The 55,840-nt window shown below is 65.7% G+C and carries 56 protein-coding genes and 1 other RNA gene (1 of these 57 cut by a window edge); 31 read left to right on the top strand and 26 right to left on the bottom strand.

Features of this window, described 5'->3' with window-relative positions:
* Window positions 1-640 carry the 5' portion of an ABC transporter permease gene (locus tag KBI52_RS24165; RefSeq protein WP_371823208.1) on the bottom strand. 419 nt of this gene lie to the left of the window's left edge, so 640 of the gene's 1,059 nt are visible here — the first part of the coding sequence; it begins with the start codon at window positions 638-640; its stop codon lies beyond the left edge, outside the window.
* A 7-nt stretch (window positions 641-647) separates the two neighbouring features.
* Window positions 648-2,249 carry an ABC transporter substrate-binding protein gene (locus KBI52_RS24160; protein WP_210272201.1) on the bottom strand — a complete coding sequence of 534 codons (1,602 nt, stop codon included), beginning with the start codon at window positions 2,247-2,249 and terminating at the stop codon, window positions 648-650.
* A 198-nt stretch (window positions 2,250-2,447) separates the two neighbouring features.
* On the opposite strand from KBI52_RS24160, the gene argH reads away from it, so the two are divergent.
* From argH to KBI52_RS24145, 3 genes are all read left to right on the top strand, one after another.
* Window positions 2,448-3,848: an argininosuccinate lyase gene (gene argH / locus KBI52_RS24155; RefSeq protein WP_371823207.1), complete on the top strand. Its 1,401-nt coding sequence runs from the start codon at window positions 2,448-2,450 to the stop codon at window positions 3,846-3,848.
* Between the two features lie 173 nt (window positions 3,849-4,021).
* Complete coding sequence (locus KBI52_RS24150; protein ID WP_009763496.1) at window positions 4,022-4,456, top strand: Hsp20 family protein; 435 nt, start codon at window positions 4,022-4,024, stop codon at window positions 4,454-4,456.
* Between the two features lie 25 nt (window positions 4,457-4,481).
* The gene (locus KBI52_RS24145) at window positions 4,482-4,748 is read left to right on the top strand and encodes a DUF1150 domain-containing protein (RefSeq protein WP_173948462.1); all 267 of its coding nucleotides are present in this window, start codon (window positions 4,482-4,484) and stop codon (window positions 4,746-4,748) included.
* 21 nt (window positions 4,749-4,769) lie between these two features.
* On the opposite strand, the gene KBI52_RS24140 is transcribed toward KBI52_RS24145, so the two are convergent.
* Complete coding sequence (locus tag KBI52_RS24140; RefSeq protein ID WP_173948461.1) at window positions 4,770-5,525, bottom strand: carboxylesterase; 756 nt, start codon at window positions 5,523-5,525, stop codon at window positions 4,770-4,772.
* Window positions 5,526-5,625: 100 nt separating this feature from the next.
* Here KBI52_RS24140 and KBI52_RS24135 point away from each other — a divergent pair, with 100 nt between their 5' ends.
* The 6 genes from KBI52_RS24135 to pheT all read left to right on the top strand — a co-directional run bounded on the left by KBI52_RS24135 (window position 5,626) and on the right by pheT (window position 12,112).
* Window positions 5,626-6,840, top strand: a complete 1,215-nt coding sequence (locus KBI52_RS24135; RefSeq protein WP_173948460.1) for a glycosyltransferase family 4 protein — start codon at window positions 5,626-5,628, stop codon at window positions 6,838-6,840.
* Window positions 6,841-6,976: 136 nt separating this feature from the next.
* Entirely contained in the window at window positions 6,977-7,498 is a 522-nt protein-coding gene (gene infC / locus KBI52_RS24130) for a translation initiation factor IF-3 (RefSeq protein WP_009494552.1), read from the top strand.
* 200 nt (window positions 7,499-7,698) lie between these two features.
* Entirely contained in the window at window positions 7,699-7,899 is a 201-nt protein-coding gene (rpmI, locus tag KBI52_RS24125; protein ID WP_109598789.1) for a 50S ribosomal protein L35, read from the top strand.
* A gap of 43 nt (window positions 7,900-7,942) precedes the next feature.
* Window positions 7,943-8,311, top strand: a complete 369-nt coding sequence (gene rplT, locus KBI52_RS24120; protein WP_009494554.1) for a 50S ribosomal protein L20 — start codon at window positions 7,943-7,945, stop codon at window positions 8,309-8,311.
* A gap of 293 nt (window positions 8,312-8,604) precedes the next feature.
* Entirely contained in the window at window positions 8,605-9,687 is a 1,083-nt protein-coding gene (gene pheS / locus KBI52_RS24115; protein ID WP_173948459.1) for a phenylalanine--tRNA ligase subunit alpha, read from the top strand.
* A 13-nt stretch (window positions 9,688-9,700) separates the two neighbouring features.
* Entirely contained in the window at window positions 9,701-12,112 is a 2,412-nt protein-coding gene (pheT, locus tag KBI52_RS24110) for a phenylalanine--tRNA ligase subunit beta (protein WP_173948458.1), read from the top strand.
* 22 nt (window positions 12,113-12,134) lie between these two features.
* On the opposite strand, the gene KBI52_RS24105 is transcribed toward pheT, so the two are convergent.
* The gene (locus tag KBI52_RS24105) at window positions 12,135-12,923 is read right to left on the bottom strand and encodes a molybdopterin-synthase adenylyltransferase MoeB (RefSeq protein ID WP_210811999.1); all 789 of its coding nucleotides are present in this window, start codon (window positions 12,921-12,923) and stop codon (window positions 12,135-12,137) included.
* Window positions 12,924-13,075: 152 nt separating this feature from the next.
* On the opposite strand from KBI52_RS24105, the gene KBI52_RS24100 reads away from it, so the two are divergent.
* The 10 genes from KBI52_RS24100 to KBI52_RS24055 all read left to right on the top strand — a co-directional run bounded on the left by KBI52_RS24100 (window position 13,076) and on the right by KBI52_RS24055 (window position 22,475).
* Window positions 13,076-14,080, top strand: a complete 1,005-nt coding sequence (locus KBI52_RS24100) for a BMP family protein (RefSeq protein ID WP_210811998.1) — start codon at window positions 13,076-13,078, stop codon at window positions 14,078-14,080.
* A gap of 124 nt (window positions 14,081-14,204) precedes the next feature.
* Window positions 14,205-15,728 (top strand): ABC transporter ATP-binding protein, encoded by a 1,524-nt coding sequence (locus tag KBI52_RS24095; protein ID WP_210811997.1) that lies wholly within the window; start codon window positions 14,205-14,207, stop codon window positions 15,726-15,728.
* On the top strand, window positions 15,728-16,162 hold the full coding sequence (locus tag KBI52_RS24090; RefSeq protein WP_173948454.1) for a VOC family protein: 435 nt from the start codon (window positions 15,728-15,730) through the stop codon (window positions 16,160-16,162). The genes KBI52_RS24095 and KBI52_RS24090 overlap by 1 nt, the downstream gene beginning before the upstream one ends.
* The gene (locus KBI52_RS24085; RefSeq protein WP_173948453.1) at window positions 16,159-17,262 is read left to right on the top strand and encodes an ABC transporter permease; all 1,104 of its coding nucleotides are present in this window, start codon (window positions 16,159-16,161) and stop codon (window positions 17,260-17,262) included. Before KBI52_RS24090 ends, KBI52_RS24085 begins: the two co-directional genes overlap by 4 nt.
* A 3-nt stretch (window positions 17,263-17,265) precedes the next feature.
* Complete coding sequence (locus tag KBI52_RS24080; RefSeq protein ID WP_173948452.1) at window positions 17,266-18,171, top strand: ABC transporter permease; 906 nt, start codon at window positions 17,266-17,268, stop codon at window positions 18,169-18,171.
* A gap of 2 nt (window positions 18,172-18,173) precedes the next feature.
* On the top strand, window positions 18,174-18,578 hold the full coding sequence (gene cdd / locus KBI52_RS24075) for a cytidine deaminase (RefSeq protein WP_173948451.1): 405 nt from the start codon (window positions 18,174-18,176) through the stop codon (window positions 18,576-18,578).
* Between the two features lie 59 nt (window positions 18,579-18,637).
* Window positions 18,638-19,459 carry a purine-nucleoside phosphorylase gene (locus tag KBI52_RS24070; protein ID WP_173948450.1) on the top strand — a complete coding sequence of 274 codons (822 nt, stop codon included), beginning with the start codon at window positions 18,638-18,640 and terminating at the stop codon, window positions 19,457-19,459.
* Complete coding sequence (deoC, locus tag KBI52_RS24065; RefSeq protein ID WP_210811996.1) at window positions 19,452-20,213, top strand: deoxyribose-phosphate aldolase; 762 nt, start codon at window positions 19,452-19,454, stop codon at window positions 20,211-20,213. The genes KBI52_RS24070 and deoC overlap by 8 nt, the downstream gene beginning before the upstream one ends.
* 1 nt (window position 20,214) lies before the next feature.
* Window positions 20,215-21,537 carry a thymidine phosphorylase gene (gene deoA / locus KBI52_RS24060; protein WP_173948448.1) on the top strand — a complete coding sequence of 441 codons (1,323 nt, stop codon included), beginning with the start codon at window positions 20,215-20,217 and terminating at the stop codon, window positions 21,535-21,537.
* Window positions 21,534-22,475, top strand: coding sequence for a glyoxylate/hydroxypyruvate reductase A (locus KBI52_RS24055; protein WP_210811995.1), 942 nt, complete (start codon window positions 21,534-21,536; stop codon window positions 22,473-22,475). Before deoA ends, KBI52_RS24055 begins: the two co-directional genes overlap by 4 nt.
* 127 nt (window positions 22,476-22,602) lie before the next feature.
* Here the strand turns inward: KBI52_RS24055 and KBI52_RS24050 are convergent, their stop codons facing one another.
* The 16 genes from KBI52_RS24050 to KBI52_RS23980 form a co-directional block, all read right to left on the bottom strand.
* Window positions 22,603-23,454 carry a C40 family peptidase gene (locus KBI52_RS24050; RefSeq protein WP_173948446.1) on the bottom strand — a complete coding sequence of 284 codons (852 nt, stop codon included), beginning with the start codon at window positions 23,452-23,454 and terminating at the stop codon, window positions 22,603-22,605.
* 62 nt (window positions 23,455-23,516) lie between these two features.
* Window positions 23,517-24,899: a M17 family metallopeptidase gene (locus KBI52_RS24045; protein WP_210811994.1), complete on the bottom strand. Its 1,383-nt coding sequence runs from the start codon at window positions 24,897-24,899 to the stop codon at window positions 23,517-23,519.
* A gap of 238 nt (window positions 24,900-25,137) precedes the next feature.
* On the bottom strand, window positions 25,138-26,040 hold the full coding sequence (locus KBI52_RS24040) for a 2-dehydro-3-deoxygalactonokinase (RefSeq protein ID WP_210811993.1): 903 nt from the start codon (window positions 26,038-26,040) through the stop codon (window positions 25,138-25,140).
* Window positions 26,041-26,056: 16 nt separating this feature from the next.
* Complete coding sequence (gene upp / locus KBI52_RS24035) at window positions 26,057-26,686, bottom strand: uracil phosphoribosyltransferase (RefSeq protein ID WP_173948443.1); 630 nt, start codon at window positions 26,684-26,686, stop codon at window positions 26,057-26,059.
* A 36-nt stretch (window positions 26,687-26,722) separates the two neighbouring features.
* A complete protein-coding gene (locus KBI52_RS24030) occupies window positions 26,723-27,976 on the bottom strand; it encodes a URC4/urg3 family protein (protein WP_210811992.1) in 1,254 nt (417 codons plus the stop codon).
* Window positions 27,977-28,077: 101 nt separating this feature from the next.
* On the bottom strand, window positions 28,078-29,340 hold the full coding sequence (locus tag KBI52_RS24025; protein ID WP_210811991.1) for a GTP cyclohydrolase II: 1,263 nt from the start codon (window positions 29,338-29,340) through the stop codon (window positions 28,078-28,080).
* Between the two features lie 97 nt (window positions 29,341-29,437).
* The gene (locus KBI52_RS24020) at window positions 29,438-29,839 is read right to left on the bottom strand and encodes a hypothetical protein (protein WP_173948440.1); all 402 of its coding nucleotides are present in this window, start codon (window positions 29,837-29,839) and stop codon (window positions 29,438-29,440) included.
* Between the two features lie 7 nt (window positions 29,840-29,846).
* Window positions 29,847-31,085 carry a phosphopentomutase gene (locus KBI52_RS24015; protein WP_173948439.1) on the bottom strand — a complete coding sequence of 413 codons (1,239 nt, stop codon included), beginning with the start codon at window positions 31,083-31,085 and terminating at the stop codon, window positions 29,847-29,849.
* Between the two features lie 68 nt (window positions 31,086-31,153).
* Window positions 31,154-32,137 (bottom strand): cation diffusion facilitator family transporter, encoded by a 984-nt coding sequence (locus tag KBI52_RS24010; RefSeq protein WP_210811990.1) that lies wholly within the window; start codon window positions 32,135-32,137, stop codon window positions 31,154-31,156.
* A 19-nt stretch (window positions 32,138-32,156) separates the two neighbouring features.
* Window positions 32,157-33,785: an ABC transporter ATP-binding protein gene (locus KBI52_RS24005; protein ID WP_173948437.1), complete on the bottom strand. Its 1,629-nt coding sequence runs from the start codon at window positions 33,783-33,785 to the stop codon at window positions 32,157-32,159.
* Window positions 33,782-34,945, bottom strand: a complete 1,164-nt coding sequence (locus KBI52_RS24000; protein WP_210811989.1) for an ABC transporter permease — start codon at window positions 34,943-34,945, stop codon at window positions 33,782-33,784. The genes KBI52_RS24005 and KBI52_RS24000 overlap by 4 nt, the downstream gene beginning before the upstream one ends.
* 1 nt (window position 34,946) lies before the next feature.
* On the bottom strand, window positions 34,947-36,056 hold the full coding sequence (locus tag KBI52_RS23995; protein WP_210811988.1) for a microcin C ABC transporter permease YejB: 1,110 nt from the start codon (window positions 36,054-36,056) through the stop codon (window positions 34,947-34,949).
* Window positions 36,057-36,065: 9 nt separating this feature from the next.
* A complete protein-coding gene (locus tag KBI52_RS33510; RefSeq protein ID WP_256439513.1) occupies window positions 36,066-36,191 on the bottom strand; it encodes a hypothetical protein in 126 nt (41 codons plus the stop codon).
* Between the two features lie 3 nt (window positions 36,192-36,194).
* Window positions 36,195-38,057: an extracellular solute-binding protein gene (locus tag KBI52_RS23990; protein ID WP_210811987.1), complete on the bottom strand. Its 1,863-nt coding sequence runs from the start codon at window positions 38,055-38,057 to the stop codon at window positions 36,195-36,197.
* A complete protein-coding gene (locus KBI52_RS23985) occupies window positions 38,054-39,898 on the bottom strand; it encodes an extracellular solute-binding protein (RefSeq protein WP_210811986.1) in 1,845 nt (614 codons plus the stop codon). Before KBI52_RS23985 ends, KBI52_RS23990 begins: the two co-directional genes overlap by 4 nt.
* A gap of 165 nt (window positions 39,899-40,063) precedes the next feature.
* Window positions 40,064-40,606, bottom strand: a complete 543-nt coding sequence (locus KBI52_RS23980) for a cytochrome c family protein (RefSeq protein ID WP_173948432.1) — start codon at window positions 40,604-40,606, stop codon at window positions 40,064-40,066.
* Between the two features lie 274 nt (window positions 40,607-40,880).
* Between KBI52_RS23980 and KBI52_RS23975 the strand changes: the two genes are divergently transcribed.
* From KBI52_RS23975 to KBI52_RS23965, 3 genes are all read left to right on the top strand, one after another.
* Window positions 40,881-41,669, top strand: a complete 789-nt coding sequence (locus tag KBI52_RS23975) for a 3-deoxy-manno-octulosonate cytidylyltransferase (RefSeq protein ID WP_173948431.1) — start codon at window positions 40,881-40,883, stop codon at window positions 41,667-41,669.
* 66 nt (window positions 41,670-41,735) lie between these two features.
* Window positions 41,736-42,590 carry a prephenate dehydratase gene (locus tag KBI52_RS23970; protein WP_247654611.1) on the top strand — a complete coding sequence of 285 codons (855 nt, stop codon included), beginning with the start codon at window positions 41,736-41,738 and terminating at the stop codon, window positions 42,588-42,590.
* On the top strand, window positions 42,587-43,117 hold the full coding sequence (locus KBI52_RS23965; RefSeq protein WP_210811985.1) for a GNAT family N-acetyltransferase: 531 nt from the start codon (window positions 42,587-42,589) through the stop codon (window positions 43,115-43,117). Before KBI52_RS23970 ends, KBI52_RS23965 begins: the two co-directional genes overlap by 4 nt.
* 149 nt (window positions 43,118-43,266) lie before the next feature.
* On the opposite strand, the gene nudC is transcribed toward KBI52_RS23965, so the two are convergent.
* Together nudC and KBI52_RS23955 are read right to left on the bottom strand one after the other, a co-directional pair.
* Window positions 43,267-44,169, bottom strand: a complete 903-nt coding sequence (gene nudC / locus KBI52_RS23960; protein ID WP_173948429.1) for an NAD(+) diphosphatase — start codon at window positions 44,167-44,169, stop codon at window positions 43,267-43,269.
* Between the two features lie 4 nt (window positions 44,170-44,173).
* Window positions 44,174-44,584, bottom strand: coding sequence for an HIT domain-containing protein (locus KBI52_RS23955; protein WP_173948428.1), 411 nt, complete (start codon window positions 44,582-44,584; stop codon window positions 44,174-44,176).
* 144 nt (window positions 44,585-44,728) lie between these two features.
* Here KBI52_RS23955 and ffs point away from each other — a divergent pair.
* The 7 genes from ffs to KBI52_RS23920 all read left to right on the top strand — a co-directional run bounded on the left by ffs (window position 44,729) and on the right by KBI52_RS23920 (window position 50,623).
* Window positions 44,729-44,827: signal recognition particle sRNA small type (gene ffs / locus KBI52_RS23950), an RNA gene on the top strand.
* Between the two features lie 30 nt (window positions 44,828-44,857).
* The gene (locus tag KBI52_RS23945) at window positions 44,858-46,678 is read left to right on the top strand and encodes a DNA polymerase III subunit gamma/tau (RefSeq protein ID WP_210811984.1); all 1,821 of its coding nucleotides are present in this window, start codon (window positions 44,858-44,860) and stop codon (window positions 46,676-46,678) included.
* Between the two features lie 15 nt (window positions 46,679-46,693).
* Window positions 46,694-47,014, top strand: coding sequence for a YbaB/EbfC family nucleoid-associated protein (locus KBI52_RS23940; protein ID WP_210811983.1), 321 nt, complete (start codon window positions 46,694-46,696; stop codon window positions 47,012-47,014).
* A 67-nt stretch (window positions 47,015-47,081) separates the two neighbouring features.
* Window positions 47,082-47,687 carry a recombination mediator RecR gene (gene recR / locus KBI52_RS23935; protein WP_173948425.1) on the top strand — a complete coding sequence of 202 codons (606 nt, stop codon included), beginning with the start codon at window positions 47,082-47,084 and terminating at the stop codon, window positions 47,685-47,687.
* A gap of 232 nt (window positions 47,688-47,919) precedes the next feature.
* Window positions 47,920-48,762, top strand: a complete 843-nt coding sequence (gene dapD / locus KBI52_RS23930; protein ID WP_210811982.1) for a 2,3,4,5-tetrahydropyridine-2,6-dicarboxylate N-succinyltransferase — start codon at window positions 47,920-47,922, stop codon at window positions 48,760-48,762.
* Window positions 48,763-48,766: 4 nt separating this feature from the next.
* Window positions 48,767-49,924 (top strand): succinyl-diaminopimelate desuccinylase, encoded by a 1,158-nt coding sequence (dapE, locus tag KBI52_RS23925; protein WP_210811981.1) that lies wholly within the window; start codon window positions 48,767-48,769, stop codon window positions 49,922-49,924.
* A 108-nt stretch (window positions 49,925-50,032) separates the two neighbouring features.
* A complete protein-coding gene (locus KBI52_RS23920; RefSeq protein ID WP_173948422.1) occupies window positions 50,033-50,623 on the top strand; it encodes a hypothetical protein in 591 nt (196 codons plus the stop codon).
* On the opposite strand, the gene truA is transcribed toward KBI52_RS23920, so the two are convergent.
* From truA to def, 4 genes are read right to left on the bottom strand one after another with little or no spacing between them, the layout of a single operon-like run.
* Complete coding sequence (gene truA / locus KBI52_RS23915) at window positions 50,615-51,364, bottom strand: tRNA pseudouridine(38-40) synthase TruA (RefSeq protein WP_173948421.1); 750 nt, start codon at window positions 51,362-51,364, stop codon at window positions 50,615-50,617. The genes KBI52_RS23920 and truA overlap by 9 nt on opposite strands.
* 1 nt (window position 51,365) lies before the next feature.
* Window positions 51,366-51,860 carry a GNAT family N-acetyltransferase gene (locus tag KBI52_RS23910; RefSeq protein ID WP_210811980.1) on the bottom strand — a complete coding sequence of 165 codons (495 nt, stop codon included), beginning with the start codon at window positions 51,858-51,860 and terminating at the stop codon, window positions 51,366-51,368.
* A gap of 8 nt (window positions 51,861-51,868) precedes the next feature.
* Window positions 51,869-52,801: a methionyl-tRNA formyltransferase gene (gene fmt / locus KBI52_RS23905; RefSeq protein ID WP_173948419.1), complete on the bottom strand. Its 933-nt coding sequence runs from the start codon at window positions 52,799-52,801 to the stop codon at window positions 51,869-51,871.
* The gene (gene def, locus KBI52_RS23900) at window positions 52,798-53,316 is read right to left on the bottom strand and encodes a peptide deformylase (RefSeq protein WP_173948418.1); all 519 of its coding nucleotides are present in this window, start codon (window positions 53,314-53,316) and stop codon (window positions 52,798-52,800) included. The genes fmt and def overlap by 4 nt, the downstream gene beginning before the upstream one ends.
* 199 nt (window positions 53,317-53,515) lie before the next feature.
* Between def and KBI52_RS23895 the strand changes: the two genes are divergently transcribed.
* Both KBI52_RS23895 and KBI52_RS23890 read left to right on the top strand, forming a co-directional pair.
* The gene (locus tag KBI52_RS23895; protein ID WP_210811979.1) at window positions 53,516-54,703 is read left to right on the top strand and encodes a DNA recombination protein RmuC; all 1,188 of its coding nucleotides are present in this window, start codon (window positions 53,516-53,518) and stop codon (window positions 54,701-54,703) included.
* Window positions 54,704-54,812: 109 nt separating this feature from the next.
* Window positions 54,813-55,316, top strand: coding sequence for a ferritin-like domain-containing protein (locus KBI52_RS23890; RefSeq protein WP_173948416.1), 504 nt, complete (start codon window positions 54,813-54,815; stop codon window positions 55,314-55,316).
* The last annotated feature ends 524 nt before the right edge of the window (window positions 55,317-55,840 follow it).

The following is a 55,840-nucleotide window of genomic DNA, read 5'->3' as shown; positions in this document are numbered from 1 at the left end:
ACGCGTCCCACTGGCCCTGCATGGCGGTGTCGAGCAGCACGATGTTGGTGACCGGCGTGTAGAGATAGGAATAGGTCACGTCGATGCGGCCCGGACCCGCCACCCAGCCGAGCTTGGCGTAGAACAGCAGCAGACCCATGAGGCCGAGCCAGAAGATCGGGATCGAGTAGCCGGCGAGGCCGAGCACGCGCACGAACTGGTCGATGAAGCTGCCGCGCTTGACCGCCGCGAGGACGCCGAGCGGAATGCCCACGATCACGCCGATCAGCGTGCCGAGCGTGGCGAGCTCCAGGGTGGCCGGAAACGCGTTGGCGATGTCCGTCAGCACCGGATTGGTGGTGAGCACCGAATTGCCGAAATCGCCCGTGACGGCCTTCTTCAGATAGATCCAGAACTGCTGGATGAGCGGCAGGTCGAGGCCGAGTTCCTGGCGGACGCGCTCGTACACCTGAGGGGAGGCCCGATCGCCCACGATGGCAATGACCGGATCGATCGGCACGACGCGGCCGATGAAGAAGGTGACGGCCACGAGGCCGAGAAGGGTCGTCGCCAGGACGATGACGAACTGGACGACTTTCTTAAGGAAGGAGCGGAGGGCACCGACGTGCCCTCCGCCCCCGTTCATGACTGCTGAAACCATCGAAGCGTCAGTTCTTCTTCGCCTGGGACACGTCGTTGTCGCTGAAGGAGGGGCCGAGGACGAAGTTGTCCACGTTCTTGCGCACGGCCGCCACTTCGGTCTGCTGCAGGAAGATCACGAACGGACCGTCGTCGAGAACCGACTTCTGCAGCTCCTTGTACGTCTGCGCGCGCTTCTCCGCATCGCGCTCCATCACGGCCGCGCGGGTCTTGGCGGTCAGCGGCCCCGGATCCCAGGCGTTGCGCCAGGCGAGCGGCTTGGCCTTCGCATTGTCCGAGTTGTCGTCGTTGGCCGCAAAGGTGTCCGCGTTGGAGTTCGGGTCCTGATAGTCCGAGCCCCAGTTGCCGATATAGATGTCCTGCTGGCGAGCCCGGTACTTGGTCAGGGCCTGCTTGGAATCCATCGGCAGGATCTCGAGCTTGATGCCGGCCTGGGCGAAGGTCGCCTGCATGGCCTGGGCGATGCCCATGATCTCGGAGGTGGAGCGGGTGTCCATGGTGACCGAGAACCCGTCCTTCAGGCCGGCCTTGGCCAGCAGCTCCTTCGCCTTGGCGACGTCGAGCTTGTACGGATTGTTGGTCTCGGCGCCCAGGAAGCCCTTGGGCAGGAAGTTCTGGTGAACGTCACCCTTGTACTTCATGATGGTGTCGGCGATCGCCTGATAGTCGACCAGGTACTTCAGCGCCTGCCGGACCTCGGGCTTGGCGAGGTTCGGGTTCTTCTGGTTCAGGCCGAGATAGTAGACCGTGCCCTTGGGCGCGCTCGCGATCTTGATGTCCTGGTTCTTGGACACCGCGGTAATCTCTTCCGGATTCAGGTTGCGCGCCACGTCGATATCGCCCTTCTCGAGCAGGAGGCGCTGGCTCGCGGTCTCCTTGATGTGGCGGAAGATCACGCGGGCGAGGGGCGTCTTCTTCTCGTAGTTCGGGTTGCGCTCGAGGACCAGGACCTCGTTGGCCTTCCAGTCGCGCATGATGTACGGGCCGGAGCCGGCATATTTGGTCTTCAGCCAGTTATAGCCCCAGTCGCCGTCCTTCTCGTTCTGCACGAGAAGCTTCTTGTCGACGATCGACGCGACCGAGTTGCCCAGGCAGTAGAGGACGAGCGTCGGCGCGTAGGGCTTGTCGACCTCGACGGTGAGCTCGAGCGGGCCGGTCTGCTTGATCTTGTCCTTCACGTTGTCCTTCGTGAAGCCGAACTGGCCCAGGATGAAGGCCGGCGACTTGTCGAGCGACACGGCTCGGTGGAGCGAGTAGACCACGTCCTCGGCCGTGATCGGGTTGCCGGAGGCGAACTTCCGGTTGGGCTTCAGCTTGAACGTGTAGGTCTTTCCGTCCGGCGAGACGGTCCAGGATTCGGCCACCTGCCCGTAGATCTTCGACACGTCCTTCACGTCGTAGGCAACCAGACGCTCATAGGTGTTGCCCATGATCTCGGAGGCGCTGAACTCGAACACCTCGGCGGGATCCAGGGAGATGATGTCGTCGCTCTGCCAGGCCTGGACCAGGGTGTCCGGCGGGGTCGCCGCCATAACGGCGGAGAAGGAGGTCGCCATGGTGGCAACCAGAGCAGCGGATAGGAGAAATTTCGGAAGTCGCTTCATGGCCATTCCCTTCGGCGCTCTAAGCGCCTGTTGTTGCGCCAGTATGAATGCAAATCACACAAAAGATGTCGAGTCCAGCAACTGGTTTTAAACTGGCAAACATTGCGCAGGCTGCCCAACGGGAGGGCAGACGGCGATCCGGCTTGGCCTCGGGGGGCAAAGTGTGGCAAAGGCGAGCCCGACCCTCTTTCTGGATGAACACCCGTGTCTGAAGAAGCCAAGAAATCCGGTGCCAACACCATGTGGGGCGGGCGGTTCTCGTCCTCGCCCAGCGCCCTCATGGAGGCCATCAACGCGTCCATCGATTTCGACAAGCGCCTGGCTTCCCAGGACATCCAGGGCTCCATCGCCCACAGCGCCATGCTGGCAAAGCAGGGAATCATCGCCGAGAGCGACCGGGACGCCATTCATCAGGGGCTCCAGCGGGTCCTGGGCGAGATCGAGTCCGGCTCCTTCACCTTCTCGACAGCGCTCGAAGACATCCACATGAACGTGGAAAGCCGGCTGCGCGAGATCGTCGGCGATCCGGCCGCCCGCCTGCACACGGCCCGCAGCCGCAACGACCAGGTCGCCACCGACACCCGGCTCTGGGTGCGCGAGGCCCATGACCGGACCGACGAGCAGCTGACCATCCTGATCAGGGCGCTCCTCGACAAGGCCGAGGCCCATGCCGCCACGGTGATGCCGGGTTTCACCCACCTCCAGAGCGCCCAGCCGGTGACCTTCGGGCACCACCTGATGGCCTATGTGGAGATGTTCGGCCGGGACCGCGGCCGATTTCGGGATTCCCGCCGGCGCCTGAACGAGTGCCCCCTCGGGGCAGGTGCGCTCGCCGGCACGTCCTTCCCCATCGACCGGCACATGACCGCCAAGGCGCTCGGCTTCGACGGCCCGACCCGCAATTCGCTGGACACGGTCTCGGACCGGGACAGCCTCCTGGAGTTCATGGCGGCGGCTTCCATTTGCGCCGTCCATCTGTCACGTTTGGCGGAAGAAATCATCATTTGGATGTCAGCTCCCTTCGGCTTCGTCCGCCTGCCGGACCGCTGGACCACCGGGTCCAGCATGATGCCGCAGAAGCGCAATCCCGACGCCGCCGAGCTGGTGCGCGGCAAGAGCGGCCGCGTGGTCGGCTCCCTGGTGTCCCTCCTGACCGTCATGAAGGGCCTGCCGCTCGCCTATGCGAAGGACACCCAGGAGGACAAGGAACCGCTCTTCGATGCCGCTGACACCATCGAGATCGTGCTGGCCGCCATGACCGGCATGATCCAGGACCTGGAGCCGGTGCCCGAGCGCATGGCCGCGGTGGCCGGGGCGGGTTTCTCCACAGCGACCGATCTCGCCGACTGGCTGGTGCGCAGCCTCGACATCCCGTTCCGGGACGCCCATCACGTCACGGGCCGCATCGTCTCGGAGGCGGAGAAGCGCGGCTGCACCCTCGAGGAGCTGCCCCTGGACGCCATGCAGGCCGTTGAGCCGAAGATCCACCAGGGCATCTACGACGTGCTCGGGGTCGAGAACTCCGTCCGCTCCCGCACGAGCTTCGGCGGAACGTCTCCGGTCCGCGTCGCCGAGCAGGTCGCCTGGTGGCGTGAGCGGGTTTGACCGGCTCGCCCATTAACCCTTGTTTTCTAGGCCCAGGAGGAACGGTCCCCGAGGCCTTGATAGGGCGGGACACCATCGCCATATTGCCGACAGCGGCTCCTTCCGGAGCCACTTGAGTGCCGCATGAGCGGGCTCAAAACCAAACGAAGTGCCTCTAACCTTGGGCTTCGAACATGTCGCGTCAGTCGCCCTTTGGGCATCCGTTCCTGCTAGGCTTCGATGAGATCGAGCAGGCCCTCGACCGTGTCGCCAAGGCGGCGGGAGATGGCTATCCGCCCTACAACATCGAGCGCTTGGCGCGCACGGAACACGCTCCCGAGCGTCTCCGCATCACCCTGGCCGTCGCCGGTTTCACCCGGGACCAGCTGGAGGTGACCTTGGAAGAGAACCAGCTCGTGATCCGGGGCCGTCAGTCCGATGACAAGACAAGGCACTTCCTTCATCGCGGCATCGCCGCCCGTCAGTTCCAGCGCACCTTCCTCCTCGTCGACGGCATGGAGGTCATGGGAGCGGACCTGTCCAACGGATTGTTGTCGATCGATCTTGTCCGGCCTGAGCCGGAACGGATCATCCGAAAGATCGACATCATCGCGTCGGACAAGGTGTGACGGCATCCGCAACAAGGAGATGTCCATGAACTTCGATATCAAACACCATGTCGAGCCGGTCCTTGGAGTTGCCGAACTGGCCTCCCTGGGCGTCGGGCAGATGGCTTACGTGAAGCCGCTCGAGTCCGACGAAGTGGCGCGGCTGTTCCCGCAGGCTCCCAAGCTCGAGCCCGGCATGCGGCTGTTCGCCCTCCTGTCGGCCAGCGGCGAACCGATCCTGCTGACCGACAATCACGACGCCGCCGTGGCCAATGCCTGGGCGCATGACCTGACGACGGTGAGCCTGCATTAAGGCTCACCTCCTTCCCTGACATCAGGCAATCCCTTCCACCGCAGCGATCAGCCGCACGATGTCCTCCGGCCGGGAGAGCCGGTGGTCGCCGTCCTTGATCAGGGTCAGCGACACGCTGTCTCCCAGCAGGTGCTCGACGAGCTCGAGCGCGTGGCTCGACGGCACGTCGGGATCCTCCATGCCCTGCAGGATGTGAACAGGGCAGCCGGTCCGGATCGGCCCGCCGAGAAGCAGGTGCCGGCGTCCGTCCTCGATCAGCCTCCAGGTGATCGGGTAGGGATCGTCCGAATAGGCCGAGGGCCGGTGGTAGACACCGGTTTCCCGAACGCTCTTCCTGAGAGCCTCTGGAAATCGCTGCCACATCAGCCGCTCGGTCATGTCGACCGCCGGGGCGATGAGAACGATCCCCGCAGGAGCGATCTCCGGCCGCTTTTCCATAAGGTGACGGGTCATCAGAAGGCTGATCCAGCCGCCCATGGAGGAGCCGACCAGGACCGGGCGCTCCGTCACGAACCGCTCGATCACGGTCAAGGCGTCCTCGAGCCAGCGGGAGATGGTCCCGTCCTCGAACGCTCCCCCCGACTCGCCATGTCCGCTATAATCCAAGCGCAGGAACGCGCGGTGGTTCGCCTCCGCCCACGCGTCGAGGGCGGTCGCCTTGGTGGCGCGCATGTCGGACTTGAAGCCTCCGAGCCAGACGACGGGCGGACCCTTGCCCTCCCGGAACAGAACGGCGATGGGGCGGGCATCCTGGCCAGCCGTGACGCTTTGCGGCATGGTTAACTCATCCTCAACTGCTTTGAAGCAACCGTTTCTAGACGATTCTTTTGAGAAGGCTTCTACATCCGTGAGTTTTTCAACGCGACCTGGCGGAGGGATGGCTTTTCCATCGTCTCATGTGCATCCGCTGGAGGGCCGGACCATCCTGCAGATCGTGCCTGAATTGGAAGCCGGCGGAGCCGAGCGGACCACGGTCGATATTGCCGAGGGCCTGGTCCATGCCGGGGCCCGCGCCCTGGTGGCCACCGAGGGCGGGCGACTGGTCGGCGAGCTCCAGACCAAGGGCGGTGTCTGGATTCCGTTCCCGGCGGCGACGAAGAACCCGTTCTCCATGCTCCTCAACGTGCGCAAGCTCGCCCGGATCTGCCACAACGAGCGGGTTTCCCTCGTGCATGCCCGGTCCCGGGCGCCTGCCTGGGTGGGGCTGGGTGCTGCGCGCTCGCTCAACATCCCCTTCGTGACGACCTATCACGGCAGCTATTCGGGACGTTCGTCGGTCAAGGTCCTGTACAATTCCGTCATGGCCCGGGGCGATGCGGTCATCGCTAATTCCGAGTACACGGGCGAACTGATCCGGGCCGTCTACCCCCAGGCCGGAGACCGGATCCGCGTCATCCACCGGGGGACGGATTTCGCCGTGTTCTCCCCGCAGGCTGTGGCGCCGGAGCGGATCGAAGCCCTGCGAAAGGCTTGGGACGTCTCCCCCCACGAGCGCGTGGTGCTGCTCGCCGCCCGCCTGACCGGCTGGAAGGGCCAGAAAGTCCTGATCGAAGCGGCGGCTCGGCTCCGTGATGGGGGCCTCACAGACGTGGCCTATATTCTCGCGGGCGATCCGCAGGGGCGGGATTCGTACGTGAAGGACCTCGACGGCCTGATCGAGGCTCGCGGGCTGAAAGGCGTCGTGCGCCGGGTCGGGCATTGCACCGACATGCCAGCAGCCTTCCTGGCGGCTTCGGTCGTCACTGTACCCTCGACCGAGCCGGAGGCCTTCGGCCGCTCGGCCGTGGAGGCGCAGGCCATGGGAACGCCCGTCGTTGTGTCCGATCTGGGGGCCGTGCCCGAGACGGTCCTGTCCCCGCCGGCCGTGCCGCCGCACGAGCGGACGGGCTGGCGGATTCCGGCCGGCGATCCCGATGCGCTCGCGGAGTCCATCGGGGCGGCGCTGAGCCTGGGGGCCAGTGCTAGGATCGCCCTGGGCGCCAGGGCTCGGTCCCATGTGGAGCGTCATTTCTCGCTCGAACGCATGGTCTCGAGCACCCTTGATGTGTATTCGGCCCTTCTGACGGGCCGTTTTACCCATAGAACAAGTTGACTTCCCGCGCATTTGCGCGAAATGTCGATTCATTCGTGGCAAGGCTGAGCATTCCAGCAGGGATCCCTCAAGGGTCCCCGATCCTCGGCCTAGCCCTCAACAGGAGATACGAGCCATTCGCAGACCAATGAGAGCCATGCCGGTGCCGCAGAAGGACGGACCGCGCGCCAACCGAGACATTCGCGGTGTTCGCGAAGTGCAGCTGATCGACGATGCAGGGCAGAACCGGGGCGTCGTTCCCTTCTTTGATGCCCTCAAGGTGGCCGAAGAGGCCGGCCTCGATCTCGTGGAGATCTCGCCGAACGCCACACCTCCCGTCTGCAAGATCCTCGATTACGGCAAGTTCCGCTTTCTCGAGCAGAAGAAGGCCGCCGAGGCGCGCAAGAAGCAGAAGACGGTTGAGGTCAAGGAAATCAAGCTGCGTCCCGGCATCGATGACCACGATTACGAGGTCAAGATGAAGGCCATGAAAGGCTTCTTCGAGGAAGGCAACAAGGTGAAGATCACCCTGCGCTTCCGCGGCCGCGAGATGGCGCACCAGTCCCTCGGCCTGAAGGTGCTGGACCGGGTGAAGGCCGATGTGGGCGATCTCGCCAAGGTCGAGATGGAGCCGAACTTCGAAGGCCGCCAGGTCGTCATGGTCCTGGCCCCGCGCTAAGGGGCTCCCGATACAGTGAAATTCATGGCTGCCGGAGTGCCGGCGGCCATTGCTTTTTGGGTGGGCTTCTGCCATAAGCCGCCCTTCATCGAACCGCCCGGCTGTTAGGGCTGCCGTGGCGGTTCGTTTTGCTCAAGCAGCAAGACTGGGCCTGCAGGGCGGTTCAAGCCGCCCCTTCGGCCTGACCAAAGGAGAGCCAAATGCCCAAGCTGAAGACGAAGTCTGGCGCGAAAAAGCGCTTCAAGATCACTGGCACCGGCAAGGTCGTTTACGCCCAGGCCGGCAAGCGCCACGGGATGATCAAGCGGACCAAGAAGCAGATCCGCAACCTGCGCGGCACCACGACCATGTTCGAGGGCGACGCGTACAACGTGAAGAAGTACTTCCTGCCGAACGGCTAAGGCGGTTCTTCCCCCACATCCCGGATTTTGAAGGAGTTTTTAAATGGCCCGCGTCAAACGGGGCGTTACCGCCCACGCCAAGCACAAGAAGGTTTTCAAGGCAGCCAAGGGTTTCTACGGCCGCCGCAAGAACACCATCCGCATCGCCAAGCAGGCGGTCGAGAAGAGCATGCAATATGCCACTCGCGACCGTCGCAACAAGAAGCGCACCTTCCGTGCTCTCTGGATCCAGCGCCTCAACGCTGCCGTCCGCACGCATGGCTTGACCTATTCCCGATTTATCGACGGTCTCGGCAAGGCTGGGATCGAGGTCGATCGCAAGGTCCTGTCCGAAATGGCCATCCACGAGCCGGCGGCTTTCGCCGCTTACGTGGACGCTGCCAAGGCCGCCCTGCCGCAGCAGGCCGCCTAAGTCGGATAGACTCGCTTCGGTGCGGCTGGCTTGATCGGCCGCACCGCCTTACTCCCCCTTCTCCCGAGACCATCCGCGCTGACGGCCAGAGGGCTGTCGGTTACCCCTCGGCACATCGTGCGGAAAAGTGGACCCGGTTTTCCGCTTTCAACGATGTGCTCATCGAAAAGGGAGCATCGGATGGATCCCAGAAGTGCAGATCCACTTTTGGGTCCGATGCTCTAGCGGCTCGGAAGACTTGACCGTTCCCGCGCCGCGCTCCACTCAAAGCGCTTGCATCTGGCAAGGGACCGATGACCGATCTCAATCAACTCGAACGTGACCTGCTGACCCAGGTCGAAGCCGCCGGCGACGAAGCGGCCCTGGAAACCGTCCGCGTCTCCGCGCTCGGCAAGAAGGGCTCCGTCTCCGAACTCCTGAAGACCCTCGGCGCCATGACGGCCGAGGAGCGCAAGGAGCGCGGACCGCTCATCAACGGCCTGCGCGACAAGGTGCAGGGCGCGATCTCAGCCAAGAAAGAGACGCTGGCGGAGGCCGCACTCGAAGCCCGTCTGGCCGCCGAGCGCATCGACGTGACGCTTCCCGTCCCGGAAGCGCCCGAATCCCGCGGGCGCGTCCACCCGATCAGCCAGGTGATCGAGGAACTGACGGCGATCTTCGCCGATATGGGCTTCTCCGTGGCCGAGGGGCCGGATATCGAAACCGATTATCTCAACTTCACGGCGCTGAACTTCCCCGAGGGCCATCCGGCCCGCGAGATGCACGACACCTTCTTCCTCGCTCCCGACGAGAAGGGCGAGCGCAAGGTGCTGCGCACGCACACCTCGCCGGTCCAGATCCGCACCATGACCTCGCAGACGCCGCCGATCCGGGTGATCATCCCCGGTCGAACCTATCGGCACGATTCGGACCAGACCCACACGCCGATGTTCCACCAGGTGGAAGGCCTCGTCATCGACAAGCAGGCCAACATCGCGCACATGAAGTGGATCCTGGAGGAGTTCTGCAAGGCCTTCTTCGAGGTCGAGCAGGTAAAGATGCGCTTCCGTCCGTCCTTCTTCCCCTTCACGGAACCCTCCGCCGAGGTCGACATCCAGTGCTCGCGCAAAGGCGGCGAGATCCGCTTCGGTGAGGGCACGGACTGGCTCGAGATCCTCGGCTGCGGCATGGTCCACCCGAACGTGCTGAGGAATTGCGGGCTTGATCCGGACGAGTACCAGGGCTTCGCCTGGGGCATGGGCATCGACCGCATCGCCATGCTCAAATACGGCATGCCGGATCTGCGCCCCTTCTTCGAGGCCGATGTGCGCTGGCTGAACCATTACGGCTTCCGCCCGCTCGACATTCCGAGCCTTGTCAGCGGCCTGACTTCCTAAGCGGAGAGCACCCATGAAATTCACCCTCTCCTGGCTGAAGGATCATCTCGAGACGTCAGCCTCCCTCGACGAGATCGTCGAGACTCTCACCCGCATCGGCCTCGAGGTCGAAGGGGTCGAGGACAAGGCGAAGTCCCTGGCGCCCTACACGGTGGCGTACGTGATCTCCGCCGAGCAGCACCCGAATGCCGATCGCCTGCGGGTGTGCATGGTCGATACTGGCGCGGGCGCCCCGATCCAGGTGGTCTGCGGCGCGCCGAACGCCCGCACCGGCATGAAGAGCGTGTTCGCGCCGCCCGGCACCTACATTCCGGGCAAGAACATCACACTCGGCGTCGGTACCATCCGGGGCGTCGAGAGCGCCGGCATGCTGTGCTCGGGCTCGGAGCTCGAGATCTCGGACGACCACGACGGCATCATCGACCTGCCCGAGGATGCACCGGTCGGCCAGCCCTACGCGGCCTATGCGGGCCTCGACGATCCGGTGATCGAGATCAACCTCACGCCGAATCGCCCCGACTGCACGTCGATTCACGGCATCGCCCGTGACCTTGCGGCGGCCGGGCTCGGCACTCTCAAGGGGGACGCCGTTGCGCCTGTCCAGGGCAGGGGTACCTGCCCGGTTTCGGTGACGATCGAGGACGAAAGCCTCTGCCCCGCCTTCGCGCTTCGTCTCGTGCGCGGCGTGAAGAACGGTCCGTCTCCGGAGTGGATGCAGCGCCGCCTGCTCTCCATCGGCCTCCGCCCGATCAACGCGCTGGTGGACATCACCAACTACATGACCTTCGACCGGGGCCGTCCGCTCCATGTGTTCGACGCCAAAAAGGTGAAGGGGAACCTCACTGTCCGTCGCGCCAGGGACGGCGAGGAGGTGCTGGCGCTCGACACCCGCAGCTACAAGCTCGATCCGAGCATTGTGGTGATCGCTGACGAGAACGGCGTCGAATCCATCGGCGGCATCATGGGCGGCGAGCACTCGGGCTGCGACGAGAATACGACTGACGTGCTGATCGAATCCGCGCTCTGGAATCCGCTCAACATCGCGCAGACCGGTCGCAAGCTCGGCATCATCACGGATGCGCGCTACCGCTTCGAGCGCGGGGTCGACCCGGCCTTCACGGTGCCGGGCCTCGACCTTGCCACCAAGCTCGTCATCGACCTGTGCGGCGGCGAAGCGAGCGAGGCCGTGGTGGCCGGAAAGGTGCCTGAGGACAAGCGCGTCATCGACTTCCCGTGGAGCGAGGTTCCGCGCCTGTCGGGTCTCGACGTTCAGCCCGGCGAGTCCGAGCAGATCCTGAAAAAGCTCGGCTTCGCCGTTCAGGGCTCGGGCGAGCGGGTCAGCGTCCTGGCGCCGTCCTGGCGCCCGGACGTCGAGGGCAAGGCCGATCTCGTCGAGGAGGTCATCCGCATCGCCGGCCTCGACCGGATCGAGTCGAAGCCCCTCCCGCGCCTGGAGGATACGGTCGCGAAGCCGATCCTGACCCTTATCCAGAAGCGTACGCGGCTTGCCCGCCGTGCGTTGGCCGTGCGCGGGCTGGTGGAGGCCGTCACCTGGTCGTTCATCGCCAAGAGCGAGGCGGAGCTGTTCGGCGGTGGCAACAGCCGGCTGGCTCTCGCCAACCCGATCGCGGCCGAGCTCTCCGACATGCGTCCGAGCCTGCTCCCGGGCCTCCTGAAGGCGGCACAGCGCAATGCGGATCGCGGGCTCGGCGACGTGGCGCTCTTCGAGGTCGGCCAGACCTTCGCGTCCGACGAGCCCGACGGCCAGTCGATCAAGGCCGCAGCCGTCCGTCGCGGGACGGCACGGGCGGAGAGCGTGGGCCGTCACTGGAACGGCGGGGCGCAGAGCGTCGATGCCTTCGACGCCAAGGCCGACGTGCTGGCGCTGCTGGCCGCGTTGGGAATCCCGGCCGGCGGTCTCCAGATCGTGGCGGGCGGTCCGGCATGGTTCCATCCGGGGCGTTCCGCCACGCTGCAGTTCGGACCGAAGAACGTGGTCGGGGCCTTCGGCGAGGTGCACCCGAAGATCCTGAAGGCGCTGGACCTGAAAGGCCCGCTGGTCGGGTTCGAGCTCAATCTCAACGCGCTGCCGCCGCCCAAGGCCAAGCCGACCAAGATGAAGCCGAAGCTCAGCCTGCCCGACTTCCAGCCGCTCACCCGCGACTTCGCCTTCGTGGTCGGCCGCAACGTGGCCGCCGGCGACATCGTGAAGGCCGCCCAGGGAGCCGAGCGCCAGCTGATCGTGGGTGTCGACGTGTTCGACATCTACGAGGGCACCGGGATCGATCCGGACAAGAAGTCCGTCGCGATCGCCGTTACCCTGCAGCCGACGGAGAAGACGCTCACCGACGTGGAGATCGAGGCCGTGTCGGCCAAGATCGTCGGCGAGGTATCGAAAAAGACGGGCGCCGTGCTGCGCTCGTAAGGAGAGATTGCCCGGGCGCGGCTCAGGCCTTGTCCGGGCGTTCCGTTCCGCTCAGCGGGTTCGCCTCATCCCATCCGTAGTGGACCGTGTCGAACCGCATCGCGCGCGCATCGACCATCAGCAGGCGCCCGACGAGGCTGTCGCCGAAGCCGACGATCTCGCGGATCACCTCCATGGCCATCAGGCTGCCCATGACCCCTGCGAGGGCGCCGAGCACGCCGGCTTCCGCGCAGGTCGGGATCGTCCCGGCGGGTGGCGGGGAGGGGAAGACGCAGCGGTAGGTGGGGTTCGGTTTTCCACCCGGGCCGGTCTCATGGGCCCGGATCGTGGTGAGCGAGCCGTCGAACTGCCCGAGCGCTGCCGTCACCAGGGGCTTTCTCTCGAAATAGCAGGCATCCGACGCCGCGTAGCGGGTGTCGAAATTGTCCGACCCGTCGGCCACGATATCGTAGCGGCCGATCAAATTCCGCGCGTTCTCCGCCGTCAGCCGAACGGCGTGAGGCTCGACGGTCACATGCGGGTTGAGTCGTTCAATGGCCCCAGCCGCGCTTTCCACCTTGGAGCGCCCGAGATCCGGCGTGCCATGGATCACCTGCCGTTGCAGGTTGGACAGGCTCACCGTGTCGTCATCCACGATACCGATGGTGCCGATGCCGGCTGCGGCGAGGTACTGGATCAGGGGAGCGCCCAGACCGCCGGCGCCGATCACGAGCACGCGAGCGGCCTTGAGCCTGAGCTGGCCCGGCCCGCCCACATCGCGCAGAACGATGTGGCGGGCGTAGCGGTCGATTTCGTCCGATGAGAGAGCCATGTCATGACCTTACGGGAATCGGTTTAGCTATCAACTATTCCTTGAAGGAAATAACATGCCGCCTTGACAGAGGCCTTGGCGTTGTGACCCTTGCCGTGCCATCGTCAGGGGGCAACCGGCAACAAGCCGGCGTCTAACAGGGAACAAAGCCGATGACAGTTACCAAGTTCGGCCTCGCGCTCGCGGGGCTCGCCTTTTCCGCCTCGGCTGCCTTCGCGCAGCAGGCGGCCTTCAAGCCCGCCGTCGTCTACGATCTGGGCGGCAAGTTCGACAAATCCTTCAACGAAGGCGTTCACACGGGCGCCGAGAAGTTCAAGAAGGACACAGGCACCGATTACCGCGATTTCGAGCCGCAGAACGATGCCCAGCGCGAGCAGGCCCTGCGCCGCTTTGCCCGTGACGGCTTCTCGCCCATCGTGGCCGTCGGCTTTTCGCAGGAGACCGCTCTGAAGAAGGTCGCCGAGGAGTTCCCGAAGACCCAGTTCGCCATCATCGATGCCGTGGTCGAGAAGCCCAACGTGCAGTCCATCGTGTTCAAGGAGCATGAGGGCTCGTTCCTGGTTGGCCTCCTGGCCGCGCAGGCGTCCAAGTCGGGCAAAGTCGGCTTCGTGGGCGGCATGGACATCCCGCTCATCCGCAAGTTCGCCTGCGGCTACGTCCAGGGCGTGAAATACGCCAAGAAGGACGGCGAGGTGTTCCAGAACATGACCGGGACCACGGGTGCGGCCTGGAACGATCCCGTAAAAGGCGGCGAGCTTGCCAAGAGCCAGATCGATCGCGGCGCCGACGTGATCTACCATGCGGCCGGCGGCACCGGCGTGGGCGTGATGCGCGCCACCGCCGACGCGGGCAAGCTCGGCATCGGTGTCGACTCGAACCAGAACGGCCTGCATCCGGGCAAGATCCTGACCTCCATGGTCAAGCGCGTGGACGTGGCGACCTACAATGCCTTCGATCAGGCCAAGAAGGGCGCCTTCAAGGCTGGCGTGTCGGTTCTGGGCCTCGCCGAGGATGGCGTGGCGTGGGCGCTCGACGACAACAACAAGTCGCTGATTACCGCCGACATGAAGGCCGCCGCCGACAAGGCCGCGGCCGACATCAAGTCCGGCGCCATCAAGGTGCACGACTACATGTCGGACTCCAAGTGCCCGATGTAAGGTGAATCATGTTTCGGCCGCAGGCTCGCAAGAACCTGCGGCCGGATCTTTTTTCGACCCGGTTTTGTTTTTCCGATAAGATCCGGCACTTGTTTTCTTCTTGCCGGCAGACCCTTCGAGGCCGATGTCCCCAGCCATTGAACTCATTGCCATCAACAAGAGCTTCGGCGCCGTTCACGCCAACCGGGACGTGAACCTGCGCGTGGAGCGCGGCACGATCCACGGCATCGTTGGTGAGAACGGCGCGGGCAAGTCGACTCTGATGTCGATCCTGTACGGGTTCTACGAGGCGGATTCCGGCGCGATCCACGTCAACGGCAAGCCCATTTCCATCCGCTCCCCCATCGATGCCATCTGTGCCGGCATCGGCATGGTCCACCAGCATTTCATGCTGGTCGAGCCGCTGAGCGTCGTCGACAACGTGATGCTCGGCGCCGAGGGCGGTGCCATGCTGCGCGCGGGCGAGGCCAAGGCGCGTGCGGAACTCTCCAGGCTCGCCAAGGATTACGGCCTCGAGATCGATGTGGATGCCATTGTCGGCGACCTCTCGGTCGGCCTGCAGCAGCGCGTGGAGATTTTGAAGGCGCTCTATCGCGGTGCCGACATCCTCATTCTTGATGAGCCCACGGCCGTGCTCACGCCGGCCGAGGCCGACGCCCTGTTCGTTCTGCTCCGCTCCCTCAAGGAGCAGGGCAAGACCGTCATCCTCATCACGCACAAGCTGCGCGAGATCATGGCAATCACCGATCGGGTCTCGGTGATGCGGCGCGGCGAGATGGTGGCGAGCGTGGAGACGGCCGTCACCTCGCCCCCGGAGCTGGCGGAGTTGATGGTCGGTCGCCGCGTGCTCCTGCGTGTCGAGAAGGCCGACAAGACGCCCGGTGCGCCATTGCTCGACATCGACAACCTCACCGTGGTCGATTCCCGCGGCGTTGTGCGCGTCGCAAACGCGACCTTCACCGTTCGTGCGGGCGAGATCGTCGGCATCGCGGGTGTTGCAGGCAACGGACAAAGCGAGCTGATGGAGGCGATCGCCGGCATGCGCCATTCCGCGCTCGGCTCGATCCGGTTGGAGGGACGTGACATTCCGGCCTCGGAGCACAATCCGCACCGCATGCGTCAGCTCGGCCTCCTGCACGTGCCCGAGGATCGGCTGCGCATGGGGCTCGTCCCGGCCTTTCCGGCCTTCGAGAGCGCCATCCTGGGCTTCAGCGACGAGCCTCACCTTGGCCGCGGACCGATCCTCGACCATGACCGCTTGATCGCGGACCTGGCGAAGAAGATGGAGCAGTACGACGTGCGCCCTCCAGCGCCACGGCTGAAATCCTCGAAATTTTCCGGCGGCAACCAGCAGAAGATCGTGCTGGCGCGCGAGATCGAGCGCAGCCCCAAGGTGCTTCTCGTCGGTCAGCCGACCCGTGGCGTCGATATCGGAGCCATCGAGTTCATCCACCGCCGCCTCATCAGCCTGCGCGATGCGGGCGTCGCCATCCTCCTCGTCTCCGTGGAACTCGACGAGATCATGAACCTGTCCGACCGTATCCTAACCATGTGCGGCGGCAGGATCACCGGCGAGCGCAAGGCCTCCGAGACGAACGAGCAGGAACTCGGCCTGCTCATGGCCGGCGTGACGGACGAGGCGGCGTGATGCAACCGCGTCTAACCCTCGTCACTCTTGGCGTCTCCGATCTCGCGGCATCCCGCGCGTTCTACGAGGCCTGGGGCTGGACGGCCTCGTCCGCCAGCCAGCCCAGCGTCACCTTTTTCCAGGCGAACGGTTTGGCGCTCGCCCTGTTCGGCCGGGGGGACTTGGCCAAGGATGCGGGTCTCGAGGACACGCCCACGGGCTTTGCTGCCATTTCGCTCGCCTACAACGCTCGCTCCAGGCAGGAGGCCGACGAGGTCTATGCACGTGCCGTGAAGGCCGGCGCGCGTCCGCTCAAGCCGCTGCAGGATGTTTTCTGGGGCGGCTATTCGGGCTATGTCACGGACCCCGACGGACATCTCTGGGAGATTGCCTGGAACCCGTTCTTTCCCCTCGATGAGCAGGGACACATGTTCCTGCCGGATAGTCAGACGTGAGCGCTCCACTCGACCTGCCCAGATGGGCCGATACGGTTCTCGTACCCGCCATTTCCGTGGTGGCGGCTTTTCTCGTCGCCGGCCTTGTCGTGCTCGGCATCGGCGAGAACCCGCTTTCCGCCACCCGCTACCTGTTGCAAGGCAGCCTCGGGACCGGGGAGGGGCTCGGCTTCACCCTGTTCTACATGACCGACTTCATCTTCGTCGGACTGGCGGTTGCGGTGGCCTATCATGCCGGATTGTTCAACATCGGCGGCGAAGGGCAGGCGACCCTCGCGGGTCTCGGCATCGCGCTCGTCCTCAACAACCTGACCTTTCTGCCCGGCTTCCTGCTCATCCCGCTCGGCATTCTGGGCGCTGCAGCCTTCGGAGCAGCTTGGGCGGCCGTTCCCGGCTACCTCCAGGCAAAGCGCGGCAGCCACATCGTCATCACGACGATCATGTTCAACTGGCTGGCCAGCGTACTGATCGTCTATCTGCTCGTGAACGTGCTGCGCGAGCCGCAATCCATGAACCCGGAAACGCGCGCATTCCCCGACCAGTCCTATATTCCGTTCATGCACGAGGTCTTCGCCGCTTTCGGCATCGAGATCCCGGCCTCGCAGCTCAACCTCACGCTGGTTCTGGCGCTTGCGGCATCCTATTTCGTCTGGCTCCTCATCTACCGCTCGCGCCTGGGCTATGCGATCCGCGTCGTCGGATCGAACCCGACGGCGGCCGTGTATGCCGGCATCTCGCCCGCGCGCATCATCATCGTCGCGATGATCATCTCCGGTGCGTTGGCCGGCGGCCTCGCGGTCAACGAACTCATGGGCTATCAGCATCGCCTGCTCCTGGAATTCACATCGGGCTACGGCTTCGTCGGCATCGCGGTGGCGCTCATGGGACGCGCTCATCCCGTCGGCATCATCCTGGCCTCGCTCCTCTTCGGCATCCTCTACCAGGGCGGCGCGGAACTGGCCTTCGAGCAGCCGGCCATCACCCGCGACATGGTGGTGGTGATCGGCGGCATCATCATCCTGTTCGCCGGTGCCCTCGACGGACTGTTCCGACGCATCGTGGCGCATCTGTTCACGCGCCAGAAGCTGGCGAGGGCTTGAGCCATGGATCTCAGCTCCTTCGTGACGGTCTTCGACTCGGCCCTGCGGCTCTCGATCCCGCTTCTCGCCGCGTGCCTGGCCGGGCTCTGGTCCGAACGCTCCGGCGTGGTGGATATCGGTCTTGAGGGCAAGATGCTGGTGGCGGCTTTTGCCGCGGCGGCGGCCGCCTATGCGTTCGGATCGGCCTGGATCGGGCTTGTGGCCGGGATCGGCGCATCGGTGGTTTTCGGTCTCATCCACGGCTTCGCCTCCATCAGCCAGCGCGGCAACCAGATCGTTTCCGGCGTCGCCATCAACATGCTGGCCGCGGGACTGACGGCCATCGTGGGCAACGCCTGGTACGCCCAAGGCGGGCGCACCCCGCCCCTGGAGGGCGTGCAGCGGTTCGGCGATGCGATCTTCGGCCATTCGGCTCTCGTCTACATCGTGCTGCTGGCCGTGCCACTCACCTGGTTCGTGCTGGGGCGGACCCGCTTCGGTCTTCGCCTGCGTGCCGTGGGCGAGAACCCGGCCGCAGTCGACACGGCGGGCATCTCGGTGACGGGCCTGCGCTACACGGCTGTCATCATCGGCGGCGTTCTCTGCGGCATCGGCGGAACCTATCTCTCGGTCGGCCAATCGGCGGGCTTCCTGCCCAACATGACGGCTGGCAAGGGCTTCATTGCGCTCGCGGCCCTGATCTTCGCCAAATGGCGAGCTTGGCCGGCGCTCGGCGCCTGCTTCCTGTTCGGGCTGCTCGATGCCATCGCGATACGACTGCAGGGAATCTCGCTGCCCGGCATCGGCGAGGTTCCGGTCCAGGCGATCCAGGCGCTTCCCTACCTCATGACCGTCATCCTGCTCGCCGGCGTCATCGGCAAGGCGATTCCGCCCCGGGCTGCCGGCGTGCCCTATGTGAAGGAGCGCTGAGCATGGCATCGTTGGACACCCTGTTCGAGGCTGCAAGGGCGATTCAGGCCAAGGCCTATGCACCCTATTCGCGCTTCAAGGTCGGTGCTGCGATCGCCACGCCCAGTGGTCAGCTCTTCATCGGATGCAACGTGGAGAACGCGGCCTATCCGGTCGGCTCCTGCGCGGAAGCCGGGGCCATCTCGGCCATGATCGCGGCCGGCGAGAGCCGCATCGCCGAGATCGTCGTGATGGGCGAGGGCGAGCACCTCGTCACGCCGTGCGGCGGCTGCCGCCAGCGCATCCGCGAGTTCGCCACGCCCGATACGCCCATTCACATTGCCGGCCCCGAGGGTATCCGGAAGCGCTTCACGCTCGACGAGCTGTTGCCCTTCTCCTTCGGGCCGGACAACTTGACGGATCGTTAGATTGGATCCGAAGCCTTTTGCGATGATGAAAGGATGGCCTGCGGTTCAGGCCTGAAACGATGACGATGAACCAGATGATTCAGGAAGCGGCCGAATTCGTCCGCGCCCGCGGCTTCGACGGCCATTTCGATGCGGCTTTCGTGCTCGGCACGGGGCTCGGAACCCTCGTCGAAGAGCTGAGCGATGCGGTGAGCCTCCCATACGCGGAGATTCCGCATTTTCCTGGAAGCGGCGTTTCCGGTCATGCCGGCAAGCTCGTGACCGGCTCCCTCGAAGGCAAGCGGGTGCTCCTGTTCCAGGGCCGCGCTCACTATTACGAGACGGGCGATGCAGGGGCGATGCGCATTCCGGTTGCCTTCGTGAAGGAGCTCGGCATTCCGGTCTTGGTCGCCACCAATGCGGCGGGATCGGTGCGCGCCGATATTCGTCCGGGAAGCCTCGTGGCGATCAGCGATCACCTGAACCTCTCGGGCGGCAATCCGCTCCTGCGCGATCACTCCGAGGGCCGCTTCGTCTCGCTCACCAACGCCTACGACGCGGACCTGCGCCGGGTGCTGCAGCGCGCCGCAGGCAAGAGCGGCACCGACCTTCCCGAGGGCGTCTATGCATGGCTCTCCGGCCCGAGCTTCGAGACTCCGGCCGAAATCAGGATGGTGCAGATCCTGGGTGGCGATCTGGTCGGCATGTCGACAGTGCCGGAGGTGATCCTCGCGCGTTATTACGGCCTGAAGGTCGCGGCCATCTCGGTCGTCACGAACCTTGCCGCCGGTATCGAAGGTGCTTCGCCCTCGCATCAGGAAACCAAGGACACGGCGGCGGAAGCGTCAGAGAAGTTCAAGCGTCTCATCCGATCCTTCGTTGCGGAGCTCCCCCATGTCTGATGCGACCATCGCAACCCGCGCGCTGCGCAGTCTCGATCTCACCGACCTGACGGAGACCTGTACCGATCAGGCCATCGATACGCTCTGCAGGAAGGCGGTCGATCCGCACGGGCCGGTAGCGGCCGTCTGCGTGTGGCCGCAATTCGTGAAGCGCGCACAGGAGAACCTGCGGGGATCACCCGTGCGCATCGCCACGGTGGTGAATTTCCCCGCCGGCGGCGAGGATGTGAGCCGCGTCACCGACGACACGCAGGAGGCTCTCTCCGACGGCGCCAACGAGATCGATCTCGTGCTGCCTTACGAGGCCGTGCGGCGAGGCGATCTCGCCGTTGCGGCCGAGATGGTGGAGGCGGTGCGCGATCTCGTCGATCAGGGGCGCCTTTTGAAGGTCATCCTGGAGACGGGCGAGTTGACGGATCCGCACCTCATCGAGGCTGCAAGCCGCATCGCGATCGACGCGGGCGCTGATTTCATCAAGACGTCGACCGGCAAGACGCCGGTATCGGCGACCCCGGAGGCCGCCGAGATCATGCTCAACGTGATCAAAGCGTCGGGCAAGGCGGTCGGGCTCAAGCCCTCCGGCGGCATCCGCACGGTTGCTGACGCGAACATCTATCTCGATCTGGCCGATCGCATCATGGGCCCGGGCTGGGCGACGCCGCGGACATTCCGCATCGGCGCGAGCAGCGTCTATGACGCGCTCATCGCCGCCATCGAGGGACGGGCCGGCACGGCGGCCATCGGAACCTACTGACATGACGCTTCTTCCGCAGGAAATTATCCGCCACAAGCGCGACGGCGGCACGCTCGATCCTGAGCATATCGAGCACTTCATCGAAGGCCTTACGGCAGGCCGTGTCACCGAAGGACAGGCGGCATCCTTCGCGATGGCGATCTTCTTCCAGGGACTGTCCGTGCCCGAGCGCGTGGCCCTGACGCGCGCGATGATGAACTCGGGCACGGTGCTCACCTGGGATCTGCCGGGTCCGGTTCTCGACAAGCATTCGACGGGCGGCGTCGGCGACACGGTCAGCCTCGCGCTCGGGCCTGCGGTCGCGGCCTGCGGCGGCTATGTGCCGATGATCTCCGGACGCGGCCTCGGCCACACGGGCGGCACCCTCGACAAGTTCGATTCCATTCCGGGCTATGTCACGCAGCCCGATATCGACACGTTCCGGCGGGTCACGCGTGAGGTCGGCTGCGCCATCATCGGCCAGACGGCCGATCTTGCGCCGGCCGACAAGCGCCTCTACGCCATCCGCGATGTGACGGCGACGGTCGAGTCGATCGACCTCATCACGGCGTCGATCCTGTCCAAGAAGCTGGCCGCAGGCCTCCAGGGTCTGGTGATGGACGTGAAGTTCGGCACCGGCGCCTTCATGAACAATGCCGAGGATGCGCGAAAGCTCGCCGAAAGCCTCGTGCTCGTGGCCAACGGCGCGGGTCTTCCCACAAGCGCGCTTCTCACCGACATGAACGAGTCGCTGGCTTCCTCGGCCGGCAATGCGGTCGAGATGGCCTATGCGGTCGACTATCTGACCGGGCAGCGTCGCGAGAAACGCTTCCACGAAGTCACCGTGGAACTGTCCGCCGAGATGCTGCTGCTCGGCAAGCTTGCCGCCACCATCGAGGAGGCGCGCGACAGGATCGAACGCGCGATCTCGTCCGGGAAAGCGGCCGAAGTGTTCCAGCGCATGGTGGTCGCTCTCGGCGGTCCTGGCGACTTCCTGGAAAGGCACAAGGCCCATCTGCAGGCTGCGCCGGTCGTTCGCGACATCCACGCCGAGCATGCTGGCGTCGTGCAGAAAGTTGCCGCGCGTGGTATCGGCGTCGCCGTCGTGGCCCTCGGCGGAGGGCGTACACGGCCGCAGGATCCGATCGATCATGCCGTAGGACTCACCGAACTCGCGGCCATCGGCGAGACGGTCGACGCCCACCGTCCGCTCGCCATCGTGCATGCGCGCACCGAAGAGGCGGCGGAGGCGGCCGCGCGGGCGGTGCGCGCCGCCTATGTGATCGATGCCGGCAAGGCTGGCCCCGGCCCGACCATTCTCGACCGGATCGGAGCGACCGCATGAGCCTTCTCGTCGCCGTCACCTGGGAAACGCAGCCCTGGGTCGAACGCTTCAGGCGCCACCTGCCGGACAGGGCCATCGCCGTGCTGGGTGAGGATTTCGACAGAAGTGCCATCCGCTATGTGACGACCTGGGGTCCGAAGCCCGGGAGCCTGTCCCACCTGCCGAATCTCGAAGCGATCTTCTCACTCGGCGCCGGGGTCGATCACCTGATGAGCTATCCCGATCTGCCCGATGTGCCCATCGTGCGCGTGGCGCAGGACGATCTCACCCATCGCATGAGCGAGTACATGGTGCTGCACTGCCTCATGCATCTGCGTGAGCAGCGCCGCTTCGACGAGGACCAGAAGGCGAAGCGTTGGAATCCCGATCGTGCGCCGCCGATCGCCGGCGAGGTCCGAGTCGGCATCATGGGGTTCGGGGTGCTGGGGCAGGATTCCGCCCGCAAGCTGAAGATGATGGGCTTCGACGTGGCGGGCTGGAGCCGCACGTCGAAAGTCGTGGAGGGTTTCGATGTCTATGCGGGCGAGGGGGGACTGACCCCGTTCCTGAACCGCACCGACATTCTCATCGCGCTCATGCCGCTCACGCCGGACACGAAGGGCATCCTCAAACGCTCCCTGTTCGAGAAACTCCCACGGGACGGCAAGCTCGGCGGGCCAATCCTGATCAATGCGGGGCGCGGCAAGCTGCAGGTCGAGGCGGACATCCTCTCCTGCCTTGACGACGGCACGCTGATGGCGGCGACCCTCGACGTGTTCGAGACGGAGCCCCTGCCGGAGTCGTCGCCGCTCTGGACGCATTCTCGCGTGACGATCACGCCGCACAACTCCGCGACGAGCGAGCCGGAAGCGACGGCTCGCTACATCGCGCAGCAGATCCGCCGCCATGAGGCCGGGGAGGTGTTCGAGAACGTGGTCGATCGGGCGCGGGGATATTAGGAAGGGTCCCGGCTTCGATGTCATCACCGGCCTTGTGCCGGTGATCCCGATTGGTTGAAGCGCCGCGCCTTTTAATAGCGGGATGGCCGGGACAAGCCCGGCCATGACGAGAGAAATTGCGGAGAGTTCAGCCGAGCCGCTTGATCGAGCTGATCGGCCCGTAGCTCGTCTTACGGATGCGCTCCTCGGCGACGGCGAGCGGCTCGATCATGACGGTCATGCTGTGGCCAGTGGCGTGGATGAAGTTGCTGGCATCCATCATCAATCCCACATGGCCTTTCCAGAACACGAGATCGCCGCGCTGGAGGCCACTTAAGCTCGGCGTCACCTCGATAGGCGTGCCGAGCGCGCGCTCCTGCATGTCGCTGTCGCGCGGCGCCTTGATCCCGGCGGCGGTCAGCGCGGTCTGCGCCAGTCCCGAGCAGTCGATGCCGAGGCTGGTCTTGCCGCCCCAGAGATAGGGCGTGTGCAGGAAGCGTTCGGCGACGCTCACGTAATCGGCCTCGAACGCATCGAGCCCGCTCAGATGCGCGGCAAAGACCCAGCCGCCGGTGGCGAGGCGCGCGTAGTCGCCCTGCGTGTCCGTCACGATCACCTGGGAGTTCAGCGTTAGGTAGTCCTGAAAGGGCAGCTTCAGGTTGGGGCCCGGATAGATGAAGGTTCGGATCGCCCGGACCCTGTGGGTCGGCTCCGGTCCGGGTTCGCTCAGAGCCTCGCTCGACAGATAGCCCACATAGCCATCGTCCCGGAGCTGCACCCAGGCCCAGCCCTCGTGCTCGTCGTAGACCGTCGCGCTTTCCCCGAAGATCGCCTGCGTGTCGACGGGCGCCTCGCGGGAGGGATGGCGGTGCAGGGGCGAGAACGCGGAGGCGACACGCTTGACCGTGCCGGTGGTGAAGCGCTCGGCCTCGACCTGTCCGCGCAGGCGCTCATCGGCCAGATCCGCGCGGACGGGCGTGATGCGGCGGTCGAAACTCATCGGGGCGGCTCCTGAACGATCATCCCGTCTTCTACCCTGTTCGCGGCATTTCCGCCATCGGCTCAGGCGCCATAGCGCTCCTTCACGAGAGCATACATCGCGCGCGCCGCCTGCACCTCGCCGCCTTCGGGCCGGGCGGGCTTGGTGGAATTGTTCCAGGCGAAGATGTCGAAATGCACATGCGCCTTGGCCGACGACACGAAGCGCCGCAGGAACAGGGCCGCCGTGATCGAGCCCCCCATGGGCCCACCGGTGTTGTTCATATCGGCGAACTTGGAATCGAGCTGGCTCTGATAGGGCGTCCAGAGCGGCATGCGCCAGACGGGGTCGTTCACCGCCGTCCCGTGGCGGGCGATGTCGGCCGCCAGTGCATCGTCATCGGTGTAGAAGGGCGGCAGCTCGGGACCGAGCGCCACGCGGGCAGCGCCCGTGAGCGTGGCGAAATCGACCAGGAGATCGGGGCTCTCCTCGTCCGCCAGTGCCAGCGCATCGGCCAGGATGAGCCGACCTTCCGCATCGGTGTTGCCGATCTCGACCGTGATGCCCTTGCGGCTCGGCAGAATGTCGCCGGGGCGGAAGGCATTGCTGGAGATGGAGTTCTCGACCGCCGGGATGAGGACGCGCAGACGCACCGGCAGTCCGGCATCCATGATCATCGAGGCGAGCGCGAGGGTGGCGGCCGCGCCCCCCATGTCCTTGCGCATGAGCAGCATCGAGGAGGCGGGCTTGATGTCGAGACCGCCGGTATCAAACGCCACACCCTTGCCCACCAGTGTGACGCGCGGCGCGTCCGCCTTGCCCCAGGTGAAATCGATCAGGCGCGGCGGCGTGATGGAGGCGCGTCCGACCGCATGGATCATCGGAAAGTTCTGCGCCAGCAGATCGTCACCGACGATGCTGGTGAAGGAGGCTCCATGCCGCTCGGCCAGTTCACGTGCGGCGGCTTCGATGCCGTCGGGGCCGAGATCGCTGGTGGGCGTGTTGACGAGGTCGCGGCTCGTGACCACCGCATGGGCGATATGCGAAACCTCCTCGGCATCGACGCCGTCGGGCGTCACGAGGCGAACGGACTTCTCGCTGCGGCGGCGGTAGCGGTCGAAGCTGTAGCTGCCCAGAAGCCAGGCGAGGGTGGCGAGCGTCGGATCCGGCGCGCCGGTCTCGAAGCGGTAGATGCCGTCCGGCAGAAGGGTCGGAAGCTTGCCGACCAGAAACGGATCGCTGTGCCTGGAATCCGCGCCGTTGAGGCCGAAGACGACGCCCGCGAGGCCACCGTCCGTATCGGGGAGCAGGCAGTGGCTCCCGGCCTTGCCCTCGAAGCCCTGCGCCTTCGCGAAGGCTTGCGCGATCGGCGGCAGCTGCCCGACGATCTCCGGCCAGGTCTGCTCGTTGACGAGCCAGATGGGCTTCGACGTGTCGTTCGCGGAGGCGAGGAGGGGATGGGGCATCGGCTTGGACCTTGACGGTTATGAGCGAGTGTTGAGGCCGGTTCTAAGGGCGGAAGCGGCCCGTGTCACCCTGGATCGAATGCAACCCATCCTTCCGGCGGAGAGGAACGCCGGGTTAGGTGATGACGTGGTGTGGACGAACGCTGGTGTTCTTCAAGCACCGCGCCCTAGCCTCGCGCTCAACTCTTCATCCCGCCGCAAGGGGAGGGAGGATCCCTGTCTAGGACGATTGAAAACGTCAGCCCAGGGCGTGCTGCCGGACGACCCGGGCCAAGCCGGCGATGAGGGCCTGCTGCGTGTCCTTCGTCTCCGCCGCGATGTCGTGGCGCTTGAGGGCTTGGATGTAGAGCTCGGCGCGCTCCGGCGCGGCCAGGATGGTGACGGAGTCGGGGCGGCCGAACTGCGCCAGCGCCCCGTTGATCTCGTCGCCGGTCAGCAAACCGGAGAGATAAGGCGCCAGAAGATTGCTGTTCATCCGCCCCGACACCACGGAGGCGCGGGCGCTGAACAGGAGGTGGAGCAGGCCGACCCTGTTCGCGCCGCTATTGCGCTCCGCGGCGTCCATGCCGAGGTCGAAGCCCTTCGGGTCTTCCGGCTCGGTGGCCGGCCGGCCGATCATGGAGTGCTCGCGCAGGAGCGCGTACATCTCGCCGGTCATGTAGGTGGCGAAGCGCTCGATGCGCCCGTTCCTCATCTCGATCCATTTCGGATGGGTGCCCGCCGAGCAGATCAATCCGTTCTCGATGCCGGCGCCGAGAACCAGTGTCTCCTCGCCGCGCATTACGTCGGCCGCGCCGGGGGCGGGCTCGCAGAACAGGCCGGGAATGATGTAGCCCTGCCGGCCGTTCTCCAGATTCACCGGCACGAGCGCCCGGGCGATCTCGGCCGGGCCGGCCGGGCAGGTGGCGTAAGGCGCCTCGACCCAGCCCTCGCGGCTTCCCACCATGCCGACGAGCAGCACCGGCGCATCCGGCTCGGCCTTCAGCCAGTGCCCGCACTGACGCAGGAACACGTCGCGGTGCTGGCCCTTTTGCAGGGCCGAGACGCCCTCGTTCGACGAGACCTGATCGAGAATGGTTTCGTCCTCGATCAAGTAGCCACGAAAGCGGGTCGTTCCCCAATCGGCGACGATGAAGCGCAAGATGGATGATCCTTGATTAGCGCGTTCCGTACATCCGGTCGCCGGCATCGCCGAGGCCCGGCACGATATAGCCGTGGTCGTTGAGGCGCTCGTCGATGGACGCGGTCCAGATATCTACGTCCGGATGCGCGCCGCGCAGCTTCTCGATGCCCTCGGGCGCCGCGAGCAGGCAGACGAAGCGCAGGTCCTTGGCGCCGCGCTCCTTCAGCCGGTCGATGGCCGCCACCGCGGAGTTGGCCGTTGCCAGCATCGGGTCGAGTACCAGAACCATGCGGTCGGCAAGGTCCGAGGGAGCCTTGAAGTAGTATTCCACGGCCTGGAGGGATTCCGGATCCCGGTAGAGGCCGATATGGGCCACACGGGCGGCGGGCACCAGTGTGAGCATGCCGTCGAGGAAGCCGACGCCCGCGCGCAGGATGGGGGCGAAAACGAGCTTCTTGCCGGCGATCTGCGCGCCTTCCATGGTGGTGAGCGGCGTCTCGATCTGGATGCGCTCCATGGGCAGGTCGCGGGTGACCTCGTAGCAGAGCAGCATGCCGATTTCGTTGAGGAGCTGGCGGAAGCCTTTCGTCGAGCGCTCCCTGTCCCGCATCAGGGTCAGCTTGTGCTGAACCAGCGGATGATCGACCACCGTGACGCCCTGCATGCTTTTTCCCTCTTTGATCGTCGTCTGCTGATTCATCTAAAACACTGTCCCGTCACTGATCACGCTGAGAGGGGGCGAGCCGTCGCCGCACCTCTCCTTCGCCAGTCTTCGCCCCGTCGCCCAGGTGCCGCCTTCCAGCACCTTGGCCAGGGGAAAGTCGCCTGCCGCGAATCCTAGTTTCGCCCGGATTGGTTCGGCAATGCGGTCGAGAAGAGCCACGGTCAAGGCCCGCCATTCCACCACAAGCCGGGAATCCACCGCGTGAGCGCGGGCGGCGTCGGCCGGGTCTTTGAGGGCGATCACGCCCGTGTCGAGAAAAAGGCCACCGTTGCGGTATTCGGGCAGGCCTGTGAGGCCATCAACATCGATGACGGTGAACCCGGCCCATTCGAGCGGCTCGATCAGCGAATAGGACAGCCACTGGGACAATTTGTGGAAGGGGATCAATCCCTTCGTGACATCCGACGCTTCCACCAGGGGATGGCGCCAGGTATCGCCGAGGTCAACCCCGCCCAGGGTGATGCGGCCCGGCCATATGGCACCAAGGTGGGTGAGCAGCGCCTCGAGAATGGATGTCGCCTTGATCTCGTCGTCCTCGGAGGTTGCCGCGATGACATCGAACAGCCCGCCTGGCCTCGGATCGTCGACCTGGCCGAAGATGTCCGGGTTCGTCGCGACGACGCGGCCCAGGCGGTTGAGCAGAGCGGCGCGGCCCTCGAGACCCACGAGCGGATTGTCGTCTGAGACCTGGAAGCCGGATGCCAAGTCCTCGGGCGTGAGGGTCATCAGGACATCCGCGTCCACGCGGAACGGGTCTTCCGGCCTGCTGGAAAAGGCGCCGCTCACGAACATGTCGAAGCTCGCCACCGCCAGACCTTCGGACCGGATATACGTCTCGCCCGTGCGGCCCTCCTCGTAGCGCCATTGCGCGCCCGCGCCCGCATCGAGCAGGACGGACACGATGGCGAGATCGAAGGCCGAGCGGGCCATGTCGGCAGCGGTTTCCCAGGGGGCGCCGTGCATCACCGCATCCCACCGCTCATGGCCGCCGGCGGCGAAGTGGCGCCAACGGGCATGGAAGGGAATGTCGAGGGACGGATAGGCCTCGCGGATCGTCGTCACGACCTCCTCGGCGCAGGGCTCGAGCCGGCCGAGATCGACCGTGAAATGATCGAGACGGCCTTCAAGTCCCGCTTGCAGGAGCTGGTGCGAGCGTTCGCGCACCGCTGCCGCGGTCAAGAGGCTTCGGGCGGCTTTGGTCTCTGAAGACAGGTCAGTCTGGTCCGTCACGCGGGGCTCCGGTGCTCTCGGGTCGGGAGCGATAGCATAGTCTCGTGGCCGCGCAGCATCCCGGCGCGCGACCGTTTGACGAGAAGGTTAAGATGCGAGCGTCAGAACCGCTCCAGATCGCGGCCCTTCACGCGCTCGAGTTCCGACGCATCCGGCGCGCCATCGGGCGTGTAGTAGCCGGCAGCCTTCTTGGCCTCCAGTTCCACCTGTGCATCCGGGGGCACCAGCTCGGCCGGGATCGGCACGCGCTCGACCACCTCGATGCCCGATCCGGTGATGGCGTCGTACTTCATGTTCGACATGGACATGAGCCTGTCGATGCGCCGGATGCCGAGCCATTGCAGAACGTCAGGCATCAGCTGCTGGAAGCGCGCGTCCTGCACGCCTGCCACGCATTCGGTGCGTTCGAAATAGGTGGTGGCCTGGTCGCCGCCTTCCTGCCGCTTGCGGGCATTGTACACGAGGAACTTGGTGACTTCTCCGAGCGCCCGGCCTTCCTTGCGATTATAGGCGATCACGCCGACGCCACCCTCCTGGGCTTCCCGCACGCATTCCTCGATGCCGTGCACGAGGTAGGGGCGGCAGGTGCAGATGTCGGAGCCGAACACGTCCGAGCCGTTGCATTCGTCGTGGACCCGGCAGGCGATGCGGGTCTTCGGGTCGCTCAGGCGCGACACGTCGCCGACCACGTAGACCGTGGTGTTGCCGATCGGCGGCAGGAATACGCTCATGTCGGGCCGGGTGACGAGCTCCGGGAACATGCCGCCGGTCTGCTCGAACAGGGTACGGCGCAACTCGCCCTCGGAGCAGCCGAAGCGCTGGGCGATGCCGGGCAGGTACCAGACCGGATCGACCGCGATCTTCGTGACCGAGATGTCGCCGGATTCGTGCAGGAAGCCGCCGTCGGCCTTCAAGCGCTTCGCCCCCATGGCGCCGAGGATCTCGGGCATGTTGAGGCGCGCTTTGGTGACTGCGATGCTCGGGCGGATGTCGAGACCGCCGGCGATCTCGTCCTTGTAGACTTCGCCGACCAGATGGCCCCAGGGATCGAGGGACACGATCCTGCCCGGCTCGAACCACTGCGGATGCGGACCGATCTCGGCGGTCGGATGGGTGTTGTGAAGATCGGGCCGTGCCAAGGGGTTGAGCGCCCGTGCCGAGATGGCGAGCGCCCGGTAGAGGGAGTAGGAGCCGCCGTGGGCGCCGATCACGTTGCGGTCGGCCGGATTGGTCACGGTCCCGATGATCGGGCCGCGCTCCTGGGGATCCTTCGCTCCCCACTTGATCGGATGCTTGATGGTGCCGGCATTCGGCTCGGGATGGGAGGTGAGCCGGATATGGGTCGAGCGGTTAGGCGAGGTCATGAACGATCTTCCACGCAAAAACGGGAAGACTCCCTCGACCGATCGTCGGAGAGCCTCCATACGATCTATGGGAGACTGATCCAAAGTTGCGGGGCCGTCAATGCCCCAAAATCGGCTCGGGCGCAGCGTCGATCTGAAATAAAGATGAAGCTTCAGCAACTTGCTGGCCGCAGTATCTAAACCGCAGAGCTTTGGCCCGTTGGAGAAGATTCGCGTTCTTCTCGATGAGAGATGAGCGTTCAGAAGGGCGAAGATGGTCGCACAACCCGAGCATCCTACTTGCTTCGGTCAGGAACTTTATTTGGGAGTTTATGTATACGCACCTCCCTTTTCGATTTTTGATGTGCTTGTACTCATCCCGCACGGCTGCGGCTGCAATCATCTCAGCTTTGAGACCAGAGATAGCAGCCGCGCATTGATCTTCTGCTGCAGCTTGTCCTTGGCATGTCGCCAGAATTGCCGAGACAATCCAGCCCAGACGGATCGCTGAGGCTTTCATGCATGACTCACTGAGTTAGCCAGGATCTCCCACTATTGTTAACGCCAAGGCGGAGATGATGCAACACAGTTGCGCCAATATCGGCAAAGCTCTCGCGCCGGCCGATCGGTCCCTGCGTCACGCCCTGCCCGAAGCTCAGGATCGGCACGTGCTCGCGGGTATGGTCGGAGCCCGGCCAGGAGGGATCGTTGCCGTGATCGGCCGTGATGATGACGAGGTCGCCGTCCTTCAGAGCCGCCTCGATCTCCGGGATGCGCCGGTCGAAGGCCTCCAGGGCGGCAGCATAGCCGGGAATGTCGCGGCGATGGCCGAACTCGCTGTCGAAATCGACCAGGTTGGCGAAGACGAAGCCGCCGTCCGGCAGGTCCTTCATCGCCGCGATGGCGGCGGACAGGCAGGCGTCGTTGCCGTTGGGCTTCACCTCCCGGCCGGTGCCGCGATGGGCGAAGATGTCGCCGATCTTGCCGACCGTGACCACCGGGCGCCCGGCCTTCGTCAACGTGTCCAGGATGGTGTCGGCCGGCGGCGGCGTGGCGAAGTCCTTGCGGTTGCCGGTGCGCCTGAAACCACCCTCGGGCGAGCCGACGAAGGGGCGGGCGATCACGCGGCCGATCTTGTAGGCGTCGCAGAGCTCGCGCCCGATCCGGCAGAGCTCGTAGAGCCGCTCCAGCCCGAAGGTTTCCTCGTGGGCGGCGATCTGCAGTACGCTGTCGACGGACGTGTAGAAGATCGGCTTTCCGGTGCGCATGTGCTCCGCGCCGAACTCGTCGATGACGGCGGTGCCGGAGGCGTGCTTGTTGCCGAGAATGCCCGGAAGTGCGCCGCGCGCGACGAACGCCGCAGTCAGTTCCTCCGGGAAGGTCGGAACCGTGTTGGGGAAGTAGCCCCAGTCGAAGGTGACGGGGACGCCCGCGATCTCCCAATGGCCCGAGGGCGTGTCCTTGCCCCGGGAGGTCTCGACCCCGTAACCCCAGAAGCCTTTCGGAGAGCCCTTCAAGGCAATCTGCGGCGCCAGACCGGGCGGCACGCGTCCCGACGAGGCCTCGCAGGCCGCGCCGAGGCCGAGCGTCGTCAAGTGCGGGAGCCGAAGCGGGCCCTCACGGAGGCCCGCCTGGTCGCCCCGGCCGGCCGCGCAGGCCTCGGCGATATGCCCGACCGTGTCGGCGCCGGCATCGCCATAGACGTCCGCATCCTCGGCCCCGCCGATACCGACGGAATCGAGCACGATGAGAAGAGCGCGAGGCATGTCGTCCTGTCCTTCAAGCCGCGAGAATCACGACTGATACGGCATTGCGGGGAAAGATGCGATGCTCTCTAAGGGTGGGGGTGTCCCCCATGATCGTGCCCCTCATGGGCATGGACATGCTGATCGAGCGGGCATTCCTGGCCGTGATCGTCGGTCCCCGGCCGGTGGATCTCGATCTGAAGGGTCGCGTGCCCGATCCCGAAATGGGCTCTCAGCTCCCGCTGAGCCTCCGCCAGAAAGCGGTCGCCCGGATGCCCGCCGGGCATGACGAGATGAGCCGTCATCGCCGTCTCGGTGGTGCTCACCGCCCAGACATGGAGGTGGTGGACCCGGGCGACGCCCGGCATCGCTTCGAGCGATCGCCGCACCGCCGGCACGGCGATGCCGTGCGGCACGCCGTGGAGGGACAGCGCCAGAGACTGCTTCAGCAACCCCCAGGTTCCCCAGACGATGACGGCCGCGATGACGAGGCTCAGAACCGGATCGATCCAATCGGCTCCGGTCCAGAGGATGGCGAGGCCTCCGAGAACGACCCCAAGGGACACGGCCGCATCCGCCACCATGTGGAGGAACGCGCCGCGGATGTTGAGGTCGTGCTGGCCGCCCATGAACAGGAACGCCGTGAACCCGTTCACGAGAATGCCAATGGCGGCCACGACCATCATGGTGCCGGCCGCGACCGGCGTCGGCTCGATCAGCCGCTGGACGGATTCCCAGACGATGCCGCCCACCGCGACCAGCAGGAGGAGGGCGTTGAACAAAGCGGCCAGGATAGAGCTCGAGCGCAGCCCGTAGGTGAACCGCTCGGTGGGTCCGCGCCGCGCGAGCAGGGCCGCGCCCCACGCGATGGCGAGGCCGAGCACGTCGCTCAAGTTATGGCCGGCATCCGAGAGCAGGGCCATGGAATCGGCCCAGAAGCCGTATCCCGCCTCGATGGCCACGAAGGCGAGATTGAGCATGATGCCGATCGCGAAGGCACGTCCGTGGCCGGCCTGAGGGGCATGGGAATGCCCGTGATGCTGACGGCCGGCCGAATGGTGGTGCGCATCCATGATGGAAAACTTGTAAGCCCTAGTCTCGAACGGCGTTCGAGGCAGCCGTCTCGAGATTGAAGGCGGCGGCGAAGAGCGCCCGGGTATAATCGGTGCGGGGGGCGGCGAAGATGCTCTCGGCCGATCCTTCCTCGACGATTTTGCCGTTCTGCATCACCACCACGTGGTTCGCGAGCGCCCGCACCACCTTGAGATCGTGGCTGATGAACATGTAGGCAAGGTTGCGCCGCTTCTGAAGGTCGCGCAGCAATTCCACGATCTGCGCCTGCACGGACATGTCGAGGGCCGAGGTCGGCTCGTCGAGCATGATGAATTGCGGTTCGAGCGCCATGGCGCGGGCGATGGCGATGCGTTGGCGCTGGCCGCCGGAGAATTCGTGCGGATAGCGGTCCATGGTCGACGGGTCGAGGCCGACATCCTGCAGCGCCTTGGCGACGATCTCGCGGCGCTGCGCGTAAGAGAGCGCCTTGTTCTGGACCAACAGCCCTTCCTCGACGATCTCGGCCACGGACATGCGCGGCGAGAGGGAGCCGTAGGGATCCTGGAACACCACCTGCAGGTCCTTGCGCATCGGGCGGATCTCTTTTCCGCGCATGCCGTCGATGCGGTTGCCGAGGAAGACGATCGGGCCTTCTGACTGCACGAGGCGCAGGATGGCAAGACCGAGCGTCGTCTTGCCCGAACCGGATTCGCCCACCACCCCGACGGTCTCGCCCCGGCGCACCCTCACGGACACGCCGTCGACCGCCTTCACATGACCGACGGTCTTCTGGAAGAAGCCGCGCTTGATCGGAAACCAGACCTTGATCGGTCCGGCATCGACGATCACAGGCGCATCGTTCGGAACCGGATTGGCGCGGCCCTTCGGTTCCGCGGCCAAGAGCCTCTGCGTGTAGGGATGCTGAGGGTTGCCGAACACCTCGGCGACCGTTCCCTGCTCGACGATCTTGCCCTTGAGCATCACGCAGACGCGGTCGGCCACTTTTCGCACGATGCCAAGGTCATGGGTAATGAACAGCATCGACATGTTGAGCCTACTCTTCAGCTCGGCGAGGAGCTTCAGGATCTGCGCCTGCACGGTCACGTCGAGGGCGGTGGTCGGCTCGTCGGCGATGAACAGATCTGGCTCATTGGCGAGCGCCATGGCGATCATCACGCGCTGGCGCTGGCCGCCGGAGAGCTGGTGCGGGTATGCGCCCAGGCGGCTTTCCGCGTCCCGGATGCCGACGAGCTGCAGGAGTTCGAGCGTGCGGGCGCGGGCCTGGCGATCCGAGAGGCCCCGGTGAAGCGTGAGGATCTCGCCGATCTGCCGGTCGATGGTGTGGAGCGGGTTGAGCGATGTCATCGGCTCCTGGAACACCATGGTGATGTCGTCGCCCCGGACCTTGCGCATCTCGTCCTCGTCGGCGGCGATCAGGTCCTTGCCCTTGAACAGGATGCGCCCGGACGGGTGATGCGCGGACGGATAGGGCAGCAGCTTGAGGGCGGACAGGGCCGTGACGGACTTGCCCGAACCGGACTCGCCCACCAGCGCCACCGTCTCGCCCGGCATGACGTCGAAAGACACGCGGTCGACCGCCAGCATGTCGCCCGCGCCCTGCCGGAAGGCGACGGAGAGATCCTGGACGGAGAGGAGGGGCTCGGTCATCGAAACGTCTTCCGCGGATCGAAGGCGTCGCGCACCGCTTCGCCGATGAAGATGAGGAGGCTGAGCATGATGGCGATCACGAAGAAGCCCGCCAGGCCGAGCCACGGCGCCTGAAGGTTGGCCTTGCCCTGGGCGAGCAGTTCGCCGAGCGAGGGCGAGCCGGGCGGCAGGCCGAAGCCGAGGAAGTCCAGGGAGGTGAGCGTCGAGATCGAGCCGTTGATGATGAACGGCATGAAGGTCAGCGTCGCCACCATGGCGTTCGGCAGGAGGTGCTTGAACATGATGGTGCCGTTGGACAGTCCCAGAGCCCGGGCGGCACGGACGTATTCGAAATTCCTGGCGCGCAGGAACTCGGCGCGCACCACGCCCACCAGCGACACCCAGGAAAACAGCAGCAGGATGCCGAGCAGCACGAAGAAGCTCGGCGTGATGACGGCCGAGATGATGATGAGGAGGTAAAGCGACGGGATCGCCGTCCAGATCTCGATGAAGCGCTGGAACAGGAGGTCGGTCCAGCCGCCGTAATAGCCCTGCACGGCACCGGCGAGAATGCCCACGATGGATGAGATGCCGGCCAGGGTGAGGCCGAACAGAACCGAGATGCGGAACCCGTAGATCAGGCGCGCGACGACGTCGCGCCCCTGGTCGTCGGTCCCGAGCCAGTTCCACTCGATGTCCCGGCAGCCGGTGCCGCCGGTGCGCTCGGCGATGGGGCGGCATTGCTCGTCGGTGAGCATCCAGGTGGGCGGGGCCGGTGCGGGAACGGGAAGGTCGAGATTGTGCGTGTTGTAGGAGAAGCGGACCGGCGCCCAGAGCATCCAGCCGTTGTCCTGGATCTCCTTGGCGATGACCGGATCGCGGTAATCGGTCTGAGCCAGGAAGCCGCCGAACTTCTCCTCCGGGTAATCCACGAAGGCCGGATAGAGCAGCTCGCCCTTGTAGGAGGCGAGGATCGGCTTGTCGTTGGCGATCAGCTCCGCGAAGAGGCTGAGCACGAAGAGGATCATGAAGATCCAGAACGACCAGTAGCCGCGACGGTTGGCCTTGAAGTTCTGAAGCCGCCGCCGATTCAGCGGCGAGAGCCTGATGAAGCCCTCTTTCGGCAGGGGCGGGGCGACCGGCGAGGAGGCCGGCGAGACCAGGGGCACGTTCTCGTTCATCTCACGCCTCCCGGGTCTCGAAGTCGATCCGCGGATCGATCCAGGTATAGGTGAGGTCCGAGAGCAGGTTCACCGCCAAGCCCATCAGGGAGAAGATGTAGAGGTTGGCGAAGACCACCGGATAGTCGCGGTTCACGATGGACTCGAAGGAGAGGAGCCCAAGGCCATCGAGGGAGAAGATCGTCTCGATGAGCAGCGCGCCGGCGAAGAACGCCCCGATGAAGGCTCCCGGGAAGCCCGCGATCACGATGAGCATCGCATTTCGAAAGACGTGGCCATAGAGCACTTGGCGCTCGGACAGACCCTTCATGCGCGCGGTCAGCACGTATTGCTTGCGGATCTCGTCGAGGAACGAGTTCTTCGTCAGCAGGGTCGAGGTGGCGAAGGCGCCGAGCGCCATGGCGGTGATCGGCAGCACCAAGTGCCAGAAGTAATCGACGATCTGGCTGTACCAGGGCATGAAGGCCCAGTTTTCGGACGTGAGGCCCCGCAGGGGGAAGATCTGCCAGAACGAGCCGCCGGCGAACAGCACGATCAGCAGGATCGCGAAGAGGAAGCCCGGAATGGCGTAGCCGATGATGACGATGGCGGAGGTCCATATGTCGAAGGAGGAGCCGTCCTGCACGGCCTTCTTGATGCCCAGGGGAATGGAGATCGCATAGGAGAGGAGCGTCATCCACAGGCCCAGGCTGACCGAGACCGGAAGCTTCTCCTTGATGAGCTCCAGGACCGAGATGTCGCGGAAGTAGCTCTTGCCGAAATCGAAGCGGGCATAATCCCACAGCATCTTCAGGAAGCGCTCGTAGGCCGGCTTGTCGAAACCGAACTGGGCCTCGAGCTGCTTGATGAATTGCGGGTCGAGCCCCTGAGCGCCGCGGTAGCGCGAGGACGAGGCATCACCTGTACCGGCCCCGCCGGGGCTCTGCGCGCCGAAATCGCTTCCGCCGCCGGAGATGCGCGAGGACGCGCCGGAATCCTGGCCCTGAAGCTGCGCGATGATGCGCTCGACGGGACCGCCGGGCGCGAACTGCACCAGCACGAAGGAGATGAGCATGATCCCGAGGATGGTCGGGATCATGAGAAGTACGCGGCGTGCGATATAGGCGAGCATCAGGCGCCTTCAGGAGTTGCGGCCGATGCGGCCGAGGTCGAGGTCGTTCAAGCCGGATGTATCGTCCAGGCCGTCGTCCGGCATGCGACCGAAGCCGCGATGCGTCGCCCCGTGTGGCGTCAGAGTCCTGTCCAAGCCTTATCCTCTCCCGATCCGCTTCGCCTTCTCGGCGTCGTACCACCAGGTCCCCGGCGCGCCCGAGGCGAAGCGGGGCTTGGTCTGCGGGCGCGAGAACTGGTCCCAATAGGCCAGCCACTCGCTGGCCCGGTACCACATGGGCACCCAATAATGGCCCGAACGGAGGACCCGGTCCAGGGCACGGCAGGCGATGTTCAGATCCTGGCGCGACTGGGCGTTGCCGATCCGCTCAATCAGGGCGTCGACGGCGGGGTCGGCGATGCCGGCGAGGTTCTGCGCTCCCGGGGTCCTGGCCGATTGGGAGCCGTAGACGGTCCGCAGGCTGTCGCCCGGCGTCGTGGATCCGACGAGGGCGCGGCTCGTCATGTCGAAATCATACTCGTTCAGGCGCTGCTGATACTGGGCCGCATCCACGATACGCGAGCGCGCGTCGATGCCCAGGCGCTTCAGGTTGTTCTGGAACGGTTGGGTGTGCGGCTGGAGCGAGGGCTGGAAATCGAGGAACTCGATGGCGAAGGGCTGGCCGTTCGGCAGCTTCAGCACGCCGCCGTCACGCTTGCAGCCCGCCTGCCGCAGGAGCTCGTCGGCCCTGCGCAGCAGCTGCCGGTCCTGCCCGGAACCGTCGGAGACCGGCGGAACAACGGGATCCGCGAACACCGAGGCGGGCAGCTTGTCGCGGAACGGCTCGAGCAGGGCGAGCTCCTCCGGCGAGGGCTTGCCCACGGCCTTCATGTCGCTGTTCTCGAAGAACGACGTCGTGCGCCGGTAGAGGCCGAACATGATGTTGGTGTTCGTCCACTCGAAATCGAACGCGAGGCCGATGGCTTCGCGGATGCGCGGATCCTTGAAAGCCTCGCGCCGCGTGTTGAAGTACCAGCCCTGGATGGACGAGGGAGAATCGTTCGAGATTTCTTCCTTTTTCACCCGGCCTTCGCGCATGGCGGGAAAGTCGTATCCGGTCGTCCAGGTGCGGGAGGTGAATTCCTCGTGATAGTTGAGCGTGCCGTTCTTGAACGCCTCGAACGCGACCGTGCGATCGCGGAAATATTCGTATCGGATGCGATCGAAGTTGTTCTGCCCGACATTCACTGGCAGATCCTTGGCCCAGTAGTCCGGGACACGGTCGAACTCGATGAAGCGGCCCACCTCGAAGCGGCCGACCTTGTAGGGACCGGAGCCGAGCGGCGCCTCCAGGGTCGAGGCCTCGAAATCCTTGCCCTGCCAGGAGCGCTCGGAGAAGATCGGCATGCCGGCCACGATGAGATGGATGTCGCGGCTGCGCTGCGGCGTGAACTGGACGCGCAGGATCCCGTCCGATTCCGCTTCTGCCGAAGCCATCTGAGCCAGGAGCTGGCTGAAGACAGGGTGGCCTTTGGTCTTCAGGATGTTCAGGGAGAACGCCGCGTCCTTCGCGGTCAGCCTCGAGCCGTCGTGGAAGCGCGCCTCGGGCCGCAGGATGAAGCGGTAGGTGAGCTTGTCGTTGGAAACGCGGACGCTTTTCGCCACGAGGCCGTAGAGCGCATCCGGTTCATCGGCCGAGCCGGCCATCAGGGTGTCGAACGTGCCCGTCATGCCGGCTGCGCCGTCGCCCCGCAGCACGAAGACGTTGAGGGTGTTGAAGGTGTCGAAGTTCTGGTTGCCGGTGGTCTGCTTGATCTGGATCGCCAGCGTGCCGCCCTTCGGCGCGGCGGGATTCACGTAGTCGAAATGCTTGAAGTCCGGCGCCTGCTTCAGTTCGCCGAAACTGGACAGGCCGTGCGTCTCCGTCTCGCCCTCCTGCGTCATGCCGATGCGGGGCAGCAAGGAAAGAGCGGCGCCGGCTGCTCCCGTCTTGAGGATGAGGCGGCGGTTGAAGGTTCTCATCGCGGGGCTCCCGTCTTGGCCGCCTTGGCTTCGTCATACCACCAGATGGTCGGGAACGCGGCGCCGCCGTAGCGTGGCATGGTGTCGGGATGGCTGTAGCGGTTCCAGCGCGCCGTGCGCTGCTTCAGCGAGGTCCATTGCGGGACCACGTAATCATGGGCGAGAAGGACGCGGTCGAGCGCCTTGGTGGCGGCGACGAGCTCGTCGCGGTTCTTGGCGAAGATCACCCGGTCGATGAGCGCGTCGACGCCGGGATCGGCGATGCCCGCAAGGTTGCGCGAGCCGTCGCGCGCCGCCGCCTGCGAGCCCCAGAACTCGCGCTGCTCGTTGCCGGGCGAGAGCGATTGCGGCCACAGACCGGTGGCGATGTCGAAGTCGAAGGACCGGGTGCGATTCGTATACTGCACGTCGTCGATGGTGCGCACCGAAGCCACGATGCCGAGGCGGTCCAGGGACGCCTTGTAGGGCAGGAACACCCGCTCCTCGTTGGGGCTGCTGCTGAGCAGCTCCACGGTCAGGACGTCGCCTTTCGCGTTGACCCGGCGGCCGTTCCTGATCTCCCAGCCGGCCTCCTTGAGCAGCCGGTCGGCCTCGCGCAGGTTGTTGCGGATCGTCTCGGGCGAGTCGTTGACCGGGTTCGTGTACGGCGTCGTGAAGACGGAGGCCGGGACCTTGTCGCGGACGCTTTCGAGGATCGCCCGCTCCTCGCCTTCAGGCAGTCCGGACGATGCGAGATCGAGCCCGTAGAAGTAGCTCGAGGGCCGCTCGTAGAGGCCGTAGAAGATCGTCTTGTTCAGCTCCTCGAACGGGAAGGCGAGATTGAAGGCCCGGCGGACGCGCTGATCCTTGAACTTGTCGCGCCGCATGTTGAGCACGAAGGCCTGCATCACGCCGGTGGCGCGGAACGGAAACTCTTCCAGGATCACGCGGCCTTCCTGGCGCGCCGGGAAATCGTATCCGGTCGCCCAGTTGCGCGCGCTGTTCTCCGTGCGAAAGTCGAGGCGGTCGGCCTTGAAGGCTTCGAGCAGCACCGTCGCATCCCGGTAATACTCGTAGCGGATCTCGTCGAAGTTGTTCTGCCCGACGTTCACGTTGATCCTCTCGCCCCAATAGTCCTTCACGCGCTCGTAGGACGCGTTGCGGCCGGGCTCGAAGGTCTTGAGACGATAGGGGCCTGAGCCGAGCGGCGGCTCCAGCATGGTCTGCGTCACGTCGCGCTTGCGCCCATCGGGGGCGGTTCCCTCCCACCAGTGCTTCGGCAGGACCGTCAGCTGCCCCATGATCTGCGGCAATTCGCGGTTGCCCTTCTCGTCGAACGTGAACCTGACCTCGCGGTCGCTCACCTTCTCGGCCTTGGTGACGTTGGCATAGTAGAACGCATAAGTCGGGCTGTTGGCCTTCAGGGTCTCGAACGAGAAGATCACGTCGTCCGCCGTCACGGGCTTGCCGTCATGCCAGCGCGCCTCCGGCCGCAGCCGGAAGCTCACGGACGAATAATCCTCGGGATAGGAGAAGGATTCCGCGAGCAGCCCGTAGGCGGCGTTCGCCTCGTCGAGGGCCGAGGTGGTCAGGGTCTCGTAGACGAGGCCGAGCCCCTGCTCGGGCGATCCTTTCACGCCGGCCACGACGATATTGAAGCTGTCGAAGGTGCCGAGCGCTCCCAGGCGCACAAGGCCGCCCTTCGGGGCATTCGGGTTGACGTAGTCGAAATGCGCGAAGCCTTGCGGATATCTGGGCTCGTCGAGGAGAGCCGCGCCGTGCCGCCATGGGGCTTCCTGGGCTGCAAGGGGCGTGAAGGCGAGGCAGGCAGCCAGAAAGCTCGGCAGAAGGGTGCGGATCACACGGCGTCTCCTGAAGGGTGAGGCGTCTGTCGTCCCGTTAGATTTTGTGCGCAACGGGGCGAGCGCAAGGGATAACCCGCAAAACCACGGGGGCCAAAGAAAAAGCCGGGCCTTCGTGCCCGGCTTTCCGAAATGTGATGGGTGCAAGAATCTTGCGGAGCGATCTTACTGAGCGGCCGGCAGCGGAACCGGGCTGTCGGACAGGGTTCGCAGGTAGACCAGCAGATCCGCCCGGTCCTTGGCACCGGCGAGGCCCGCGAAGGCCATGATGGTGCCGGGCGTCGCCTGCTTCGGATTGTGGACGAAGGCGTCCAGGGCCTCGTAGGTCCAGTTGCCGCCGTGGGCCTTCATGGCGGCCGAGTAGTTGAAGCCTTCGTGCGAGGCGACCGGACGTCCGACGACGCCATAGAGATTCGGACCGACCTTGTTCGCGCCGCCCTTGTCGAGGGTGTGGCAGGCGGCGCACTTCTTGGACTGAGCCTGACCCTTGGCCGGATCGGCGCTGGCCAGGAGAACCGGAAGCGGCTGCGCCGGCTCGGCAGGAGCGGCGGCGCCACCGGCGGCCGCCTCTTCGGGTGCCGGGAGGTCGTAACCGGGGACTGCGGGCTTATGGGGGGCAAACAGGCCGCCGGCGATAACGTTGACGCCGACCACGAAGAGAAGCGAACCGAAAACGGCGCCCGCGATCTTATTGGTCTCGATATTCATCAGTTAGGCTCTCCTCGCCTTCGTACACCGGCGAAATCAGCGCAGCAGAACGGATCCGCGGGCGGGTGCCCGCGATAGGGCCGTTGCTTAGCCGTAGTAATGGGGTTTTGACAATGGGGTTTCCAGGAGTTTTCGCCGCTCTCGTGGTCGCAGCACGGGGCTCAAACGTCCGAGGCCAGCCGAAGATCCGGCTCCGGGCAGGGACAAACGGTCCCTGCTTCCCCTTTTAGAGCCGATGTTCTAAGGACGCGCAGTTCCCGTCGAAGACCGCACCATGTCCGATCCCCTCATCCTCATTCCCGCCCGCCTTGCCGCGACCCGACTGCCGAACAAGCCTCTGGCCGAGATCGCCGGCGAGCCCATGATCGTCCATGTGTGGCGCCGGGCCGTGGAGGCCGGGATCGGGCCGGTCGCCGTGGCGACGGATGCGCCCGACATTGCCGAGGCCATCGCCAGGGCCGGCGGGCAGGCGGTCATGACCCGGGCCGATCACGCGTCCGGATCCGACCGCATCTTCGAGGCTGTGGAAAAGCTCGACCCGGAGGGCCGGCACGACGTGATCGTGAACGTCCAGGGCGACCTGCCGACCATCGACCCGGCCGCCATCGCGGCCTCCATCGTGCCGCTCGCGGATCCGGCGGTCGACATCGCGACCCTCGTGGCCGTCATCGGGCGCGAGGAGGAGAGAACCAACCCCAACGTGGTCAAGATGGTGGGGAGCCCGCTCTCAGCCGGCCGCTTCCGCGCCCTCTATTTCACCCGGGCGACGGCGCCGTATGGCGACGGTCCGCTCTATCACCACATCGGCCTCTACGCCTATCGTCGCAGGGCACTGCAGCGCTTCGTCGGCCTCAAGCCGTCGCCGCTGGAGACCCGTGAGAAGCTGGAGCAGCTGCGGGCGCTCGAGGCCGGGATGCGCATCGACGCCGTGGTAGTCGACGACGTGCCGCTGGGCGTAGATACCCCTCACGATCTCGACAGGGCGCGCGAGATCCTCGCATCCAGGGCATCGGGCCCGAAAGTGGTCTCCACTTTTGGGAGCGATCCGATGCCTCGTCTTTGAAACAGCGCATGGTTCGGAGCGGAAAACCGAGCCCACTTTTTCCCCGCGATGCGCTAGGAGGCCATCATGAGCAAGCTGATTTCTTTCCAAGGCGAGCTGGGCGCCAATTCCCACACGGCCTGCTCGGAAGCGCGTCCCGACTGGGAGCCTCTCCCGTGCCCGACCTTCGAGGACGCCCTGGCGGCCGTCAACGAAGGCCCGGCGGGTCTTGCCATGATCCCGATCGAGAACTCGATCGCCGGGCGCGTGGCCGACATCCACCATATGCTGCCGACCTCCGGACTGCATATCGTCGGCGAGCACTTCCTGCCGATCCACTTTCACCTCATGGCGATCCCGGGTGCGGATCTCGGCACCGTCAAGGAGGTCTACAGCCACGTCCATGCGCTGGGCCAATGCCGCAAGATCATCCGCAAGCTCGGGCTGAAAGCCCACGTAGCCGGTGACACGGCGGGCTCGGCCCGGGAGGTCTCCGAGTGGAAGGATCCGACCCGGGCGTCGCTCTCGCCCCGCATGGCGGCCGACATCTATGGCCTGAAGATCCTGGCGGAGAACGTGGAGGACGAGGCCCACAACACCACCCGGTTCGTGGTCCTGTCGAAGACCCCGCAATGGGCGCCCGTCGGGCAGGGTCCGACCGTGACCTCGTTCGTCTTCCGGGTCCGCAACCTGCCGGCCGCGCTCTACAAGGCGCTCGGCGGCTTCGCCACCAACGGCATCAACATGACGAAGCTCGAGAGCTACATGCTCGAGGGCGAGTTCCTGGCGACCCAGTTCTATGCCGAGGTCGATGGCCATCCCGAGGAGACGAACCTCAAGCGCGCCCTGGAGGAACTGCAGTTCTTCTCCCGCGAGCTGCGCATCCTCGGGGTCTATCCGGCCGATCCGTTCCGGGAGAAGATCCGGGAAGCCGCCGAGTGAGCATCCTCATCCGCGATGCGGTCGAGGGAGACGTGGAAGGCATCGCCAGGGTCCATGTCCAGGGCTGGCGCGAATCCTACAGAGACTTCCTGAGCCCCGAGGCGCTAGCGGGCCTCTCCGTCGAGGAGCGGACGCGGATGTGGCAGAAGGCCTTCGCGCAGCCCGATCCGCGGGCCCGTCTTCTCGTTGCGGAAGCTGCGGGCGGCGAGATCGTCGGCTTCGCCGGCGACGGGCCGATCCGGCGCGAGAATGCCGACCGGCTCGGCGCCGAGTCCGAGATCTTCGCCATCTACCTGCTCGACAGGGTCAAGCGGCAAGGGCTCGGCCGCCGGCTGATGCGCGGCGTCCTCGATCATCTCGGCCGGCAGGGCTGTCGCTCTGCGGGCCTGTGGGTGTTGAAGGAGAACCACCCGGCCCGCCGCTTCTACGAGGCGCTCGGCGGGACGCCGGGAGCCGAGCAATCCTTCGACCTGCGCGGCCAGCCGGTGGTCGAGGTCGCCTACCGGTTCGAGCTGACCCAGCCTTAGGAATCGGGCCTCGGCTGGCCTCGTGATTCCCCTCCCGACAATCCGGTCTTCGTCTAACCCAGGCCGATCTCATCCGCCACGTCATGGCCGGCCTTGTGCCGGCCATCCCGATCGGGAAGGCGCCGCGCCTCAGAGCGGCGCGCGGCCCGTCAGTCCTTCACCCATTCCCGGACGAGGTGGTTCGCGATCGCGATGGGGGCGGGGGCGGCGAAGTGTTCGTGCCGGCCCTCCAGCATCAGCCTCACGTCGTCCTTGGAGAACCAGCGCGCATCCTCGAGCTCCTCGCCGTCGAAGGCGATATCCTCGGTGAGCGCCTCGCCGATGCATCCGATCATGACGTTGGACGGGAAGGGCCAGGGCTGGGACGTCATGTAGCGCACGGCGCCCACCCGGATGCCGGCCTCCTCGAACGTCTCCCGCCGGACCGCGTCCTCGATGGTCTCGCCCGGCTCCAGGAAGCCCGCGAGGCAGGAATACATCTTCTCGGCAAAGCGCGGCTGGCGGCCCATGAGGCACTTGTCGCCCCGGGTGATCAGCATGATCACCACGGGATCGGTGCGGGGGAAATGCTGGGCCCCGCAGGCCGCGCAATCCCGCCGGAACCCGGCCTGGGTGGGCTGCGTCGGCGCGCCGCAATTGGCGCAGAAGCGGTGGCGCCGGTGCCAGTCGAGCAGGGATTTCGCCATGGCGAGCATGCCGAGCTCCTCAGCCGGCACGAGTCCGCGCACCGCGATGGAGCGCAGATCCACGACCGCGAAGGCAGGGTCGTCCTGGAACAGCTCCGCCGCGTCCGGCGCGGCCAGGGTGGCGACCACCGGGCGCTCGTTCAAGGTTCCGAGGAAGACCTGTTCCTGATGAGCCGGGAGGCGGTTCATGACGGAGACCGGCAGAAGGCTCGTGCCGGGCTCTCCGGCCTGGAGAACCGGCAGGTCGCCGGCCAGGACGATCATGGCGGTGTCCGGATCGCTCGCCGCCTTGGCGAGGGCCTCCGGGTCCCGCTCGGCGCTGTGGCGGACGAGCGGGTTCGAAATGTACGCGATGGGTCCGGTCATGGGTTCAGGCTGCCGCGAAGAGGGTGGCGGCGCGCTCGATCAGGGCGCTCGCCGCGTGGTCGGGATAGGGTGTGCGGGCGCCGTGGCCCCAGACGGGGCCGGGCCAGGCCGGATCGGAGCGGAAACGCCCGACCACGTGCACATGAAGCTGCGTCACGATGTTGCCCAGCGCCCCCACGTTCACCTTGTCGGGTTTGGAAAGCTCGAGCATGACCCGGGTGGCGATACGGATCTCCTGCATCAACTGGGCGGACTGCTCCTCCGAGAGGTCGGTGAGTTCGCTCGCCCCCGCGATGCGCGGCACGAGCACGAACCAGGGGAAGCGTGCGTCGTTCAGAAGCAGGACCGACGAGAGCGTGAGATCGCCGACGGGAATCGTGTCGGCTTCGAGCCGGGAATCGAGCGTGAATGTCATGGCGCTATGTAACCGAGCCCGCGGCTTCGTGTCAGCCAGTGTTCTCCAGGTCCTTCGCGGAGCGCCCGGTGGAGAGCGGGGATGACCGGGCAGGGAGCCTCGTTTCCAACTTGCGTTTCGCCGCCGATACGCCCATATAGCCGGTGGGAGGTTGGCGAGGGACGTCTCACTCGCCAACCGGGTCAGGTCCGGAAGGAAGCAGCCCTAACGAGACCGAACGGGTCTTCGTCCAGCCTCCCACCTTCAAAGAGTTTCTCCGAAGCCTTGCAGTCGATGGACGATACCACAGCCGGCACGCCCCTGAATGACGAGCCGGCCCTGCCGGGCTTTCCCGCCGCGGCTGCTCCCTCAGCGCCGGCTTCGCCCTATCGCGTCCTTGCCCGCAAGTACCGCCCCAAGACCTTCGACGACCTGATCGGCCAGGAGGCGATGGTGCGCACCCTCTCGAACGCCTTCGAGACCGGGCGCATCCCGCAGGCTTGGATGCTGACCGGCGTCCGCGGCGTCGGCAAGACCACCACGGCCCGCATTCTGGCCCGCGGCCTCAACTACCAGAGGCAGGACGGCTCCGGCGCCCCCACCATCCACATGCCCGAACTCGGCGTCCACTGCCAGGCGATCATGGAATCGCGGCACGTGGACGTGCTGGAGATGGACGCGGCCTCGCATACGGGCATCGACGACGTCCGCCAGATCATCGACGGCATCCGCTATTCCCCGGTCTCGGCGCGCTACAAGGTCTACATCATCGACGAGGTCCACATGCTCTCGGAGAAGGCGTTCAACGCCTTCCTGAAGACCCTGGAGGAGCCGCCGCCGCACGCGAAGTTCATCTTCGCCACCACCGAGATCCGCAAGGTCCCGGTCACCATCCTGTCGCGCTGCCAGCGCTTCGACCTGCGCCGCATCGAGGCCGACAAGCTCGTGGCCCATCTGGGCCGCATCTGCGCCGCCGAGGGCGTGCAGGCGGACCAGGAGGCGCTCGCCGCCATCGCCCGGGCGGCGGAAGGCTCGGCGCGCGACTCGCTGTCGCTCATGGACCAGGCCATCGCCCACGGGGCCGGCGTGGTGACGCCCGACACCGTGCGCGACATGCTGGGTTTGGCCGACCGCACCCAGGTCATCGACCTGTTCGAGGCCGTGATGCGCGGCGACGTACCGGCGGCCTTCGCAGGCCTGCGCGCGCAATACGATGCCGGGGCGGATCCGGCGGTGATCCTGTCCGATCTCGCGGCCTTCTCGCACGTGGTCACCCGCCTCAAGCTGATTTCCGAGGCCGCGAAGGATCCCGCTCTCTCCGAGATCGAGCGGACCCGCGGCACGGACTTCGCCCAGACGCTGTCGGTGCGCACCCTCTCGCGCGCCTGGCAGATCCTCCTGAAGGGCATTCCCGAGGTGCAGTCCTCGAACCGACCCATCGCGGCGGCCGAGATGGTGATCGTGCGCCTCGCCTATGCGGCCGACCTGCCGACGCCGGACGAGGCCCTGCGCGCCCTCAAGGATGGCGGGCCGGTTCCCGCAGGCGGCCCGTCCGCGCCGGGGCCGCGGTCGTCCGGACCTGCGACCTCCGGGTCCATGGCCCTGGCGACGTCCCAGCCGCATCCCCAGCCGCGCCCGCAGGCCGCGCAGCCCGAGCCGACCATGCGGCTCCGCCGCTTCGAGGACGTGGTGGCGCTCGCCGGCGAGAAGCGCGAGATCGTGCTCAAGGCGCAGCTCGAGCGGGACGTGCGTCTCGTGCGCTTCGAGGAGGGACGCATCGAGCTCAGCCTCACCGAGACCGGCAGCCGCACCATCGCCAACGACCTCACCCGCGCGCTCCAGCAGTGGACGGGCGAGCGCTGGATGGTGGCGCTGTCGTCGGAGGAGGGTGGGCAGACCCTGCACGAGAAGGCCGTCGCGGCCGAGCGCGAGCGGCGCGAAGGCGCGGCCAACCATCCCCTGGTCCAGGCGGTGCTGACGAAATTTCCCGGGGCGCAGATCGTGAACGTGATCGAGCGGGCGGAGAAGGCCGGCGAGGATGCGGAAACGGAGATCCTCGGCGAGGCCGATGCCCTGGCCGCGCACGAGACCGAAGAAGACGACGATCTGTTTTAACGCGAGGATACGGTCATGAAGGACATCATGGGACTGATGAAGCAGGCTCAGGCCATGCAGCAGAAGCTGCAGGACGCCCAGGCCGAGCTCGACACCCTCGAGGTCGACGGCACCGCCGGCGGCGGCGTCGTGACCGTGAAGGTGACCGGCAAGGGCAGCCTCAAGTCGATCAATATCGATCCCTCGCTCATGAACCCGGACGAGAAGGAGATCCTCGAGGATCTCATCGTGGCGGCCATGAACGATGCCCGCGGCAAGGCCGACCGGGCCGCCCAGGAGCGGATGGAGAGCCTCACCAAGGGCCTGCCGCTGCCGCCCGGCCTGAAGCTGTTCTGAGCAGAGCATCGCTCGGGGAAGCGGGTACCGGTTCCTCGAGCAATCCGATCAATCGAAGAGAACTTGAATGGCCCAGCACGTCGCCGGTCCCGAGATCGAGCGCCTGATCCAGCTCCTCGCTCGCCTGCCGGGCCTCGGACCGCGCTCCGCCAGGCGCGCGGCGCTCCATCTCATCAAGAAGCGCGAGACGCTGCTCAACCCGTTGAGCGATGCCATGCGCATCGCCAACGAGCGCATTGTCGTGTGCTCGTCCTGCGGCAATGTCGATACCTCGGATCCCTGCACCGTCTGCCGGGACGCCAAGCGCGATCCCTCCATCCTCGTGGTGGTGGAGGACGTGTCGGATCTCTGGGCGCTGGAGCGTTCCGGGGCGATCAATGCCCGCTATCACGTGCTCGGCGGCGTGCTCTCGCCACTTGATGGCGTACGGCCCGAGCATCTGAACCTGGAACGCCTCGTCGCCCGCGCCTCGGAGCCCGACGTCGCGGAGATCATCCTGGCGCTGAACGCCACGGTCGACGGCCAGACCACGGCCCATTACATCACGGAGCTTCTCGCGCATCTGCCCGTGAAGGTGACGAAGCTCGCCCATGGGGTGCCGGTTGGCGGCGAGCTCGACTATCTCGACGAGGGCACGCTCTCGGCGGCGATCCGGCAGCGCACGTCGTTTTGAGGCAGCCCTGATATCTCCCACGTCATCACCGGCCTCGTGCCGGTGATCCCGCTTCTGGCGAGCGCCCAGCTTTTTCGTATCGGGATGGCCGGCCCTGTTCCGGCCATGACCTGGTGGGCATTCTCCCGGCCACGACAAGGCCGGTTCGCGCGTGAGCAGCACATGATGACGTGACAGGCCGGGGCGCCGTTGCTAATCAGGCGGCAACGAAACCCCTTGCCCCGAGTTGCCCATGTCCGCCGCTGATCTCGCCCGTACCATTGACGCCGCCTGGGAGGACCGGGCCCATGTGAGCCCGTCCACCACGGGCGCCGTGCGCGAGGCCGTCGAAGAATCGATGAACCTGCTCGATTCCGGCAAGGTGCGCGTCGCCGAGAAGACCGGCGGCGAGTGGCAGGTGCATCAATGGCTGAAGAAGGCGGTGCTTTTGTCCTTCCGCCTCAACGACATGGGCATCATCAAGGGCGGTCCCGGCAACGCGGTCTGGTGGGACAAGGTGCCGTCCAAGTTCGACGGCTGGTCCGAGGCCGACTTCAAGGCCGCCGGCTTCCGGGCCGTTCCGAACTGCACCGTGCGCCGCGGCGCCTATGTCGCGCCCGGCGTCGTGCTGATGCCGTCCTTCGTCAATCTCGGTGCCTATGTGGACGAGGGCACCATGGTCGACACCTGGGCGACGGTCGGCTCCTGCGCGCAGATCGGCAGGAACGTGCATCTCTCCGGCGGCGTCGGCATCGGCGGCGTGCTGGAGCCGCTCCAGGCCAACCCGACCATCATCGAGGACAACTGCTTCATCGGGGCCCGCTCCGAGGTGGTGGAAGGCGTGGTCGTGGGCGAGGGTTCGGTGCTCTCCATGGGCGTGTTCATCTCGGCCTCGACCAAGATCATCGACCGCAATACCGGCGAGGTGTTCGTCGGCCGCGTGCCGCCGTATTCGGTGGTCGTCCCCGGCTCGCTGCCCGGCAAGCCGCTCCCGGACGGCACCCCCGGCCCGTCCCTCTACTGCGCGGTGATCGTGAAGCGCGTCGACGCGCAGACCCGCGCCAAGACGGGAATCAACGAGCTGTTGCGGGATTGATCCGATGGAACACTCGCCCCTGTCCCTGGCCCAATCGCTCCTCCGTTGCCCCTCCGTGACGCCGGAGGAGGGCGGGGCGCTCGCCTTCATCGAGGGCGTGCTCAAGGAGGCGGGCTTCGAGGTTCATCGCCCGGTCTTCTCCGAGCCCGGGACGCCGGATGTGGAGAACCTCTACGCCCGCTACGGCAAAGGCGAGCCCTACCTGCTCTTCGCCGGCCATACCGACGTGGTTCCGCCGGGAGACGTGGGCCGGTGGCAGTATGATCCGTTCGGCGGCGAGATCCACGGCGGCGAGCTCTACGGGCGCGGCGCCGTGGACATGAAGGGCGGCATCGCCTGCATGATGGCAGCGGCGCTCGACTTCATCCGCAGCAACCCGGACTTCAAGGGCTCCATCGGCTTCCTGATCACGGGGGACGAGGAGGGGCCGGCGGTCAACGGCACGGTGAAGCTCCTCGAATGGGCGAAGGGGCGCGGCGAGCGGTTCGATCACTGCATCCTGGGAGAGCCGACCAATCCGAACCAGCTCGGCGACATGATCAAGATCGGTCGGCGCGGATCGCTCACCGGCAGGATCGCCGTCGAGGGCAAGCAGGGGCACGTGGCCTATCCGCACCTGGCGGACAATCCCATTCCCGGGATGATGCGCCTGCTCGAAGGGCTTTTGAAGGAACCGCTCGACCGGGGCACGGACCATTTCGACGCGTCGAACCTGGAGGTGACCACTGTCGACGTGGGCAACCCGGCGGCCAACGTGATCCCGGCCGAGGCGCGGGCCACCTTCAACGTCCGCTTCAACGATCTCTGGACGCCGCACAGCCTGGAGGCTGAGATCGAGCGCCGCCTGCGCGAGGCCGCCGGCAACACGGTGCGCTACACCCTGACGGTCGAGCCGACCAACGCGGTGGCCTTCCTCACCCCGCCGAACGACTTCGTGGGCTTCGTCGCCGACGCCATCAAGGCTGCGACCGGCTCGCAGCCGAAACTCTCCACGACCGGCGGCACCTCGGACGCTCGCTTCATCGTGAAGCATTGCCCGGTCGTCGAGTTCGGCCTCGTCGGGCAGACCATGCACCAGATCGACGAGCGCGTGGCCGTGGCCGATTTGGATCGTCTCGCAACGATTTACCGCAAGGTGCTGGATTCCTATTTCGCGGCATGAGCCGGATAGAAACCTTGACTATTTAGACTAAAGTCGGAGAATTGCCGGAACGTTTTGTGAGCTCCGTCCATTTCCGAGGGCAATCGTCTTCGAAAAATGAGGCCCCACATGATCGTCACGGCTGATGAGGTCAACCGCTCGTTCCGGGGAACGCTCGACCTGCTCAACAGCAGGTCGGAAGGGCTGAAGTCCTTCGATATGAGCGAGCGGGGCTTCTGGCGCTCCTTCATGGCGATCTGGCTGACGCTGCCGGCCTATGTGGTGTCCCTGGCCTTCGAGCGCCTCCGCCTCGGGCTCCTTCAGCCGGACCGGTCCCTTCTCGACAGTCTCTGGATCGATCTCGTGGTCGCCCTGGGCCATGTGGCGGGCTTCATCGCCCTGCCGGCCGCCATGATCTGGATCGCCCGCTGGTTCCGGCTCGAGAAGTCCTATGTGCCCTTCGTGATCGTCACCAACTGGATCTCGGTCATCGGCATGCTGGTGCTCTCCGTCCCGGCCATGCTCATGCTGCTCGGCTGGGCGCCTCCCGGGCTGGCCAGCCTGTTCGCCCTCGCGTTTGCGATCATCATCGTGAGGCTGCAATGGTTCGCCACCAAGGCCACGCTGGGGCTCGCGAGCATTCCCGCCCTCGGCATCGTGGTGCTCGGCATCGTGCTCAACGGCTTCGTCGGATCGGCGATGCGGACGCTCCTAGGGTAGGTCCGGATAATCGACGCCGATCAGATAGAGGCCCGTCGACGGCGCCATGGGCCCGCAGCGTTTCCGGTCCCTTGCGTCGAGAGCCGCGCGGACGTCCGCCACGGACCAGCGCCCGGCGCCGGCGCGCTCCAGGGTGCCCGTCATCGAGCGCACCTGATGATGCAGGAACGAGCGCGCCGAGGCATAGATGCGGATCTCGTCGCCGATCCGCTCCACGTCCAGCCGGTCGAGGGTCCGGACCGGACTGTTCGCCTGGCACTCGGCGGCTCTGAACGTGGTGAAGTCATGCCGTCCGATCAGCTCTTGCGCGGCCTCGTGCATGAGGTCGGCATCGAGCGTCCAGGCCACGTGCCAGACCCGGGTCGCATCCAGCGTCGGCGGAGCCCGGCGGTTGAGGATGCGGTAGACGTAGTGGCGCTTCACGGCGGACAGGCGGGCGTTGAAGGTCTCGGGCACGATCCGGGCCGACAGGATCGCAACCGGCGCAGGCTTCAGGTGGGCATTGGTGGCATCCCGCACCGTGTCCGGGCGCCACTCCTTGTCGAGATCGACATGCACGACCTGATGAGTGGCGTGAACGCCTGAATCGGTCCGTCCGGCACAATGAACGCGGACGGGCGCGCCCGTAAAGCGCGCGATCGCGTCCTCCACCGCCTGCTGCACGGAGAGGCCGTTCGTCTGATGCTGCCAACCGGTGAAGGGCGTGCCATCGTATTCGACGACAAGCTTGTAGCGAGGCATGTTATTCCAGCTCTGCGAAGGCCCGGGCATAGGATGCCGGGCCATGGGCGCCTGTCCCCCGGGGGGACAGGGCGAGGGCCTGAAGATAGGGGCCGTCATAAGGGGTTTGCAGCTTTTCCGCCAGATTCGGATCGAACCCGAAGCGGCCGTAATAGTGCGGCTCGCCCAGCACCAGGACCAGATCGTAGCCGCGATCGGTGAGCCGCTTCAGCCCGTCCCGGACGAGGGCCGCGCCGATGCCCTGCTTCTGGAAGGATGGAGCCACGGCCAGCGGGGCGAGGACCGCCGCTCTGATCGACCCTGTCTCGTGCAGGACCAGCCGGGAATAGGCGATGTGGCCCACTGGCTCGTCGCCATAGGCGATCAGCGACAGGATCAGGTCGCCATCCTGGTGCATGTGCCGGACGAGATCAGCCTCCGCCGATTGCCCGAACGCCGCGGAATAGATGGCGTAGACAGAAGACCAATCGGCGCTTTCCTCCAGACGGATCCCCATGCCGGACCTCATGCAAATCGGGCGCCCGGACCGAGCCTCACTCCGCGCAGGAACTCTTCGAAAGCCACCGGCCCCTTGCCGGCGCGCTGGACCTGGATCAGGCGGACCGCTCCATCGCCACAGGATATCGTACCATCATGGTCGATCAGTGTCGCGGGTGCCCCCGAGCCCTGTCCGAGAGCCGCCCGCAGAACCTTCACGCGCTCCCGGCCCTTGCCGAAATCGGCCGTGAAATAGGCCCCCGGAAAGGGCGAGAGCCCGCGGACGTGATCGTGAACCGCCTGCGCCGGCTGCGTCCAGTCGATCAGCGCGTCTTCGTTCCTGAGCTTGTGGGCATAGGTCACGCCCTCCTCGGGCTGAGGCGTGAAGCCCAGACCGCCGCGGGAGAGGGCCGCGAGGGCCCGCACCATCAGGTCGGCGCCGAGAACCATGAGCCGGTCGTGCAGCTCGCCCGCGTTCATGTCGGGCGCGATCGTCACCCGCTCGACCATGGCGACCGGGCCCGTGTCGAGACCCTCTTCCATCCTCATGACGGCGACGCCGGTCTCCCGGTCGCCGGCCATGATCGCCCGCTGAATCGGCGCCGCGCCGCGCCAGCGGGGGAGAAGGGAGGCGTGAAGGTTGAGGCAGCCCAGTTCCGGCGCTTCCAGGACGGCTTTCGGCAGCAGCATGCCGTAGGCCACCACCACGGCCACGTCGGCATTGTGGCTGCGGAAGATGTCGGCCGCCTCCTCCGAGCGCAGGGTCTTCGGCGTCAGCACCGGGAAGCCGAACCGGTCCGCCATCGCGTGGACGGGCGAGGGCTTCAGCTCCATCCCACGGCCGGCGGCTGCGGGCGGTCGGGTATAGACAGCAACCACGTCGTGGCCCTGGCCGACGATTTCGGACAAGGTGGGCACGGCGAAATCGGGCGTGCCCATGAAGACGACGCGCAGGGTCATACTCCGGCCTCGCGCTTGGCGGCCTTCTTGAACTTGGTCATGACCCGGTCGCGTTTGAGCTTCGACAGGTAGTCGATGAACAGGACCCCGTTCAGATGGTCGATCTCGTGCTGCACGCACGTCGCCAGGAGCCCGTCCGCATCCTGCTCGATCGTCTCGCCCTGGAGGTTCATGTAGCGGAACCGCACCCGGTCCGGCCGCTCGACCTCCTCGTAGTATTCGGGAATCGACAGGCAGCCTTCCTCGTAAGTCCGCTTTTCCTCCGAGGCCCAGACGATCTCGGGATTGAGGAGCACCAGCGGCTGGCGCTCGTCCTCGGATTTCGACACGTCCATGGTCACCATGCGCACCGGCACGCCGATCTGGATGGCGGCAAGGCCGACGCCTGGCGCGTCGTACATGGTCTCCAGCATGTCGTCCGCCAGATGACGGATCTCGCTCGTGATTTCCTTAACGGGCTCGGAAACCAGGCGGAGCTTGGAATCGGGGATGATGACGAGGGGTCTGATGCTCATGATCGCGGGAGATAAGCGGTTGGACGAGGATGGTCAAATCGTTCGTCTTTAGCATCGGACCCAAAAGTGGACACCGCTTCTGGGACCAATCCGATGCTTATCATTCATGAGTGCATCGTTTTCGCGGAAACGTGGATTCCGCTTTTCCGCACGAGGCACTTATGTTCGGATGCATCCGTCAACCGGAACAGTAAGCTCCATGAACGACGTCGTCCTGATCCTCGGCCAGACATCCCTGACTCTGGGGCAGATCGTCATGGGGATTGCGGGTGTGAGCCTCCTTCTCCTCCTGCTCGTGACGGCGCTTCTGCTGAGCACGCGGCGGGAGCGGGCGCTCGAGGCCGCCATCGCGGCGGAGCGGGCGCGGGAGATGGACGACAAGGTGGCCGAACTCACCCGCACCCAGTCGGAGATGACCGGTCGGATGCGCACCATGGCGGAGGTCTTCGGAACCCGACAGAGCGATTTCGTCCGCATGATCTCGGAACGGATCGACGGATTGCAGCACCGGGTCGGGCAGGGTCTGGAGGCCTCCACCCGCCACCAGACGGAGAATCTCTCCAAGCTGAACGAGCGGCTCGCCGTGATCGATGCGGCGCAGCAGAACCTGACCAGCCTCACGGGCGAGATCGTCGGGCTCAAGGATATCCTGTCCAACAAGCAGACCCGGGGCGCCTATGGGCAAGGGCGGATGGAGGCGATCGTCCGGGACGGGCTGCCGGCCAATGCTTTCGCGTTTCAGGCCACCCTGTCGAACCGCACGAGACCCGATTGCCTCGTGCGCCTGCCGGGCGACGAGCGCGGCCTCGTGATCGATGCCAAGTTCCCCCTGGAGGGCTTCACCCTCTTCCGGGAGGCCAAGGGCGACGAGGCCCGCAGCCGCGCCGCCGCCAGGGTCCGCAACGACATGCTCGTGCACGTGAAGGACATCGCGGAGAAATACCTGATCCCCGGCGAGACGCAGGACATCGCCATGCTGTTCGTGCCCGCGGAATCGATCTATGCCGACCTGGCCGAGCATTTCGACGATGTTGTCCAGAAGGCTCACCGGGCTCGTATCGTCATCGTGTCGCCTTCGCTTCTGACGCTCGCCATCCAGGTGATGCAGGCGCTGGTCCGCGATGCCCGCATCCGTGAGGAGGCGCGGGTGATCCAGGTCGAGGTGCAGAAGCTTCTCGAGGACGTGGTACGCCTCGATTCCCGGGTCGCGAAGCTCGACGCGCATTTCCGACAGGCGCAGGACGACGTCACCCAGATCCGGGTCTCGACCGACAAGATCGCGAAACGTGGTCAGAAGATCGAGACGCTCGAGTTCGAGGAAGGGGAAGCCGAGTCCCGGGCCGAGTGGCTGCGCCTCCAGGGCCGGAATCTGCGGGCCGTCGAATAGGCCGGGAACCGGCTTTCTCCCGCGACGTTCTCCCCAGGCTGAACGATGCGCCAAGCGGATGATGGCGCTCGCATGTTGGCATATCTCAGAACTCGGGAAGGATTGCGCTATGGGCCTTTTGTCGAAGGACATCAAGTCGTTGGATGATCTCTTCATCCACACTCTGCAGGATATCTACTATGCCGAGCAGCAGATCACGAAGGCGCTGCCGGAGATGATCGAAAAGGCGAGCGACCCGCAGCTGAAGCAGGCGTTCCAGACCCATCTCGGCGAGACCCAGCAACAGATCCAGATGGTCGAGCAGGTGTTCCGCATGCACGGCCACGATCCCAAGGGCGTGACCTGCCCGGCCATCGACGGCATCATCGACGAAGCCCAGGAAATCGCTGGCGACATCGACGATCCGCAGGTTCTCGACGCAGCACTTCTGGCGGCCGCTCAGGCTGTCGAACACTATGAGATCACCCGCTACGGCACACTCGTCGCATGGGCCAAGCAGCTGGGCCGCGAGGATTGCGCCGGCGTCCTGCACCAGATCCTGGATCAGGAAAAATCCACCGACCAGAAGCTCAACCGGATCGCCGAGAGCAAGATCAACACGAAGGCTGCGTAAGCCCCTCGTCCGTTGAACGGAAATGGCCTCCGCAAGGGGGCCATTTTCGTTTGGGGGCCCATGGAAGTGACCGTGGCGACGCCTGCCATGCCGGGGCTGTGACGCGCTCGCTGTCGCTCGGGACGAGTCCTGAGGGGAGATCGAGCTGTCCGGTGCCGCAATCTCTCACGCCATGGTCGACAGCCTCCCGCCCTTCGCTCATCCTGGCCACCTTCCGTCCGTCCTGACACCCTCCCCGTCATGGCCGGGCTTGTCCCGGCCATCTCAGGGTCTTTCCATCACCCTCGGGGTCATGGCCGGGCTTGTCCCGGCCATCCCGATCGGAAGAGCGTGGCGCGTCTCGATCGGGATCACCGGCCCAGGGCCGGTGATGACGTGGAAGTGGTGGACAGGTGTGGGTGCGATGATGTTCCACCTTTGTTCTTGACAATCCTCCTAGCCTGAGCTATATCATGGCATAGATCGGTTCCTTCGAGGGGCGCGCTCGCGAGGCGTCGCAAGTGTGGGAGCCGGCACGGTCCTGC

The organism is Microvirga sp. HBU67558, from assembly GCF_018069605.1.
Taxonomy (GTDB): Bacteria; Pseudomonadota; Alphaproteobacteria; order Rhizobiales; family Beijerinckiaceae; genus Microvirga; species Microvirga terrae.
The sequence above is the reverse complement of the archived record's forward strand: the minus strand, read 5'-3'. Positions and strand labels throughout refer to the sequence as shown.

Bases quoted from the DNA above. Each gene is read 5' to 3' on its own strand.
- KBI52_RS24135 (WP_173948460.1), top strand. From the start codon at position 5,626: ATGGCTTTTCCATCGTCTCATGTGCATCCGCTGGAGGGCCGGACCATC.
- KBI52_RS24025 (WP_210811991.1), bottom strand. From the start codon at position 29,340: ATGACCTCGCCTAACCGCTCGACCCATATCCGGCTCACCTCCCATCCC.
- def (WP_173948418.1), bottom strand. From the start codon at position 53,316: ATGAGCATCAGACCCCTCGTCATCATCCCCGATTCCAAGCTCCGCCTG.
- dapD (WP_210811982.1), top strand. From the start codon at position 47,920: ATGTCCGCCGCTGATCTCGCCCGTACCATTGACGCCGCCTGGGAGGAC.
- KBI52_RS24005 (WP_173948437.1), bottom strand. From the start codon at position 33,785: ATGACCGAGCCCCTCCTCTCCGTCCAGGATCTCTCCGTCGCCTTCCGG.
- KBI52_RS24095 (WP_210811997.1), top strand. From the start codon at position 14,205: ATGTCCCCAGCCATTGAACTCATTGCCATCAACAAGAGCTTCGGCGCC.
- pheS (WP_173948459.1), top strand. From the start codon at position 8,605: ATGACCGATCTCAATCAACTCGAACGTGACCTGCTGACCCAGGTCGAA.
- KBI52_RS24070 (WP_173948450.1), top strand. From the start codon at position 18,638: ATGACGATGAACCAGATGATTCAGGAAGCGGCCGAATTCGTCCGCGCC.
- KBI52_RS23970 (WP_247654611.1), top strand. From the start codon at position 41,736: ATGAGCAAGCTGATTTCTTTCCAAGGCGAGCTGGGCGCCAATTCCCAC.
- rpmI (WP_109598789.1), top strand. From the start codon at position 7,699: ATGCCCAAGCTGAAGACGAAGTCTGGCGCGAAAAAGCGCTTCAAGATC.
- KBI52_RS23890 (WP_173948416.1), top strand. From the start codon at position 54,813: ATGGGCCTTTTGTCGAAGGACATCAAGTCGTTGGATGATCTCTTCATC.
- KBI52_RS23955 (WP_173948428.1), bottom strand. From the start codon at position 44,584: ATGACATTCACGCTCGATTCCCGGCTCGAAGCCGACACGATTCCCGTC.
- dapE (WP_210811981.1), top strand. From the start codon at position 48,767: ATGGAACACTCGCCCCTGTCCCTGGCCCAATCGCTCCTCCGTTGCCCC.
- deoA (WP_173948448.1), top strand. From the start codon at position 20,215: ATGACGCTTCTTCCGCAGGAAATTATCCGCCACAAGCGCGACGGCGGC.
- KBI52_RS24045 (WP_210811994.1), bottom strand. From the start codon at position 24,899: ATGCCCCATCCCCTCCTCGCCTCCGCGAACGACACGTCGAAGCCCATC.
- pheT (WP_173948458.1), top strand. From the start codon at position 9,701: ATGAAATTCACCCTCTCCTGGCTGAAGGATCATCTCGAGACGTCAGCC.
- KBI52_RS23895 (WP_210811979.1), top strand. From the start codon at position 53,516: ATGAACGACGTCGTCCTGATCCTCGGCCAGACATCCCTGACTCTGGGG.
- KBI52_RS24000 (WP_210811989.1), bottom strand. From the start codon at position 34,945: ATGAACGAGAACGTGCCCCTGGTCTCGCCGGCCTCCTCGCCGGTCGCC.
- KBI52_RS24010 (WP_210811990.1), bottom strand. From the start codon at position 32,137: ATGGATGCGCACCACCATTCGGCCGGCCGTCAGCATCACGGGCATTCC.
- infC (WP_009494552.1), top strand. From the start codon at position 6,977: ATGCCGGTGCCGCAGAAGGACGGACCGCGCGCCAACCGAGACATTCGC.
- KBI52_RS24145 (WP_173948462.1), top strand. From the start codon at position 4,482: ATGAACTTCGATATCAAACACCATGTCGAGCCGGTCCTTGGAGTTGCC.
- KBI52_RS23980 (WP_173948432.1), bottom strand. From the start codon at position 40,606: ATGAATATCGAGACCAATAAGATCGCGGGCGCCGTTTTCGGTTCGCTT.
- KBI52_RS23940 (WP_210811983.1), top strand. From the start codon at position 46,694: ATGAAGGACATCATGGGACTGATGAAGCAGGCTCAGGCCATGCAGCAG.
- KBI52_RS24105 (WP_210811999.1), bottom strand. From the start codon at position 12,923: ATGGCTCTCTCATCGGACGAAATCGACCGCTACGCCCGCCACATCGTT.
- KBI52_RS24015 (WP_173948439.1), bottom strand. From the start codon at position 31,085: ATGCCTCGCGCTCTTCTCATCGTGCTCGATTCCGTCGGTATCGGCGGG.
- upp (WP_173948443.1), bottom strand. From the start codon at position 26,686: ATGCAGGGCGTCACGGTGGTCGATCATCCGCTGGTTCAGCACAAGCTG.
- KBI52_RS23920 (WP_173948422.1), top strand. From the start codon at position 50,033: ATGATCGTCACGGCTGATGAGGTCAACCGCTCGTTCCGGGGAACGCTC.
- KBI52_RS24140 (WP_173948461.1), bottom strand. From the start codon at position 5,525: ATGCCGCAAAGCGTCACGGCTGGCCAGGATGCCCGCCCCATCGCCGTT.
- KBI52_RS24160 (WP_210272201.1), bottom strand. From the start codon at position 2,249: ATGGCCATGAAGCGACTTCCGAAATTTCTCCTATCCGCTGCTCTGGTT.
- KBI52_RS24150 (WP_009763496.1), top strand. From the start codon at position 4,022: ATGTCGCGTCAGTCGCCCTTTGGGCATCCGTTCCTGCTAGGCTTCGAT.
- rplT (WP_009494554.1), top strand. From the start codon at position 7,943: ATGGCCCGCGTCAAACGGGGCGTTACCGCCCACGCCAAGCACAAGAAG.
- KBI52_RS23990 (WP_210811987.1), bottom strand. From the start codon at position 38,057: ATGAGAACCTTCAACCGCCGCCTCATCCTCAAGACGGGAGCAGCCGGC.
- KBI52_RS24055 (WP_210811995.1), top strand. From the start codon at position 21,534: ATGAGCCTTCTCGTCGCCGTCACCTGGGAAACGCAGCCCTGGGTCGAA.
- KBI52_RS23975 (WP_173948431.1), top strand. From the start codon at position 40,881: ATGTCCGATCCCCTCATCCTCATTCCCGCCCGCCTTGCCGCGACCCGA.
- KBI52_RS23910 (WP_210811980.1), bottom strand. From the start codon at position 51,860: ATGGGGATCCGTCTGGAGGAAAGCGCCGATTGGTCTTCTGTCTACGCC.
- KBI52_RS23995 (WP_210811988.1), bottom strand. From the start codon at position 36,056: ATGCTCGCCTATATCGCACGCCGCGTACTTCTCATGATCCCGACCATC.
- KBI52_RS24050 (WP_173948446.1), bottom strand. From the start codon at position 23,454: ATGAGTTTCGACCGCCGCATCACGCCCGTCCGCGCGGATCTGGCCGAT.
- KBI52_RS24090 (WP_173948454.1), top strand. From the start codon at position 15,728: ATGCAACCGCGTCTAACCCTCGTCACTCTTGGCGTCTCCGATCTCGCG.
- KBI52_RS24020 (WP_173948440.1), bottom strand. From the start codon at position 29,839: ATGAAAGCCTCAGCGATCCGTCTGGGCTGGATTGTCTCGGCAATTCTG.
- KBI52_RS24080 (WP_173948452.1), top strand. From the start codon at position 17,266: ATGGATCTCAGCTCCTTCGTGACGGTCTTCGACTCGGCCCTGCGGCTC.
- cdd (WP_173948451.1), top strand. From the start codon at position 18,174: ATGGCATCGTTGGACACCCTGTTCGAGGCTGCAAGGGCGATTCAGGCC.
- KBI52_RS23945 (WP_210811984.1), top strand. From the start codon at position 44,858: ATGGACGATACCACAGCCGGCACGCCCCTGAATGACGAGCCGGCCCTG.
- recR (WP_173948425.1), top strand. From the start codon at position 47,082: ATGGCCCAGCACGTCGCCGGTCCCGAGATCGAGCGCCTGATCCAGCTC.
- fmt (WP_173948419.1), bottom strand. From the start codon at position 52,801: ATGACCCTGCGCGTCGTCTTCATGGGCACGCCCGATTTCGCCGTGCCC.
- truA (WP_173948421.1), bottom strand. From the start codon at position 51,364: ATGCCTCGCTACAAGCTTGTCGTCGAATACGATGGCACGCCCTTCACC.
- KBI52_RS24100 (WP_210811998.1), top strand. From the start codon at position 13,076: ATGACAGTTACCAAGTTCGGCCTCGCGCTCGCGGGGCTCGCCTTTTCC.
- deoC (WP_210811996.1), top strand. From the start codon at position 19,452: ATGTCTGATGCGACCATCGCAACCCGCGCGCTGCGCAGTCTCGATCTC.
- nudC (WP_173948429.1), bottom strand. From the start codon at position 44,169: ATGACCGGACCCATCGCGTACATTTCGAACCCGCTCGTCCGCCACAGC.